A 57671-nucleotide genomic window follows, 5' to 3' on the forward strand; every position below is an offset into this window, starting at 1 on the left:
ATGGGGGGATCGACTGGAGCGGTCCTCCGCTACCATTTCCCTAGGATATCTTAAAAGCCAGCGCGCCAGACCACAGCGTGATCCGCTGTTCAGGCGGGGCTGAATAGTGTCGCTTGATACATGCACTCATTCAAGGCCGTGATCGCGACTTGCATGCCTGGTGACGTCAGGGGTTGTGATCAGCCGGGCGCTGTTTTGGCCGGTGAGATAGGACCAAAGCCAGCTCCAGGCGACGATCGCGCGGCTTCGGGTTCCGATCAGAAAATAGATATGGGCGAAGCCCCAAAACCAATAAGCCAACGCCCCCTTGAGACGAAACTTTCCGAAATCGACCACGGCAGCGCTCCGCCCGACCGTCGCCAGACTCCCCTGATGCCGGTAGCGGAAGGGCTTGGGAGCGGGTTTGCCTGCGAGACGTGACCGGATGACCTTGGCAATGTAACGTCCCATTTGTTTGGCTGCCGGCGCAATCCCGGGGACCGGCTTGCCGTCCATGCCCAAAACGGCCGCCGTGTCACCGATCACAAAGACATCCGGATATTCCCTGACGGTCAGATCGGGCGCAACAACCACGCGGCCTGCACGGTCAGCCTCCACATCCAGCCAGCGCGATGCGTCGGAGGCCTGCACTCCGGCAGCCCAGATGATCGTACAGGATGGAATGCGCTGTCCTCCCAAGGTTATGCCCGCATGATCGCATGAGGTAACCGGCTGCCCGGTCAGCACCTCAACCCCCAGACGCTCCAGTGCATCCCTTGCATACCCCGAGAGGTCTTCGGGAAATGCCGGTAACACCTTCTCACCGGCTTCGACCAGAAGCACCCTTGCCTTCCTGGTATCAATGTTCCGGAATTCGGAGGGCAGCACCCTTTGTGCCAGCTCGGCAATCACCCCCACCAACTCGACACCTGTCGGCCCGGCCCCAATCACCGCAAAGGTCATCAGGGCATTGCGGTGCGCTTCATCTGGAGTGCTCTCTGCAGCCTCAAACGCCGAAAGCACTCTTCCACGGATGTTGGTCGCATCCTCAAGCGTCTTCAGACCCGGCGCATAGGGTTCCCAATCGTCGTGACCGAAATAGGAATGCCGGGCCCCGGTTGCGAGCACCAGCATGTCGTAGGAAACCGCAGGCCCGCGCTCCAGAAAGACGCGCCTTGTCTCAGGATCAATTCCGCTGACGCGCGCCAGCAGAGTTGTCACATCCTTTCGTTGTCTCAGCAGCCGGCGCAAGGGCCAGGCAATTTCCGATATCGGCAAAATGGTTGTGGCAGCCTGATAGAGAAGAGGCTGAAAGAGATGGTGGTTTCTTTGATCTATCAATGTGATCCGCACACCGGCACCGGCAAGATCATGCACCGCCTGCAATCCGCCAAATCCGCCACCGACAACAACAATGTGCTTGGAGTTCACCATACCGGGGATCCCTAACCTGCCTGTACGCTCAAGGCAAAACCAGTTTAAACGCACTCCTTCCGATCCGGCACAACCACACCAAACACCCGCTCCGGGTTGTCGAAAATGGATCAACTTTTGTGCCGGTCGGTATTACCCGCCTGATGGCCTCTCCCCGGTTACCGCATCGACAAATGCACGTCGAAGTCACCACGCGTCAAGTCTGTTTGCAGGATCTGGAACCGGCATGTCCCGCGGCCCGACGTGTAGGCGACGACGCTCGGGGCCTTCCAGGGTCCGTCCAGATGATGTCTCAAGCGGGAAATCACGAACCGGCACCTCCCGCGCTTGTCCTGTCGTTTGGCAACGACGACACACGCCACAGAACTCGCCAGTGCGCTCGAAAGCTGGTTGGTTCTGTGCTGTTCACGAGCGATGAGATTGCCCCAGTTGTCCGACCACGTCCCCGCACAATTACTGGCATCGAGCGGGCCGATGGCCCCATCGGTGTTGTTGGACAGGGTGATTGAAACCAATGGCTTGGTGATCCGCCCGGCTGCAACGGCGTTCAAGCCATCCGCCCAGGAAAAGCCCACCAGTGCCGCGAGCACACTTATCCAAATTCGCACGTTTTCCGCCTGCTCCGGTTCGAATTTCCTGTTGCTGACCGAAACACAAACAACAGGCAGGATGGTCTGCAGTCAACAGGGTAGTACAAACCTGGCCCTGACTTCCGCCAGACGATCACCTTCGCATACCATCATATGGATCCGAAACCCCGAGACCTACTCTAGGATACGGCAACACTGTTTTCCCGGGCCCAAAGAAGCAGCTCATCGGCCGGCATGGGTTTGGCGATGAAATACCCCTGAACCATGTCGATGCCCAGGACTTTCATCAGGTCCCATTCCGCCTGCGTCTCGACACCTTCGGCCACGATCTCGAGACCCAGCTTCCTGGCCAGCGCAACACTTGATTCCAGCATTGCATAGGTTTCCTCATCCTCGGGGGCTCCGGACACGAAAGCGCGATCGATTTTCAACTCGGAAAACGGAATGCGCTTCAATTGCTGCATTGAGGAGGCACCGGTGCCGAAATCGTCAATCGACAACCCCACGCCCATCAATCGCAACCGTGTCAGGACTTCAAGCGGCTTCGTCACATTCTGCATGATCCGGTTTTCGGTCACTTCAACAACCAGCTTCTTCGGATCCATCCCGAAGCGCCGGAGTGTCTCCCGAATGAAGTCGACAATGTCGTAGCGCTCCAGCGTGTCGACCGAAAAATTGACCGAGGTCTTGATATCCAGTCCCTTGCGGGCCCAGTCAGCCGCATGTTGCATTGCCAACTCGAACACGCGTTCGGTCAGTTCATCAATCAAGCCGTTGTCTTCTATTACCGGAAGAAACGCGCTAGGCGGCATGATCCCTTTCTCCGGATCCCGCCACCTGACCAGCGCCTCGACGCCGGTCAGTTCGCGCCCCGGAACCGCAACCTTCGGCTGGAAGAAAACATCAAGGCATCCATTTGCAAGGCCTTGGCGAACGGTCTCCAGCGGAAGCAATGGTATGGCAGCGCGCCTCGCGGCCTTCCGTTGACGGCTATGCTTTTCCAGCAAGGTTTTCAATGCGGCCGGCGTGACCGGCTTTTGAACAGCTCCGAGGACATTCAGCTGGTGTGCCTCGGCCAGTTGGGCCGCCGTCTGCAACACCCGCTTTTCCTCGCCGCTGATCATGATGACAGCACACTGCGAATTTTGTTCCGCAAGGTGGCGGACACACTCAAGACCATCCATGCCCGGCATGTTCAAGTCACACAGCACGAGATCGGGCGCATGTGCGGCAACCGCTTTCAGCCCTTCATTGCCATCCCGGGCTGACAAGACAGACCGGATGCCGAGCGTTTCCAGCATGCGGGTGATCAGTTTGACCATGAACACGTCATCGTCGACGATCAGTACTTTTAGGTCTTCCATGCCGATGCCCTGCCTGCTGGTCAAAGTTGCCTGATCTGTTCCGATATGGCCCGGGTTTCACAATGAAGCTTGGGAAGTTCCAAACCGATCGTTTGCCAATCGTTCTGCTTGCCTGCCCTTTCGAGTTTCAAGCACACTTCCGAAAGCGCATATGCACCCACCGCTCGGGCCGAAGACTTCAACTTGTGGCAATTCGCGGTCACATCCTCAGCGCTGTCCTGTTCCACGGCCGCGCGGACAGCGCTGCTGATCTCGACGGCCTGCACCACAAATTCAGTCAGCATTTCACGAATGGTCTGGTGATCATCGCCAAAGAGTTCTGTCAGAGCCGACAGGTCGACCGGTTTCGTATCGTCCTGCGCCGTTGCCGGGGGTTCAGCGGATTTATGTGCGGGCGCCGAAGGCAAGTCCTGCGAGGCCGGGGCTTTCTGGTCCTTCCCCGCATCGGGCAACCACCGTTGCAGCATTGCCTGCAGTTTTGCCATCTCCAGCGGTTTGGCGAGATAGTCGTCCATGCCGGCCCTCCGGCACCGTTCAAGATCTCCTTGAAGGGCATTCGCCGTAATCGCGATAATGGGAAAATGCGGGCTTTCGGCACTTTCATCCTGCCGCACCTGCGCCGTCATTTCAAAGCCATCCATCCGCGGCATGTGCACATCGGACAGGGCAATCGCGAACCGCCCGGACCGGATCGCTTCAAGGCCTTCCTCTCCGTTTTCGGCGATCTCCGATTGATAACCGAGCAGATGCAGTTGCCGCCGGATCACATCCTGATTGGTCTTGTTGTCTTCGACGACAAGTATCAGTTCATTGTTTGCGATGGCCTCTTCCACGCTCGGTGGTTCCCGTCTCCTGCTCACGGCAGGTTGCATCGCAGTTTCAGCCTCCGGGTTTTCACGGCCAAGAGCAATTGCGATGGCCGCCACCAGCTTGCGCCTTGTCAACGGCGCGGAGGGAACAATGGTAACGCCGTCCATCCTCGATCCCGTTCCGATCTCGGCCATGCGGCGTGCAACAACAAAAGGAATGCGGGCGAGATTTTCGTCGCCCTTGAATTTTTCAAGGAGGTCCGATTTCACGCAATCATCGTAGTCGACAGCCAGAAAAACCGCATCATAGCCGCGCCCCTGCAAAGCGGCGGCATGGGCTGTGGCAACCAATCGCGCAGCGTCATGGACAAAATCCAGACGCGCTCCGTGCGGCCCCAAGTATCGCCGGAAAAGCAACCGCCGCAAGTCGTCATCCGGCACGAGACACAACAATCGAACGCCGTCGAGATCGCACATGACATCGGGCCGCGCACCTTCGACGATGTCATGGACAAGAGTTAGCGAGAAACAACTCCCCTCCCCCAAGGTGCTCTGGACGTCGACACGGCCTCCCATCATGTCGACAAGACGGCGCACTATCGAAAGCCCGAGGCCCGTGCCCCCGAATTTGCGGGTCGTTGTTGCATCGGCCTGTTGAAAAGGCTGAAACAGTTTTGCAACCTGTTCAGGTGCCATCCCGATCCCGTTGTCTTCGACCCGGTAGCGAACGGCAGCCTGTGTCCCGGACAGACGCTGCAGATCGGCACGGATGACAATGCGGCCCTTGTCGGTGAATTTCACCGCATTTCCGATCAGATTATAAAGGATCTGACGCAGCCGGACCGGATCTCCATAAACCTCGGTTGGAATATCCGGATCGCAATAGGAAACGAAACCAAGCCCCTTCAGCCCTGCACTCGGTCCCATCATCTCGCTGACCCCGTCCAGCGTGTCGCTGATCGAGACGGGAATACGCTCGAGTTCCAGCTTTCCCGCTTCGATTTTTGAATAGTCCAGAATGTCGTTGATGATCGTGAGCAGAGCGACAGCCGACTCCCTGATCGTGGCCGTCATCTGCCGCTGATCCGGTTCAAGGGATGTGTGTCCGAGGATATCGATCATCCCGATAATGCCATTCATCGGCGTGCGGATCTCATGGCTCATGACGGCCAGAAAGGAGTCCTTGGCCTTGGTCGCACTCTCCGCCTTCTGCCGCAGCTGCTCGGCCCGCTCGCGGCTGGTGACGGCTTCCTCCATAAGTTTCAGCGTTTCCCGCCGCGCCTCTTCCAGGGCTTCCATCTGCTGCAAGAGCTTTTCCCGGGCAGTGACCCGTTCGGTGATGTCGGTAAAGGTACTGACGAAACCGCCACCTGGGAGAGGACCGCCGGAAATCTCGATCCAACTGCCATTCGGGCGTCGGCGTTCCAATGCGTGCCGCTCGTTTCCGCGCGCTCTTTCAAGGCTCTGACTGACGGTCTCTTCAACGTCCACGGCGCCGAATTCACCGCGCTCGGCATCAAACCTGATAATTGCTTCAAGGTTTTGGCCGACAAACACCGGACTATCCGGATAAAGGCGTAGGTCTCTGAACCGATTGTTGAAGGCGACAAGGCGAAGATCTTCATCACAGGCAACAACACCTTGGTCGATGCTTTCGAAGATGTTTTCGTAAAGTTTGACCTTTTTGATCAGGTCTGCGCGTGTCAGATCTTCCGCGTCACGTTCCCATATGGAAGCAGAAACCGGGCGCGGACGGACAACAGTGAGGCAAACAGATAGCAAGACAAGGGATAACAGACCGGCGGCTCCAAGGGGCCATCCGGAAAATGTGGCATGAACGGCCGATAAACCTCGCAAAATCGGCCCGCTTTTATCTTCCGGCTGCGCGACAAGAAGCCACTCGCCAACTTTGGTGCCGGTCGAAATGATCGCTATCAATAGCACCGCCGCAAGGATATAGACCTTAAGACGATTTCGCTTCGTGTCAGTCATGAAGCCCTTTTGCCCTTGTCCGAACCGGCAGCTCTGTGTTCATGCGCTCCTGCTGGATCGCACCGGACGGCCAGCAATAGACGCAGAGTAAGGCGCTGGGTGACTAACACACAATATTGTAACTATTCCGGTTAAAACCTGCTTTCCGGCGCACAACGCCGTTGAAAATCAATCCCTTGTGCCAAAATTGCGGGCAAGGCTCCAAAGGCACATTGTACCTCGAGAGGCCTTCCCGGAGAAAGAACGCTCCGCCTTGAGGCCGGCAGCCGGTATCAGTCGTCTTTCTCATTATGGCGTGTCCGGATCCGCCGAACCGTCATCCAGATCAAAAGGACGACAAGAGGAACGGCAATCGCGGCCGTGACGCCGGGCCGGGGCACGGGCAATCCCGCATCCGTGGCACCATGCGCCAGATAGGATATCAGCCCGACCACATAATAGCTGACGGCCGCGACAGAGAGCCCTTCGACGGTTTGCTGCAATCGCAGCTGCAGCCGCGCCCGCCGGTTCATCGATTCCAGAAGGCTGCGGTTTTGCTGCTCGAGATCCACATTGACCCGGGTCCTGAGGGACGTGGTTGCCCGTGCCAGCTTGTCCGACAACGCCGACTGGCGGTCTTCAACCGACCGGCACGTGCTCATGGCAGGCGCCAGCCGCCGTTTCAAGAACGCTGACAAAGTGAGTTCGCCCGGAATACCCCCCTCGTCCAGTGATTCAAGACGCGCATTGACGATGTCGTAATAGGCCCGGCTCGCACCGAACCGGTAGGACGTCGCCGCAGCACCTGCTTCGAGCGAGGCCCCCAGCTGAGACAGTTTGTCAAGCAAATCCCGATTGGCATCGAGCCCTGAAGAATTTTGCATCTTCTCCGTCGCCTGCATCAGTTCGGTTTCAATGGTCTCGATCCCCGGATGCAGCCGGATGGCTTCAAAGAGCCCGAGCAGAGACAGATTGCGATAGGTTTCAAGCTCAAGCAGCCGCTGGATCACTGCCCCTGCCTGGATCGGGTTCATCGCCTCGTTCAAGACGAGGTAGCGGGTCAATCCGTTGCCGTCCGTCCGGAAATCGGTTGCGACCTTGGCGTTGCCCTCCTGAACGGTGAAATAGGTCATGCTGACGGGATCGAAATGGGCACGCCATTCCTCCGATGGGGAGTGCGCAAGCAGGTCCAGCCTGGATGCGACAATCATCGGCCCCGGTGCCCGGAACGCATTCCCGAACGGATGGTTCGACGGGACATTTGCAAACGGTATTTCGGAAGCTGCCGGTCCGTCCCAGGTATAAGTCGTGAACTCGGCATGCCGCTCCCAGGACAGCGTGCCACCGGCAAAGGGCAATGTGTGATAGCGCGCGTTCGGCCCTGGTCCGGGCGCGCCGTGGCTGGCGCAGAAATCAGAGAACCAGGCCCTGTCCTTTGCCGATTGCTCTGCGTCCGTCGTGAAACCGTAGTGGAGCACGACCCGCGGAACGGTTATCGGACGGAAAGGACGGGCATGGACTTCGCCAACCACGGCCTCGCGCAGCGGGTGCGTTTCAAAATGCGGAAGCGGTGTCGCTCCGTTTTGCGACCGGGCCTTTGACACTTCGTGCATCTTGCTCCTGCTCCTTTCGGACGGTGTTGCTGCCTCAAGTAGAAACCATGGCGCAGCCTCACGCTGTTTGTCTCGTCCTTTGACAAGAAGACGATCACAGGCCGCAGGCGCACACGAGAGACTTGAAGTCCGCTGTCGATTGCGGAACTAATCCTGACACAGCCAAATGAAGAACGGATATCCCATGCCTTATCGTCCTGTGTCCGGACATCCTGCCGAGCTGAGTGCGACCGAAGCAGCAGCCTTGATCCGCAATGGCAGCCTGACATCCGAAGCGCTTGTGTCGGCCTGCCTCGACCAGATTGCTGCAACGGACCAGGAGATCAAGGCATGGGAGCATATTCTACCGGAAAAAGCTCTGCGGGATGCGCAAGACTGTGACCGGGCGATTGCCTCCGGTGAAGAAACCGGGCCGCTTTGCGGGGTCCCCGTCGGGATCAAGGACATCATTGATGTTGCGGGCTACCCGACCGAGCACGGCTCTCCGATCTTCACGGGACATCGGCCAAGCCGCGATGCGCGCCTTGTCGAGCGGCTCAGGGCCGCCGGTGCTGTCATTCTCGGCAAGACGGTCACCACAGAGATTGCATTCCTGCATCCCGCAAAAACACGCAATCCGCATGATCTGATGCGAACTCCCGGAGGCTCATCAAGCGGTTCGGCAGCGGCTGTTGCCGCCTATCAGGTACCGTTGTCGCTTGGTTCACAAACGAACGGCTCGGTTATTCGCCCGGCAGCCTTTTGCGGAGTGTATGGTTTCAAACCGACGCGCGGGTCAATCCCCGTAGACGGTGTCCTGCAGACCTCGAAAACCCTTGATCAAGTCGGGTGTTTTGCCCGGTCCGTAGAAGATGTGGCGCTTGTCGCCTCTGTCCTGTCCGGACAAAACATGGGTTGGCACGGTTCCCCCCGCTTGGAAACCACACCCAAACTTGCCTATCTCGACATGCCATTTGCCGACCGGTTAAGCGATGACGCCAAGGCGCAATTTGATGCGCTTGTTGCCGCGCTAGGTTCTTCCTGCAAGCGCATGCCCGCTCCCCGCTTCATCTCCACCGTCATCAATGCACAGCGAAGTGTTCACTTGTACGAAATCAACCTCCACCTTGGAGACAGGCTCCGGCGGAACCCGGAGCTCGTCAGCAGCACCCTCAAACCGCTTCTGTCAGAAGGTGAAGCCATTTCCGATGCAGACTACCACGCCGCACTCGCCGCACTGTCAGAAGCGGCTCCCGAGTTCGAGAACCTGTTTTCAGACGTCGATGCCGTGATCTCGCCGAGTACAACCGGAACGGCTCCGCTTGCCTCCAGCGGAACCGGAGACCCGATTTTCTGCACGGCATGGACCGCCGCCGGGATGCCTGCCTTGACGCTGCCGCTTCTGACCGGCGCGGACGGCCTTCCGCTCGGCGTTCAATTGGCAGCACCTGCCGGACGGGATCGCCATCTGCTCCACCTGGCCCAACAGCTCACGGATCTGCTGGATCAGCCAAACATCAGGATTGGTAATTTTTATTGACCAAACAGCGATACAATAGCATATAGTCCTCGGAGGGGTTTTTCAGGCAGACCAATCCACGGGAGCAGACCGCTTTGTTTCAGAAGGTCTCACAACATCGCACGGCAGAAGCCGTGGTCGGCCAGATCGAGCAGTTGATCCTCAATGGCGTGCTGTCCTCCGGCGACCGCCTGCCGCCGGAGCGTGACCTGGCCAGTGAACTGCAGGTGTCCCGCCCGGTCTTACGGGAAGCCTTGAAACTGCTTGAAGACCGGCAGCTCGTGACAAGCCGCCAGGGTGGTGGCACTTTCATTGCCGATATCGTCGGCCCGTTGTTTTCTGCTCCGTTGACGGCCCTGATCGAGCGCCATCCGGTCGCCATTGCCGACTATCTGGAGTACCGGAGGGATGTCGAGGGACTGGCAGCCTTTTATGCCGCGAAACGGGCAACTACCGCCGACCTTGAGATCCTGTCCCGCATCACTCGGCAGATGCAATCGGCCTTTGACGAGGGCGATTCCAAACGTGAAGCCGCGCTCGATGTCGACTTTCACCAGGCCATCGGCGAGGCGGCGCATAACGTCATTCTCCTGCACAGCCTGCGCGCCTGCTACAAGCTGCTGAGGAACGGGGTGTTTTACAACCGCACCCGGCTCTACGGACATCCAACGGCCCGCGAGCGTCTGCTTGAACAGCATCTGGACATTGCCCAACAAATCACGCTGGGCCATGCGGATGCAGCCCGGACAGCCGCAGAAACGCATATCGACTATGTCAAGGCAGCCATCGAAGATGCTGAACGTCTTTTATCAAGGGAAACGGTTTCCAACCTCAGACTGCGCTCGCGAAAGCCGCCGACCTGACCGGGGTGGCAAACCAGAAAAGACATAAAAGGTTATCACTTTTTACCAATCGAGGACACGTCATGACCGCCGTCACCTGTATTGCCGATCTTCAAGCGCTTGCCAGGCGCCGTGTTCCCAAGATGTTTTACGAATATGCGGACACCGGTTCGTGGACGGAATCGACCTATCACGACAACGAAGCCGCCTTGCAGCGCCAGAGACTTCGCCAGCGGGTGGCCCGAAATATCGACAACCGTTCGCTCAAAACCCAATTGGTTGGTCAGGACGTGACCATGCCGGTGGCTCTGGCACCCGTCGGCATGACCGGCATGATGCACGCGGATGGCGAAATCCTGGCAGCTCAGGCCGCAGAAGACTTCGGCGTTCCCTATACGCTCACAACCATGAGCGTGTGCTCGATCGAGGATGTGGCGGCGCATACCACGAAGCCATTCTGGTTTCAGCTCTATGTCATGCGTGACCGCGGATTTTCTGAAAGCCTGATGAAACGGGCGCTTGATGCAAATTGCTCCGCGCTGGTGCTGACGCTCGACCTGCAGGTTCTTGGCCAGCGCCACCGGGATATCAAGAACGGCCTCAGCACGCCGCCGAAGCCGACGGCCCGCGTCCTTGCCGATCTGCTGTTCAAACCACGCTGGTGCTGGCACATGCTACAGACCAAACGCCGGGACTTTGGCAATATCGTGGGCCATGTTCAGGGCGTTGCCGACATGACATCCCTGTCTGAGTGGACCGTGAGCCAGTTCGATCCGACCCTCGACTGGTCGTCGGTCGAATGGGTGAAGAAGCACTGGAACCGCAAGCTCATTCTCAAGGGGATCAATGACGTCGAGGACTCGAAGATTGCAGCTGATCTCGGCGCAGATGCGATTGTCGTCTCAAATCACGGCGGCCGCCAACTCGACGGCGCACGCGCTTCCTATGAGGTCCTCGGCGGCATTGTCGATGCGGTGGGGGACAAGGTCGAGATCCATTTTGACAGCGGCATCCGATCAGGCCAGGACATCCTCAAGGCCATCGCAATGGGCGCGAAAGGCACATTTATCGGCCGGTCCTACATTTACGGCCTGGGCGCCATGGGCAAGGCCGGTGTGACCAAGACCCTTGAGATCATGCAAAAAGAGCTGGATATCACCATGGCGCTGTGCGGTGAAACCGACATTCGCGAGGCCGGCCGTCACAACCTCGTGCTTTAACTCCGATCACGTCGACCGCGATGACCATTGCCCGCCCCTTGCAAAACCGCGTCTTGCCGTCGGGCGAGATCGTTGCCGCGCGCGGCCGCGGCCTCGTGATGGGCAATCGCGGCGGCCGGATTCACAACCCGGACACACGGACCCTTACCCGCCGCCGCTGGGTCTCAAAGCGCTGGATCTGTTGCCGTTTATTGTTCAAGAACCGCCGCCGGATCGTGATGGGCGACAGCTATACGGAACTGTTCTTTCTGGATGAAGCGACCGCGCTCGCCGCGGGTCACCGGCCTTGCTTCGAGTGCCGGCGGGACGACGCGACAGCGTTTGCAGCCGCTTTTTCCGAAGCGCTTGGCAAAATCCGCCCTCTTGGCGCCGATGATATGGACAAAGTGCTGCATGCCGAACGGCTCCGCCTGGAAAAGCCGTCGCTTTCCACCCGGGACCTGACCGGCTTGCCCTGCGGAACGATGGTTTCCCATGCGAAACGTTACTTCCTCATCACGGCGGCAGGCGCTTTGCCCTGGTCACCTTCCGGATATGGCGAGGCGCGGTCATTCGCGCAGTTTCAGGGCAACATCACCCTCCTGACGCCGCCCTCCACACTCAAGGCACTCGCTCACAATTACGTCCCGATCCTTCATCCAAGCGCTTTCATTCATCAAAAATCCTGATCGAACCATCACGAACAATCGTTTGTGTTGACTGGTCCCGCAGGCCTAATTGGATTTATCCTAAACCTCTCGAAAGCACGTCTTATGTCCGCATCCGCAACCCTTGCGCGTCCCGGAGGCCCCGGCCTGTCCACCTATGATTACGGGCTTTACGCAGCCACAGTCTTTGCATGGGGCTTCAGCTGGATCGCGATGAAGGGGCAGGTTTCGAGTGTCCCGCCCGAGGTGTCCGTGTTCTGGCGGTTTGTACTTGCCTCCAGCGTCATGTTCGGCTGGAGCCTGTTCCGGGGCAAGCAACTGCGGTTTTCGCTATCCACGCATCTCCGGTTTGCAGGACTGGGTCTGTTCCTGTTTTCGACAAACTTCACGCTGTTCTATTACGGCGCCAAGAGCATTCCCTCGGGACTGCTGGCAGTGATCTTCTCGACCGCCTCGATCTTCAACATGATCCTGGCGTTCTTACTTTTCGGTCAGCGTGTTTCCCGCCAGACCGCCGTTGCAGCCGCTCTGGGTTTTGGAGGGGTCGCCTTCATGTTCTGGCCGGAAATCGCCGGAACATCTTTCAACCGCGATGCGGCTTTTGGTCTGCTCCTGTGCATTGCCGGAACATTGTCGTTTTGCATGGGCAACATGGTGTCGGCCTCCACACAGAAAAAAACCATCAGCGTGACGTCGGCCACCACCTGGGGAATGCTTTACGGCACGGTCTTTCTCGGACTGTTTTCATGGGCTTCGGGCAAGAGTTTCGCCATCGAAACGAGCATGACCTATCTGGGCAGCCTGGTTTATCTCGCAGTCGTTGCCTCGGTGATCGCGTTTGCCTCCTACCTCACCTTGCTGGGGCGCATCGGGTCCGCCCGCGCGGGCTACGCAACGGTGATCTTCCCGGTCGTCGCCTTGAGCGTTTCGACAGTGTTTGAAGGCTATGTCTGGACAGCAGGCGCCTTGACCGGTTTGCTTCTGGTGATGGCCGGAAACGTGTTGATGCTCCGCCGTGCCTGACGCCGGGCTATTCCGCAGCGACCTGTAACCCGACATTGCCGATGGCAGCCAGGATATGATTGCACAGCGTATCGTGCATGGCATGGTTCGCGGTCTTGGATCTCAGCATGGCAATGTCGCAGGTTGAAAGCTGCGGAAAGCCGTCGCGCTCGTCCAGAATGCGCATGCCTTCCCGGATGGCGCTTTCCGGAAATACGGTCACGGCAAGACCGGCTTGCACGGCGCCTACAAGTGCTGCGGCACTGGAGCTGGTGTAGGCGATGGAGTAGCGGCGCCCGCGCTTGTCCAGTGCGTCCATGCACATGTGCCGCCACGAGCAGCTGGCCGGGCCAAGCGCAAGACGAACGACATCCATCGTATGCGCACAATGGCGCGACGACGTAACCCAATGCAGGGATTCGCGGCGGATAATGTCGCCACGCAGGGCCGTCATGTCTCCGGAGGTGACGATGGCAACATCGACTTCGTCGTTTTCAATCTTTCGGGACAGCACAAAACTCGAAGCGCATTCCACATTGACTTCAATCGACGGATTCAGCCGGTTGAACGCCGCAAGCACTTCCGGCAGCAGCCGGTCCGCGTAGTCGTCCGGCACGCCGAGCTTCACTTGCCCGACCTCGCCCCGGCTGTTGAAAGCGGACAGCGTCTCGTCGTTGAGGCGAATCATCCGGCGCGCATATTCGACAAGCCGCAAGCCATCCTCCGTCAACCGGGACTGACGGCCGTCCTTTGCAAAAATCGGCTGTCCGACCCGCTCTTCGAGGCGCCGCATCTGCATGGAGACAGCAGATTGGGTCTTGTGCACCGCCTCACCGGCCTTTGTGAAACTGCCGAGCTCGGCAATTGCGAGGAAAGTCCGCAATTGATCGATATCCAGTGCGTGTGACATGTCCGGCTCCGGGCTTGCAAGAGGGCACCTACCTTGGAGTGTGTCTGCTGACCGCCCACGTTCCATTCATAGTGCACACTTGCATCAACAACAATGAAGTTTCACTGATACTATCATCAGCATTTATGATCATTTTTGGGCGGTGCGTTACTCCGCCGCCAGCGGCACGGAAAGGTTGTCGAGGGAAGAGACGATATGCTCGACTAGGGCCTCCGTAACCCGCGCATTCTGCCGCCAGGATCTGACAACGCCGATTTCGCAGTCGGGCAGCCTTGGAAAGCCATCGCGCTCGCACAACACCCGCATGCCGGGCTTGAGGGCCGATTCGGGCAGAACCGAAACCGCGAGCCCCGCGAGCACTGCGGCAGCCACCGCCGTCGAGTTCCAGCTGGAATAAAGCAACCGGCTTTCGCGTTCGACCGATGACAACCCCTGGAGGGCAGCCTTGCGCCATTCGCACGTTCCGCGGCCGAGCGCTAGCGGCAATGGCATTTCCTTATCGACCGCATGCCGCGCGGACGTCACCCAGAGCAACGGCTCCCTGCGGATAATTTCCGGCAATTGCCGCCCTTTCCTGAGGACATGAGTGACAATGGCAACATCAAGCTCGTCCTGTTTGATCAGCTCGAAAAGATTGGGCGTTGGCGCGCACACGACACTGACCTCCGCCTTGGGATTTGACCGCGAAAACCGGGCGAGGATCTCGGGCAAAAAGCGATCCGCATAGTCATCCGGCGTTCCCAGCCGGACAAAACCGGACACCTCTGTTTCGTCAAAGGCGGCAAGGGTTTCGTCATTGAGCTGCACAAGGCGTCTCGCATAGTGCAAGAGCTTCTCGCCATTCTCGGTCAGACGCGATGTGCGGCCGTCGCGGATGAAGATCGGCCGTCCGATCCGTTCCTCAAGGCGGCGCATCTGCATCGAGACTGCGGATTGTGTCTTGTGAACCACTTCGGCGGCCTTTGTGAAACTGCCACTTTCCGCAATTGCCACGAATGTTCTGAGTTGATCGAGATCCAGCATGCGACGCCTTTCATCAGCATTTTAGATCAATATCACAAAAAACATTCGTTAGTGAAATGAATATTTCCACCCCATCCTGGGAAGCAGAGAGAGCCAACCGGACAATCCCGAACACGGGGAAAGTTGATCATGGAAACTCTGACCCACATCGCCACTCTTGTAGCCGAGCGGTTTGAAACATTGGTCGCCGTTATTGAGAAACACCAGGCTGGCCGTCAGCTTGCCCGGATGAGCGACCGGTCCTTGAAAGATATTGGTGTGCCGCGCGGACAAATTGACGGTGCGGTTCTGCCCGGATCCGGCGCTCCCTTGAAAACCGGACCGTCACCCGGTCAAGCGCTTCCACATACATGCAATCCCACCGATTGCGAAACGGCCGAAACCAAAAACGTCGCGTCCACAAGGCAGGCTGCCTGACTTCACAAAAATAGATTGATTGCATCACAAACATTCGTTGGAATTATACATCCAACACGAGCACAGTATCAAAGTTCCAAAACCAGACGCCAGATGGCGCCGCATCGCCTGCGAAGGGATTTCGCCGGCTCAATGGAGGCTATTGCCATGTCATACTTGTCGATTTTTGCCTGTTTTTCCGCAGTATCGGAAGCAGTTGCGCGCGTGGCACGTGCGGTCAAGAATCGCCGCAAGGTGACATGCCTCGGCGATTTGTCAGATTCCCAGCTTGCGGATCTTGGGTTGAGACGGGCCGATATCGGATTGGCGCTTCGTTTGCCAATGTGGACCGATCCGGCAAGCGTCCTGACCAACTGGGCCGACGAACGGCGTCTGGTAGATACGTCGGTTCAATCCTTTGCTTGTTTCGCCGCCAACTCGGACGAAAAGTCGCCCGACGGCCGCGGCGGCCAACCGGCCCGCGCAGCCTGACCCCTCCGGACTGCAAGGCCACTGCAGCCCCTGTCAGCAGCCTCGCTGACATCAACTGGCCCGCCGCCCCCGGCGGGCCTTTTTTTTATGTTTCGCCGGACTTCAGGTCCCGGGATGCGTTGGCGAAAAACTCGTCAAAGGCCTCGAACTGGCTGGACTGGAGAGACCGCCCGGCATTCATCCAGTCTGCCACGATATCCTCAAACTCACTGCGCTCATCAACGTGAGCGTCTTGCCGTTCCGGATCTACATCCGTTTCGATATCATCAGCCGCCGCTGCTTCGGTGCCGTTGGCCTCGTTGTCGTATACATCCGGTTCCCCGGCATCAGAACCCGGCGATTGAGCGGGGGTAAAGAACGGCTGCAAGAATCCTTGCCAGAACGCCTGCACCGCCTGCCCGTAATCCTGCATCATGTCCATGGGCGTCGGTGCCGGTTTGGGACGCCCGCGCGCAAATCCGCGCATGAAGGCATCCAGCATTTCCTGCCCCTGACCGGGCAGATAGGGACGCACCAGTTTGGCCATCGCCAGTGACGCGGCAACCGGCATCACTTCCTGGATTGCATCCTGTTGCAGCCCGGTGATCTTGGCAATGTGTTCGGCAACCGCAGACCGGACCGGTTCAGGCCCGTAAAAGAATGCCAACTCATCGGTTTCGGTCTTGCTGGTGGCCCCAAACATACTGGCGAAGGGATTGTCCGCACCACTTCCCGCCATCCAGGGAGCCCAGGGATTCGGTGCCTTGCCGCCAAAAAAGTCAAACCCGGATTGGGCTGCCGGCAAAAGCTGCGCCATCGCCTTGTTCAGGTCTTGCGGCTGCCAGCCAAACCGGGCCTGCATATCCTCCGCCACCGCCGAAAGAGTGTATGGAAAAAAGCTGTTGTTCGGGTCGGGCATGGTCCCTGCCTGGTGCGAGTGAGTCGCCCCAATCATCGGATTTCACTAACGCGCAGTCAACACATCGCAAACCATTGCGTGTCCGGCGTCAGCTTCGTAACGGACCAGGGCCTAATAGGCATAGTCCTTATATAAATATGACAGGTCGCCCTTCCAAGGACCATTGTAGCGGCCCAGCAGCACATCGGCGGGTGACATGCCCGCAGCCATGCCTTCGACCAGTGGCGCCAGATGCACACGCTCATCCAGATCGCCATCACTCATATTCGCGCGCCGCTTCAAGCCTTCCTGCGCCAGATCGAGGGCCTGCCGGGCAATGTCCAGCACGGTTCCGGACCGGAACGGCGTCTGCAGGGCAAACTTCGGCACGTCTGAGCGAAGGGCCGCGCGTTCCTCGGAACTCCAGTCCTTTACCAAGTCCCATGCCGCATCAAGCGTATCGCTGTCATAGAGCAAGCCGACCCAAAACGCCGGCAGGGCACAGATCCGCCGCCACGGGCCGCCATCGGCCCCGCGCATTTCAATGAACTGTTTCAGCCGAACATCCGGGAACAAGGTCGACAGGTGATTGTTCCAATCGCCCAGCGTGGGCTCCGGGTCTTCGATTTTCCCGGCAAGGCCGCCCTTCATGAATTCCCGGAACGTGGTGCCGGTCACATCATGATAGGTGTTGCCGCGCTTGACGAAATACATGGGAACATCAATCGCCCATTCGACATAGCGCTCGAAGCCGAAGCCGTCCTCGAAGGCAAATGGCAGGTCGCCAGTTCGGTCCGCGTCGGTATCCGTCCAGATCTGGGCCCGGAACGACTTGAAGCCGTTCGGCTTTCCATCGGTGAAGGGCGAATTCGCAAACATTGCGGTTGCGACCGGCTGCAAGGCCAGCCCGACACGCATCTTTTTCACCATGTCGGCTTCGGATGCAAAATCGAGATTCACCTGAATGGTCGAGGTCCGGTACATCATGTCCAGGCCGAGTGAGCCGACCTTAGGCATGTAGTTTGTCATGATTTCATAGCGGGACTTGGGCATCACGGGGATGTCCTTGCGCAACCAGTCCGGTGTCATCCCGATGCCCAAAAAACCGATCCCGAGTGGTTCGGCCACCTGACGCACATCCGCCAGATGCGAATTGGCTTCACGGCAGGTCTGGTGCAGGGTTTCGAGAGGGGCTCCCGACAATTCGAACTGCCCGCCCGGCTCGATAGAAATCGCGCCGCCGCCATTGGGATCGGCCAGACCGATGATCTTGCCCGCATCCTCGATCCGGTCCCAGCCGAGGATCTTTTCCATGCCAAGAAGTACTGCCTCGACACCGGAAGGCCCCTCATAGGCAATCGGGGTCTGATCCTTGACGTGATAACCGAACTTCTCGTGCTCGGTGCCAATCCGGAAGTCGGCGACGGGCTTGCACCCCGCTTCAAGCGTCGCGGCCAGCGCAGCGACATCCTTTACCGGCGTGGAATCAACCGTATCGCGCGCCATGCAACTCTACCCCCGGACAGTGACTGTTGACGTGCCGCGCAGAACGCCCGGACGCCGATCGCATTTAGGCTTGATCAGTCCAAAATGCAAGCGAGGCTTTTCACCTGAACGGAGTGTTGCGGTTTCCGGAACCACGGGCAATGGCCACCGGTTCAAACAGCCCAATCCCCCAGCGTCGCCTGGATCACCGCAAGAGCTGCAACGGCAGCCGTATCTGCCCTGAGAATGCGCGGCCCCAGAGGAATTGGAACAACAAACAGCTGAGCGCGCAGGAGCGCCCGTTCCTCTTCGGAAAACCCGCCTTCCGGCCCGATCAGAAGCGCAAGTGGCGCTGGACCGGCTTCTGCCAGTGCAGCGAGTTCCAAAAGCGGGTTGTGGGTTTCCTCGCCCTCGTCACAAAACAGCAAGCGGCGCCCGGGATCCATCCCCGGCCAGGTCTCGACAAGCTCCTTGAGCGAAACCGGCTCCGAGACTGATGGCACTGCCAGAACGCCACACTGCTCCGCTGCCTCGATCACATTGGCTTCCATGCGTTCGAGATTGATGCGGGTCGACTGGGTGTGCTGGGTGAACACGGGCCGGAGCGTGCCGGCACCCATCTCGACCGCCTTTTGCACCATGTAGTCGAGCCTTGCATGTTTCAGCGGTGCAAACAGATAGTGCAGATCGTTGACCGGGGTCTGCACCCGCGTCTGGCGTTCGAGATTGAGGACACAGGCCTTCCGGCCCGTCGCCTTGATCGACGCGAGCCATTCTCCGTCCGAGCCGTTGAACACGAGGACCTGATCGCCGTCTTTCAACCTCAGGACATTCAGGAGGTAATTGGCCTGGCCCCGGTCCGCCTCAATGCTTGCCCCGTCCGCCAGAACGTGCCGCAGGAACAATCGCTGCAGTTTGAACTCGTATTTGCCCATAGGCACAGGGTGTCTGTTGAAGGCGGCGCACGCAACAGCTTTGGCCCAATTTCCTGTGGGTTCCACAGGGGCAACCGGTTCACGACCACCAGCTGATTGATAAATGATTCACAGGCCCTGCCTGCAATCGCGCAGCGCTGACACAAGACCTTGACCGCAGCGGCTTGTCGCTTCAGGTTCGGCGCAGTTTCAAGGGATTCAGAGCGTGTCAGAAACCAAGTCGAATGTCGCAGAATTCTCGGTCTCCGAGATTTCCTTCTCCATCAAGAAAACCATGGAAGACACGTTCGGCTATGTCCGTGTGCGCGGCGAGCTCGGCCGCATATCGCGGCCCGGATCGGGACACATCTATCTGGATCTGAAGGATGACCGCGCGGTCCTGTCCGGTGTGATCTGGCGCGGTGTCGCGTCGAAACTGAAGATCCAGCCCGAACAGGGTCTGGAAGTGATCGCCACCGGCAAGATCACGACCTTTCCGGGCCAATCGAAATACCAGATGGTGATCGACGCGCTGGAACCGGCAGGTGCCGGTGCGCTGATGGCGCTTCTGGAAGAACGCAAGAAAAAGCTTGCCGCCGAAGGCCTGTTCGCACCCGAGCGCAAGAAGATCCTGCCGCATTTGCCCAAGGTGATCGGTGTGGTCACCTCGCCCTCCGGTGCGGTGATCCGCGATATCCTTCACCGGATTTCCGACCGTTTTCCGCTGCATGTGCTTGTCTGGCCGGTCCGGGTCCAAGGCGAAACCTGCGGCGCCGAAGTTGCCAACGGCATTCGCGGCTTCAACGCCATTGCACCCGGCGGCCCGATGCCCCGGCCCGATCTTCTGATCGTCGCGCGCGGCGGTGGCAGCATCGAGGACCTTTGGGGATTCAACGAAGAGGCCGTCGTGCGCGCGGCCGCAGACAGCGACATCCCGCTGATTTCGGCGGTTGGCCACGAAACCGACTGGACCCTGATTGATCTGGCAGCCGATGTCCGTGCGCCGACGCCGACGGGCGCGGCGGAAATCGCGGTTCCGGTGAAAGCCGACCTGATGGCAATGACCGACGATCTGTCGCGGCGCCTGTTGTCGGGCCTGAACAGGCTGGTTGCCAGCCGCCGAACGGAGTTGCGGGCAGCAGGTGCCGCCCTGCCCGCTCCGCGTGATCTGCTCGCCCTGCCCCGCCAGCGCTTCGACACGGCTGCAACCGGGCTTGAGCGCGGGCTGATCGTCAATACCCGCCATCACCGCAGCGCTTACCAGAATGCGGCTGCGCGGCACGCACCCTATCTACTGACCCGCCTGCTCAGCCAGGCCGGTGACCAGTTGACGCGCGAAAGCGAGCGCCAGCACCGGGCCTTGCGGACATCTTTCTCTCAGAAACGCCAGGGCTTCGAGGCGCTGGCAGCCCGGTTGACCCCGGGCCGCTTGACCCAGCAGATCAGCGTGAACTCCGAACGGCTCACCGGCCTTGGCGGACGGCTTGACCGGGCCTATGGCGCCAAACTGGGCCACGAGCGGGAAAAACTGCGCGGCCTCGGCAGCTTGTTGCAGTCCTTGTCGTACAAGGACGTTCTGGCGCGCGGCTACGCGGTCGTCAGGGACGACAAGGACCAGCCGTTGCGCTCCACCGCAGACATCGCTTCCGGCGCGGCCCTGTCGATCGAACTGGCGGACGGCCGGATCGATGCGATTGCAACCGGCGAGAGCGCGGCTCCCGCGCCTTCAAAGGCAAAGCCGAAGCGCCCCACAGTGCAAAAAGACAAACCGGCGGATCAGGGGTCTTTGTTTTAGGGGAGTTGCAGAGCAGCCTGAGCCATGCGGCGAGGCTGACCGGTTCTGAGCAGCCGCCTGACGGTTGTCATCCCGGAAAAACCAACGGGTTTATCCGGGATCGGAGAGCCAATGAGATCAGCAACTTCCAGTTTCATCGATCCCGGCAAGGCACTTTGCCTGGCCGGGATGAGGCTCATGCTTTCAGGAACCCGACTGAACTGGCTCCGCAGGATTTCATATTACCCCATCATCGACGGCAGGAAGGTGATGATGGAGGGAAAGGCCAGAAGTCCTGCAATGGTCAGCACATCGGCCACGAAAAACGGAACGCAGCCCCGGAAGACTTCCTGAACCGGGATATCCGGCCGCACGCCACTGACCACGAAGCAATTGAGCCCGATGGGCGGCGTGATCAAACAGAGCTCCGCCATTTTCACGACCAGAATGCCGAACCAGATGGCGCAGGCCTCCCCGGACAGACCGAAGGCACTGTCCGCCGCCGACACGGCTTCCCCGCCATTGAGCGCCATCACCGCCGGATAAACCACCGGCAAGGTCAGGATCAGCATGCCGATCGCATCCATGAACATGCCCAGCACCGCATAGGCAAGCAGAATGCAGATCAGCACGATCCAGGGCGAGAATTCCAGCGCGACGATGAAGTCCTTGAACGCTTCCGGCAGCCCGGCAAAGCCCAGGAACCGGACATAGACCAGCACGCCCCAGATCAGGGTGAAGATCATCACCGTCAGCTTGGCGGTCTCGTGCAACGCCTGCCCCAGCTGCTTGGTGCGCATGCCTTTTGCAAATGCCACAACCAGGACGACGAACGCTCCAAGGGACCCGGCTTCGGTCGGCGTCGCCAGACCGAAAAAGAAGGCAGAGAAAATGATCGCGACCACGGCAACAATCGGCAAGGTGCCCGGGACCGATTCGAACCTTTCGCGCCAGGAGTACCCGCGCACCGGGGGGGCATCGCCCCGGAAGGCGGAGATGCCGACAATGATCGCCACATAGACAAATGCCGAAAACACGCCGGGCAAGAAACCTGCGATCAGCAGTTTTCCGACCGATTGTTCGACCAGAATGGCGTAGATCACCAAAATGGCCGAGGGCGGGATCAGCGAGGCAAGCGTACCGCCAGCGGCAACCACGGCGGCCGACAGGCGCTTCGAGTAGCCGGCCGCCAGCATTTCCGGGATCGCGACCCGGGCAAAGACGGCAGCCGTTGCGACGGAAGCTCCGGATACGGCGGCAAAGCCCGCCGTCGAAAACACGGTGCCCACGGCCATGCCGCCGGGCATCCAGCCAAGCCAGCGTTTGGCCGCTTCAAACAGCTGCTTGGTGAAGCCGGCATAAAAGGCCAGAAACCCGATCAGAATGAAGGTCGGCAGCACCGACAGGGCATAGGTGACCGATTTCGAATGCGGGATGGTGCCCGCCATTTTCAGGGCCGTGAAAAACCCGCGCTCAAAGCCTTGCAGCAGCGAGAAATGAATCATCAGGCCGACGACCCCGACAAAGGCAGCGGCAAAGGCCACCCGCATGCCCAACACAACGAGAACAAGCAGAACGCCTGTCATCAGGAGACCAACATCAAACGGGGTCATTTCGCGCCTCCGGCTTCCGTGTCTTCGCCAAAGGCTTCCTCGATTTCGTGCTGGGCCACCTCTTCCACATCATGGATCACAGGGACGGCGACGGCGGCCCTGTCCGGGTTCACGACCAACCGCGCGTAGCCATAGATCTGTAACAGCAGGCGACAAAACAGGAGGCTCAGGGCAATCGGCACGAGCAGTTTCGACGGCCAGGTCGGCAGCCGGATATCCATGGTGCTGTCACCGAAACTCCAGGCCCGGTCGAAGTGATACCAGCTGCCCCAAATGAGCAAAAACACCACCGCCGCGATCAGGATCACCCCGATCATTTCGCAGATCCACAAGGCCCGGCCATGCAACCTGCCGAGCACGATTTCCATCCGGATATGGCCGCCGACGCGCTGGCAATAGGCAACACCTGCAAAGGCAAAGATCGCCATGGCCTGTTCGGTGATGTCGATAAATCCGGGGATCGGCGTGTTGAACAGCAGCCGCCCCAGCACCTGGGCCACGGCGAGCAGCATCAATGCCAGAATGGCAAAGGCGGCAATCATGTTGAAGAGGTTTTCGACATGGCCCAGCGCGCCGTCGAAACGCATAAAGGTTTGAGGCCGCCCGGGTTCGGGAGACACGGCCCTGCCTTGAGTATTCATGTTGGATTATGCCCCGTCAGTCGCCCTCCCGGCGTTATGCCGGGAGGGGGGTCTGGCGTATTCTGGCCAGGACCAGCCAATCAGTTGTTGACGGTCGTGTTGACCAGATCGAGCAGTTCCTGAGCCGGCAGGCCATTGGCGGACTGCTCCTCGACCCACGCCGTCCAGATCGGACCGGCCTTTTCCTTGAAAGCTGCAAGTTCTTCATCGGAGAACTCGACTTGGGAAATGCCCTGGCTCTCCAGCTCCGGCCACCATTTGTCGTAGAGCGCGTTGTAGGTCGTCAGATAATGGTCAAGTGCCGGGCCAACCGACTCGTCAAGCGCCTGACGGTATTCCTCCGGCAAGGCATTATAGGCATCCATGTTGACCACCACCGGACAGTGAACCGTGCCCGGATTGAGGTTTTTGGTCCACCAGTCGGCAACTTCGATGGTCTTGAAGGCCATATGGGCATGCGGCGCAAAGCCTGCCGCCTGAACCGTTCCGGAATCGATTGCCTGATAGGTCTCGGAAGCCGTGACCGACGTCGGCACCGCACCGACCGCTTCCATCATCTGTCCGAGACCGCCGAGTGCGCGCACCCGCATGCCGTCAAAATCGGAAATGCTGTCCGGCGCGTCTCCCTTGCCGGCAAAATTATATTGCGGCATCGGCGAGGGCATCAGCGGCTTGGCATTCCAGCGCGCCAGATCCTGTTGGACAGCGGGGTGCTCATAAAGCACCTTCGATACTTCCACTTCCTTTTCCAGATCGGATACCCCGAGGAAGGGCAGCTCCAGAACGGTCAGGCTCGGGTTCTTGTCGGCATGGTAGGACGCGCAGAACTGCGCCAGCTCGAAAGCGCCAAAGGAGATCCCGTCGAGATTTTCACGCGACTTGGACAGCGCCTCCCCGTAGTTGAGCTTGATCACGAATTCGCCGTTGGTGCGGTTCGACACTTCCTCGGCGAGCTTTTCGACATGTTCGGTAAAGGCGCGGCGCTTGCCCCAAAGCGATGCGTTCCAGGTGACGTCTGCAGCGAATGTCTCGGCCGCAAAGACCAGCCCCAGAACGGCGGTTGTCGCAGCCGTCGTGGTTTTCAAGAAATGCATGTAAATCCTCCCAGATTTTTCATAGTCCCCTGCCCGAAACCGGACAGACCCCCACCTGTTATAGGCAGGTTTGACAGATCCCAAAACCGAACATGCCGCGCACGCCCCCGGTGACGCAACAGGATTTGCAGGAATTTGCATGAAATGCCCCAGATCGTTTCAGGAGCCCGCTCGCCGGATCAGCCGCGCTCGTGACAATTCAGATCAGCCTCAGGATTTGCCCGATTTGCCGCAGCAACACACTCGCATGGCCAAACCGCGCTTCCTTCCGGAGAAACACCGACCGCCATAAGTGCAGCCCGCAAGCGGCACTTCCCTTACGATACCGGAAGGAGCTGCCAACGTCTTTTTGGTCAAGAACAGTAAATCAGTTTCTGACGGTCGTATTGACAAAATCAAGGAGGTCCTGTGCCGGCAAGCCTTTGGAGGTCTGCTCCTTGATCCAGGCGTTTCGAATTGGAACGGCCCTCTCCTTGAACACTGCAACCTCATCATCAGAGAATTCGACCTGGACAATGCCACGTCTGTCAAGTTCCGGCCACCACTGGTCGTAAAACGCCTCGTGCACCGCCAAATAGTGGTCGAGCGCCGGACCGACCGAGTCATCCAGAGCCTGGCGGTATTCGTCCGGTAGTGCTTCGTAAGCATCAATATTGACGACCAGCGGGCAGGGACTTGTGCCAAAATTGAGGTTGCTGATCCACCAATCGGCAATCTCAATAGTCTTGTAGGACAAGTGTGCATAAGGTGGAAAGGCAACAGCCTCGACCAAACCGCTATCGAATGCCTGATAAACCTCGGGAGCGGTGACAGACGTCGGAATGGCTCCAGCTGTTTCCATCATCCGGGCATGACCGCCAACGGCACGTACGCGCATGCCGTCAAGATCAGAAATGCCGCCGGGCGGATCCCCCTTTCCGGCAAAAACAGACTGGGGTATCGGCGAGGGCATCAGCGGTTTCGCATTCCAGCGGGCCAGATCCTTTTGCACGGCCGGATGCCCATAGAGCGCATTTGATACTTCAACTCTCTCTTCAAGTCCGGAAATACCGAGAAACGGCAATTCAAGAACTGTCAGGGATGGCGTCTTGTCGGCATGATAGGACACACAGACCTGAGCCAGTTCAAATGCCCCGATAGATATCCCGTCAAGGTTCTCCCGCGCCTTCGAGAGCACTTCACCGTAATTCAGATTGATCACAAACTCGCCGTTGGTTCGTTTGGACACCTCCTCGGCAAGCTTTTCGACATTTTCGGTCAAGGCGCGGCGATTGCCCCACAGGGATGCGTTCCAGGTAACTTCGGCGGCAAATGTCTCTGCAACGAATACAAGTCCGAGAGTAACAGTCGTCACAGCCGCAACCGTATCTGTGATCCGCATGCAAATCCTCCCAGTTTCAAAGCCACCGAATCCGAAACCGAATGGCACAGTCACCAGTTACGGTTTGCCTTGATTAAGTCGATTTTTGACAGCATGCCGCCCACAGAACTAAGGAAGCAACAAAAAACGGACACCTCACACAAAAATACCCCAGAGGTAGCCTGACGATAAAAAATATAATCAACCCACATTACTCAAAAGAGCATGAATTATTTTAAGAATTGAAACAATGTTGGACAAACGCAGACGGACCGCATTACCTTCCGGGAAAAATATCCGAAGGACTGGAAACACCCATGGATTTTTTTCCAAGTGAAGAACATCAGCTGATACAGGCAACCGCGCGCAAGCTGTCCAAAGACCTGCTGGAGCCGAACGCCGAAGCGCTTGATCATGGCGAAGGCCGCGACACCCTGCTGGCCAACCTGAAGACCCTGGCTGAAAACGGCTTCATGGGGCTCAACCTTGCGGCCAGGTATGGCGGAACGGAAGCCGGGACCGTGAGTTTCGCGCTTGCCATCGAAGCACTTGCCCGTGGTTGCGCCTCAACGACCGTTACCGTTTCCGTCACCAACATGGTCGGGGAAGTGATCCAGGCGGTGGGGTCGGATGAGCAAAAGGCCGCCTATCTGCCCAAACTCAGCGATGGCACCTATCCGGCAGGCGCTTTCTGCCTGACGGAAGCAGGGGCCGGGTCCGATCCATCGGCCATGAAAACCCGCGCGGTCAAGGATGGAAACCACTATGTCCTGAACGGTACGAAACTCTATATTTCCTCCGCCGAATATGCGGGTGTCTTTGTTGTGTGGGCCGTGACCGATCCGGATGCGCCCAAGGGCAAGGGGATTTCGTGTTTTCTGGTCGAAGCGGACACACCGGGGCTGATCATCTCCAAGGCGGAAAAGAAGATGGGCCAGACGGGATCTGCCACCAACGAGGTCGTGTTCGAGGACTGCCGCATTCCGGCAACAGCCATGATGGGCGCTGAAAACGACGGCTTCCGGGTGGCGGTCGGAGAGCTTGCGGGCGGGCGCATCGGTGTCGCCTCGCTCGCGCTCGGGATTGCCAATCAGGCCATGGAAACCGCCAAACAGTATGTCAAGGAACGCGAACAGTTCGGGCGCCCGCTTGCCGACATGCAGGGCATTCAGTGGATGATTGCCGACCGGGAGACTGATCTCGAAGCAGCCCGGCTTCTGATTCTCCAGGCGGCAACGCTCAAGGACGCCGGGCAGCCCTTTTCCAAGGCCGCGTCAATGGCAAAGCTGTTTGCTTCCGAGGCCGCACAACGCGCGACCTATACGGCGCTGCAGCTTCACGGCGGGGCAGGCTACATCAGGGACTATCCCCTGGAGCGGTACGCCCGCGACGCGCGCATCACGACGATTTACGAGGGCACCTCTGAAATTCAGCGTCTGATCATTGCGCGCGAAACCATGAAGGCGGTCTGAACTGACCGCCGCAGCACCTACTGCAAGGCGCAATGCGGCCTTGCAGCCCACTCCGTTCGCGCCGTTTGATCCCGGTCAAGGCTGAAACCTCTTGCCAAGCCTAACGTCCTGTCACAGGTTGGCATCAAGGGACGCGACGGAGAGTTCCCTGCAAGGAGGTAAGTCTATGCCTTTCAAAGATATTCTGACAGTCGTTGATCTGGCCGGATCCCAGGCGGCCGCGAAATACGCCCTGGAACTTGGACGCCACTTCGATGCGCATGTGACCGGTCTGGCCATTGCGTTTGAACCTGTTGTCCCCGCCTTTGCCGCGGCCCCCATGCCGGTCGACTATCTGGAAGCCGCCCATGAACAGGCCGTCAACGCGGCCAAGGACTGTCAAAAGCAATTCGATGAACTTGCCCGTCTTGCAGGCACCAAATCCGAAAGCCGCATTGCCGAGATCCTGACCGGCGGCCCGCTGGCCGGTGTCATGCAGCATTGCCGCCCGACCGATCTGGTGGTGATCGGCCAGGTCAATCCGGACAGTCCCGAACCCATGCGGGAACTGCTCATCGAAACCGTTCTGTTCGAGAGCGGCGTCCCGGTCCTGCTGATCCCCTATATCGGCGTCAAGGATTACCAGCCCAAGCATGTTCTGGTCGGATGGGACGGCAGTTCGACCGCGACAAAGGCGATCCATGCGGCGCTGCCGATACTGGAGCGCGCCGACAAGGTGACCGTGCTTGTCATCCAGAAGAACGAACCGAGCGACGGACAACCGGGCGCGGACATTGCCACCTATCTCGCCCGCCACAACATGGATGTCACAATCGATGTGGTCACCAATCCGCAAACTGCCATCGCCGACACGGTCCTGAACTACGTTTCCGACAATGGCAATGATCTTGTGGTGATGGGCGGGTATGGCCACAGCCGCATGCGGGAGTTCCTGTTTGGCGGCGCAACCCGTGAAATCCTGTCTTCAATGACAGTGCCGGTGCTGATGGCCCACTAGGGCGCTTGGCCAGTCCCATTCGAAAGGCGCATGGCGGCATATGGGAGGGCCGGCATGCGCAACAGTTTTCACCCCGGTCCTGTTCTATGGTACCAACACCGTGAGGCGGCGTCTTGACGATCCGAAACCTCGAGGGCTTTTTTGCCCCAACCTCCCTTGCCGTGATCGGTCCTCCCCGTCACCCGGCGGAGGCGACAGCAAAACTGCTTGAGGTGCTGGAAAGCAACCCGGCGTCCTTTCCGATTTTCACCATCGATCTGCCGACACGCTCGGAACGGTTCAAGAAAGTGTCTTCGATCAAGGCGCTGCCAATCGCTCCGGATCTCGCCATTTGCCTCGGGCCCAAGAAGTCGATCCCTAAAACCATTGCGCGGCTGGCAAAGGCTGGAACGCGGGCGGTCCTGCTTTGGTCTCCGGGCTTTGCGCACTGGCCGGAAGACCTGCTTCAGGCCTGCCGGGAGGCCGGACGCCCGACCAGTCTCAGGCTGATCGGACCGGGGAGCCTCGGCATGGCTGTCCCGGCGACCGGTCTCAACGTACTCACCTCCGCGCGCCCGCCGATCAAGGGCGACATCGCGCTGATTGCCCGCTCCAGTGCCGTCCTGAATGCCACCCTCACCTGGGCCGAACGGCACCAGGTCGGCTTTTCCGCCGCCGTCTCGCTCGGCGCCCGCACAGATGCGGATGTTGGCGACCTGATCGACTATTTTGCCCAGGACCACCGGACCCGCGCCATCCTGCTGCATCTGGAAGGCATTTCCACGCCGCGAAAATTTCTGTCCGCAGCGCGTGCCGCTGCCCGCAGCAAGCCGGTGATCGTCATCAGATCCGGAAGAAGCCGGGACATCGTCGGAACGGGCCGGACCCATGCAGGCCGGCTGGCGGACCCGGATGCGGTCTATGAGGCCGTCTTCCGTCGCACCGGGCTGATGCGGGTCGACGACTTCGACGAGATGTTCGAGGCGGTGGAAACCCTGTCCCGTATCCGTATCCCTAAAAGCGAGGCATTCGCGGTCGTCGCGAACGGGCGGAGCCTCGCCAGCCTCGCGACCGACCGTCTGCTCGACATGGGGGGACGGCTCGCAAGCCTGTCAGATGACACGCTAAAGGCGCTGCAGCCCCTGGTGCGGAGGGGCGTAAATGTCACCGACGCCGCGCCGGTCATCTTGTCGGAGCACGTCCCTCGCGAGGATCTGAAAGCAGCCATCGGCATCCTGCTGGGAGATCTGGCCGTCGACGGCGTTCTGGTTCTTCAGGCACCGAGCCTGTTCACACCGATTGAAACCACTGCGCAAGCCATCGCGGATGCCGCCGAGGCCGACAAGAAACGCAGCGGCCGCAAGAAAGCCCTTGTCGCCGGACTGATTGGCGCGAGTTCAAGCCTGCGCGAGCATCTCGACGCAGCCAAGGTGCCCTCGTTCCGGAGCCCGGCCGGAGCGGTGCGCAGCATGATGCATATCGCCCAGGACGCACGCTCGCGTGACTTTCTGATGGCCGCACCCCCAAGCCTGCCCGCGGATTTTGTGCCCGACAGCACCGGGGCGCGCCGCATCGTCGAGCGCGCCCTGTCCGCCGGACAGACCTGGCTGGCGCCGGATGACGTCTCCGCGATCCTGTCCGCCTACCACATTCCGGTCATCGCGACCCGTCTGGCGAAGACGCCCTTAGAAGCGGCCAGTCTTTCAGAGAGCTTCTTCAAGTCCGCCCGGCACGCCGTGGTCAAGCTGATCTCGCCGGACCTGCCGTTCAAGTCGCGGATCGACGGCGTGCGGCTCGGGATTGAAAGCCCAGCAGGCGTCGCAGCTTCGGCCGAAGAACTGATTTCCCAAACCCGCCGCATCTTTCCCCATGCCGAGATCGCCGGGGTCAGCATCCATCCGATGCTGGAGGACCGCCATGGACTGGAACTGTTCATGGGGCTGGCCGACACACCGTTGTTCGGTCCGGTCATCGTGTTCGGCCATGGCGGAACGTCTGTTGAGGACAGCGCGGACATCTCTATCGAGTTGCCGCCGCTCGATCTGAACCTCGCCCATGCTCTCATCAACCGGACCCGGATCGCCAAGCTGCTCGATGGCGGCAGCACCCGCCCGCAGCTGGATCGGGATGCGCTGGCGCTGGCACTCGTAAAATTGTCGCAGATCGCAATCGATATCCCGGAAATCATCGAACTCGATATCAATCCGATCATCGCGCGGCAATCCGGCATTCTGGGTCTGGATGCGCGCATGACCCTCGGGCGGCCGACGGAACATCCCGGCCGCGCAGGCAAGTCGCGTCTGGCCATTGCCCCCTATCCCAAGGAGTGGGAACAGACGCTTTGCTTGAAGAACGGCAAGTCCGTGTTTGTCCGGCCCGTGCGTCCGGATGACGAAGACCTGTTCCGGACATTTTTCGAACATGTTGCGACGGAAGACCTGCGGCTCAGGTTCTTTGCGCCGGTCCGGGACTTCAGCCACCGGTTTCTCGCCCGCCTCACCCAGCTGGATTATGCAAGGGCGATGGCCTTTGCGGCACTTGACCCGGAAACCGGCAGTCTGGAAGGCGTGGTCCGGCTGCACGCGGACCCGGATCACCAGACCGGAGAATATGCGGTCATGGTGCGATCAGACCTCAAGGGCCACGGCCTGGGTTGGGCGCTGATGAAACTGATCATCCGCTATGCCACGGCCGATGGCATTTCAACAGTCAAGGGAGAAGTGCTGAAGGAAAACACCTCGATGCTGTCCATGTGTCAGGCACTCGGGTTTTCGGTCAGCACCTCCGGGGATGACCCCGGAATTGCCGAGGTCACGCTTAATGTTGCCGATCTTCCCGAAGACGACGCCTAGCCTCGTTACCGAGCTTCCGCCGCCGATCTGATCTGGCTCAGGGAGGCAGACGGCGTGATCGCTTCCGGATCGAGTATCAAGTGCAAGAGCGCAGGCTTGCCGGATCGCTGCGCACGTTCGAAAGCCGGTCCGAAGTCCTCCGTGGTTTCAATCGTCTCCGCATGTGCTCCGTAGGACCGGGCAAGCATGGCAAAGTCCGGATTGACCAGATTTGTCGCAGACACGCGGCCGGGATAGATCTTCTCCTGATGCATCCGGATCGTCCCGAACAAGCCATTGTCGATGACCAGAAGCATGATTGCGGCCCCCTCCTGACAGGCAGTGCCAAACTCCTGCATGGTCATCTGCACGCATCCGTCACCGGCAAAACACACCACCGTACGGTCGGGGAATGCCAGCTTTGCGGCAACGGCAGCCGGCAGACCGTATCCCATGGAGCCCGACGTTGGAGCCGCCTGGGTTGCATACTTGCGGAAGCGGTGAAAGCGGTGCAGCCAGGTGGCGTAATTCCCCGCGCCATTGGTGAAGATAGTGTCATCAGGCAAACTCGCCTCGATCCAGTCCATCACACCGGCCATCTGCAAATGTCCCGGAGTTTGCGGACGCGTACCGGACCATTCCAGATAGTCTGCATGCGCTTTGGCCGCGACACCGGCGGATTTGAGTTCGCGCGGTGGCTGAAGTCCTTCGGCTGCCTTGCAAAAGGCGGTCGGGCTGGCATGGATCGCAAGCGAGGGCCTGTATACCCGGCCGAGCTCTTCCGCATCGGGATGCACGTGGACCAATGGCTGATCGGGCTCGGGGATTTTCAGCAAGGAATAGGACTGGCTTGGCATCTCCGACAAGCGGCCGCCGACCAGAAGGACCAAGTCTGAATTCCTGATTCGGTCGGCCAGTTTCGGATTGATGGCGATCCCGACATCCCCGGCATAGTTCGGATGCAGATTGTCAAACAGCATCTGGCGGCGGAAGGAACACGCCACCGGCAGCTCGAACCGCTCGGCAAACCGGGTAAAGGCGGCCACAGCCTCTTCCGACCAGCGGCTGCCACCAAGAATGGCAATCGGCCGACTGGCAGCCCAAAGCCTCTTTTGCAGGTCCGCCATCACATTGAGGCCGGGCTGGGTTTCAATCTGGGACCAGGGGGCCGGTTGCGGCACCGCCGCCACCTCCACCAGCATGTCTTCGGGCAGGGCCAGCACGACCGGCCCGGGCCGGCCGGAGGTTGCCGCGTGATAGGCCCGCGAGATGAATTCCGGAACACGGTCCGCATGGTCGATCTCGGCCACCCATTTCGCCATGCCGCCGAACATCTGGCGGTAATCGACTTCCTGAAACGCCTCGCGTTCGCGCATCCCGCGCTCGATCTGACCGATAAACAGGATCATCGGGGTTGAATCCTGCGCTGCCACATGAACACCGGCAGCGGCATTGGTGGCACCGGGGCCGCGCGTCACCATGCAGATCCCCGGGCGCCCGGTCAGCTTGCCATGAGTTTCGGCCATCATCGCCGCACCGCCCTCCTGGCGGCAAACGGTTACCGGAACATCGGCATCATGAAGGGCGTCAAGAACAGCCAGATAACTCTCACCGGGCACGCAAAAGACCCGGTCCGCCCCATGCACTTCAAGCGCGTCCACCAACAGCTGGCCACCGGTCTTTGGTTTGATCTTCATTCCAGCCATTCCTGATCCCTTCGCCCGGAAAATCGCCCCTGCATAAAGTGCAAGGTCAAAACCATCGATATTCCGGTTCGTTATAGCCGAGAATGGGTACCCGCGGCAGCCGAAGGCTTCGGCCTTTTGGCAATGAGGTCATTCCGGACCGGAACGCGGGCGCATACGAAAATGGCCGGAGCGATGCTCCGGCCAGACGCCTTTTTTAATGGTGCTCAAATGCTCAGATCGATTGGACCGTCACCACCTGGAACGTATGCAGGTCGCCGTCCTCATCCTTGATGGAGACATACTCCCCCGGATTGAAGGCATGCGCTCCAAACCGGTAGCCCGCCTCGTCATCATCGTCGCCGTCGACATCGTACCGGAATGCCCAGGATCCGCCCGGCCGATGCACCAAATGACCGACCTCCTCGGCTTCATCGCCCCAGAACCTGCGGACGCGGCAATGGTCGCGTTCGGTCTTCCACATACCGGCATCGATATGGCCCGTCTCGTCCAGCGGCGCGGTAAACTCATAGCCATGATGTGCCGACCCGTTCGGATAGTCTTTCGTCCGCGCCAGGTTCAGCCTGATCTTTTTCAATGCCGGGTAGTCGCTCACAACGCTTCTCCATCATTCGATTGTCTTTGTGACCTTGCCACAGCCAACGATTTGCTCATTGACGAATATCAATAGAAATGACACTGCAGCTGCAAGCAGCAGAAACCGCAACGTCAGTCCGTGGCATGCAAAGGAGTCCATATGACCGTCAGCCATCCGGCCATTTCGCAGGAAGAGGTTTTGACATTCCTGGCAGACCTGCCGTCGGCGGAGGGGGTCACCAAAAATATGGAGAGGATCAACACCCATGCCAATACGGTGATCCTCAACGGCAAACGCGCCTACAAGGTGAAGCGCCCGGTTGCCTTCCCGTTTCTCGACTATTCGACCCTTGCCCTGCGCGAAAACGCCTGCAAGCGGGAGATCATCTACAATGCGCCACAAGCACCGATGATCTATCGCGAGGCCCTCCCCGTAACGCTGGAAAGCGATGGCAGCCTCGCGTTGAGCGGCAATGGTACGCCTGTGGAATGGGTCGTGGTCATGAACCGGTTCGACCACCGCGAGGAACTCGATGAGCTGGCGGACAGAGGCCCTTTTTCCAATGACCTTGGCCAGGATCTGGCCGCCATGATGGCGGACGCACATTTAAAGGCATCTGTCCGGGATGCCGGCGGCTTTCTGGAAGACCTCGCTGATTACATTAAGCAGAATGACGAAGCGTTTCTCGGGTTTCCTCATCTCTTTGACGCTGGCATTGTCAAAAAGCTGACCAGTGATGCCCGTCGTGTGCTCGCTGAAATTTCTCCCCTGATACGGCAGCGCGGCCAAGCCGGCCTCATTCGCCTGTGCCACGGGGACGCCCATCTGCGGAACATCGTTCTGATCGGCGGCAAGCCGATCCTGTTCGATGCCGTCGAGTTTTCCGACGCGATCGCGACCGGCGATGTGCTTTATGATCTGGCGTTCCTGCTGATGGATCTGTGGGAACGGGGTCAGCCCGCCTGCGCCAATCTGGTGTTCAATCGCTATCTGGACACAACCCACCGCCCGGAAGATCCGGAAGGTCTTGCCGCCCTGCCCTTCTACCTGATGATGCGCGCCGCAATCCGTTCCAAGATTGCCGCGAGTGCTGCGGGAAACCAGACCGATCCCGCCCGCAAGGCAGAGCAGGAACAGCAGGCGAGAAAATACTTCGATCTGGCGCAGGCGTTTCTGGAACCGGGCGAGCCGGAACTCGTGTGCATTGGCGGTCTGTCCGGCACCGGAAAGACCACGCTTGCCTACGGTCTCGGGCCCCGTACCGGCGCAGCTCCGGGTGCCCGTGTCTTGCGCACCGATGTCGAGCGCAAGGCCGGACTTGGACTGGCCGAGGCTGAGAGGGCTCCGGCATCCGCCTACACGCAAGCAGCTTCAGATGCAGTCTATGCGGCGCTGGAAACCCAGGCCCACGCGCTCCTTTCGGCCGGTCATTCCGTCATTCTCGACGGTGTCTTTGCCAGGGAAGACGAACGGGCGCGCTGCGAAGTGATCGCGGGCCGGGCCGGGGCCGGTTTTTGCGGCCTCTGGCTGAGCGCCCCGGAAGACGTGATGGTCAGCCGCGTGGACACACGGGCATCGGACGCATCCGACGCAACAGGTGAAATCGTCAAAAAGCAACTGGACTATGATCTCGGCATGATCAGCTGGACCGTGATCAATGCCGCACAGGACCGGGAGCGCACACTGGCAGCAGCCAGTGCGGCACTCCGGAAATGCGGCATCCTTCAAGCCCCATAAGCGCGGAATGCGGCCGCAGCCAGAATGGCACACAAGACCGCCGCATATTCCTTGCGCAGGGAGGCCATCACGGCAGCGGAGACGCCAAGTGCAAACAGAACGGCCACCCCGCCCTTTGCCGCAATCGGCAGGATGGTCGAGACGATAATCGCCCCCGGAAGGGCCTCAAGCGCCCGGCGGCCGCGATCCCTCAGCGGAACCCGGCCCATGATCCAGTAGCCACCTGCCCGCATGGCATAGGTGACCGCTGTCATGGCAACAACGGCCAGAACAAAGACCATGTCGGCAGAAAAGAGCGGGTCAGTCATCAAGATAGGCTCCAGCTGCTGCCCCTGCGACGGCACCGGTCACAATGCCCCAATGCCCGCCAAAGATCTGCCAGGTCGCAAGCGACACGAGACCGGCCACGCCCCAGCTGAGGGTCTGGCGTTTTCCTTTCCAAAGCGGCACGAGAAGCGCCACAAAGAAGGCAGGCAGCACCACATCCAGCCCCCAGGCGCGCGGATCGGACACAAGGCTGCCCAGAAAGTAGCCGGGTACGACCGCCAGCGACCAAACCGACCACATGAACAGGCCACTGCCAAGATAGATCCCCCAGTCCCGTTCCCCGGCATCATATTCCCGGATCGAGATCAGCCAGTTCAGGTCGGTCAGAAAGAACAGGGACGGATATGTCTGCCGGGCCGGAAGCTGGCCGAGCCAGGGCCTGAGGCTGGCCCCGATCAAGAGCATGCGCATGTTGACGGCCGCAACGACACCGGCCATGGCCAGAACAACGCTTATGGTGACGGGATCACGGTAGACTTCCATCGCCACGAATTGCGACGCACCGGCAAAGACAAACGAGTTGATCAGAACGGTTTCCAGAAAGGTGAGCCCGTTTTGGGACGCAACGGTTCCGAAAACCGCGCCGAAGACCACAGTGCCGGGAAGTCCGGGCAGACACATGGCCGCACCGCGCCAGCAGCCCTGGGTGGTGAAATGAACAGTTTTTTGGGTCATGATCCCTGTTGGGTATCGGGTCGAAATCGATACGGATCATGACTGCAAACCGGCATTACGACCAACGAAACATCTTCATGGAATTGTTCTGTCCCGTTGATCGATCGGTGAGTTCAGGGGCCAAGTGCACCTCGATACAGGCTGTTCAAACTCAAGCGCCATTTCTCGGGGAAGGCCTTCAAGGGCGTTTTGTGCCTTTGAAGGCTTCCGCACGGTTTTGACATAATGGATTGATTGTCAAGGGCGCCACGCGCCGCGGCTGGGTCGCTATCCGCTCTGTACGCTCGCTCAAAAGAAGACACCGTAAAGCATGCGCACGCCTGTAATCCCGAGGAAAAGGGCAAAAACCAGCTTCAGTTTCGACGGATCAATCGTGTGCGCAATCCTGGCACCCAGCGGTGCCGACAGGGTCGAGGCCGGGATGATCAGCAGGAAACCGATCAGGTTGACATAGCCGAGCGAGAATGGCGGCAGACCGGCAGCCCCCCAGCCGAAATAGACTGACAGGAATGTGCCGGGTACAGCGATGATAAGTCCGATCGCAGCCGATGTTCCGACAGCCTCCCGGATCGGGTAGTTGAACAGGGTCAGCGCCGGAACACCGAGGGTTCCCCCGCCGATCCCCATCATGACGGAAATCCCGCCGATCAGCGCGCCGATAATCTCCTTGAACGGAGACCCGGGCAACTTTTGCGCAAGCGCGGCGCCCTCCTTCCGGAACAGCATGTTCGCGGCAACAACCAGAGCCACGACGGCAAAGACGGCCGTCAACGCACCGCTTGACAGATTGCCTGCAAGCGATGCTCCGGCAATCACCCCGATGGCAATCGCCCACCACCACGTTTTCAGGAGATCCATATCGACGCTGCCGCGCTTCCAATGCGCGCGTGCCGACGATGTTCCGGTTGCAAGGATGGTGGCAAGTGAAGTGCCCACCGCCACATGCATCAGAACCGAGGGGTCGATCTTCAGGGCGGTGAACATGTAGTAGAGGACCGGCACGATAACGATACCGCCGCCAACCCCGAGCAAACCGGCCACGATCCCGGCAACGACCCCCGTCGCCACGAGAGCCAGGGCCAGCAAGCCCAAGGACAAAAAGCTCAAGTCTTCCAAACCGGTTCCTCCCTGAGAACTGCATCAGGGCACCTTACCGGCAAATCCCGGACACGCCAGAGAGAAAGCCTCCCCACCAAAGGGCTGGGCGCGCTTTCCCGCATCCACCTTAATAGCGGTCAAACAATCAGCAATGTCGGGAAAATAAAGATGGTACAGACGAGTGGATTCGAACCACCGACCTTCGGAGCCACAATCCGACGCTCTAACCAACTGAGCTACGTCTGCCTATATCGAAGTGCCGCGGAACATAAGCGTGTTTGCCCCGCGTTGCAAGGCCGTCTTCTAACGCCGTTTCGATTGACCGGCAAGGCCGTGAAAAAACATTTTTTTGAAACGTCCACTGCAAAAAACAACCCCGCCGCAAGTGGCGACGGGGCAAATACCGGCCGGAAACCGGTCATAGCCTTAAGCGGCTTTCAAATCCTTGAAGGATTTTTCCATCGCATCCTTCATCGGTGCCGTCACATCGGTGCCGAACTTGGTCGCGATTTCCTGCATTTCCTTGGCTTGCGAGCTGAGCGTGTCGAATTGCGTGCGGGTGAAAGTGGACTGCAATTCGATCGCTTCGGCAAGGGTCTTGGCCGCCATCATGTCCTTGATGAACGCGAACGTTGCATCGACATTGGCACGCGCCGCATCGACAGCCTTGTGGTTGAAGTCAACCATTCCCTGACGGGAGGTCTCAAACGTGTCTTCCATCAGGTCGCTCGCGTCTTCAGCGGCGGACTTCACCTTGGAATAGGCTTCACGCGCCTGCTCGATGCCCTTTTCGGTTGCTTCGCGGAAAGCCGTCGGGATTTCCACCTTCGGCATTGCAAAGGCCTCGAAGTCCGGGAAACCAGCAGCGGCGGTCTTGGTGGTCGCCTTGGCGGTCCGCGGCTTGGCTGCCGGCTTGGTAGTGGTCGTGGTTGTCGTCTCGCTCATGATCTCATCTCCTTCATGCCGGATGCGATCATCAATGCAATTCCAACTCGCAGGTAAATCTCTGCCGAGCCATGTCGTCATCCGCAGTCAGTAACGTAAGTCATCACCTGCTGCATTGCAACATTTTTTTGCACTGCACAATAAGAAACAGCCCCGGAGTTCCGGGAATGCCGTCAAGGCTCCGGAACCACCCCGGATCGGCACCGGAAGAGCGCGAACTGGCGAATGCTCCTCCGCCAGTAGCGTTGATCATGCCTATTTCGGCTTGACGACCTTTGCCGCATCCTGAGCTGCCTTGGTGGCCGTTTCCGACAGGTCTCGGGCCTGCTCTCCAAGCGATTCCATCTGAGTGCGCACGTAGTCCTGCTGCACGCTCATCATTTCTTCCAAGTTTTTCGCCTGAACCATCTGTTGCGCGAATTTGAAAGCCGCGTCCATATGCTCTTCCGCAAAGGAAAGAGCCTTGCGGTTCACATCCGTTGCCCCGCTCTGCATTGCATTGGCGGAATCTTCTGCAGTGGAAACCGCCTTGTGGGTCACGTTCATGAAATCGTCGAACGCCTTCCGGGCCTGGTCCACGCTTTTTTCAGCGAGATCACGCATTTGGTCGGGAATCTCGAAACCATTCTTGTCAGTCGCCATGTGTCCTGTTCCTTACAACTCGTGCCACATCGGCAAGGCCCGGCACGCATGGCCCCTGGCCTCCCGGGAAAGTCGTAACACGCAACAATAGCCGCTTCAAACGAACCTTTCCGAATTAACTACACTTTCATCTAGCCGCCTTAGCACTATCAAAGCCCGTGGACGCTGGATCAGTTTGGCGGTATTTACTGAGCCTTTACTACATGGGCCGCATAGGCCCTTCAGGACCGGACGGCGCCATAGCAAGACACCAGCTGGAGGAACCCCGTGACCATTGATCTCAAGACCTTCCTGGACCTCAGCGCGATGCCAGTCCTCGCAGGTCTGATCGATGACAAACGCGCTGCCTGGCTTTGGTCTGCCGACGGATCCGGGGTCCTTTGGGCAAATGCGGCGGGCGCACAATTCTTTTCCATTAACGCAGCTTCGGACCTTGCACAGCATGCCTCTTCCGCGCGCTCACCGGCGCAATCCCAAATTGCACGCATCGCCCAAACCGGATCGGTCGACAGGATGTCACTGGACCGGCTGCGATTCCACCGGGGCTTGCAGGTCATGGTGCTCACCTGCGAGTGCCAACGCCTGCAACTCGACGGTGGCCGCGATGCTGCACTGATTGTCGCCGCCGATAGCAGCCTCGCGCTTGACGTTGCGCCTGCGGATGCGTTCCTCGCCTTTGTGTCCGGGCACACTCACAGCGCTTACCTGTGCGATGCGAACAACCGCATTCGCGCCGCAGCAGGTGTCTTGAAAGCGGATTTGCTGCAAACCGCCGAGCTCACGGCTTCGGAAAAACGCCGCCTGACGCTCAACGGTGAAACCCATTTCCGGATCGAGGTTCCACTGCCGGACGGCACAGCACTTGGTGTGGTTGACAACACACCCGTGTCGCCGGCGCAAACCTCCGCTTCAGCCAGCCAACCGCCACGGCTGTGGTTGCAGGCCGATGAACCGGAAACCGCCGATGACAATCGGTTTGCGCACACATCTTTCGCAAACAAGGTTGACCCGCCCCCCCAAATATCGGAAGCCGTCGGGGTTTCAGAGGCGGACGGCAGCCCTCCCCCTGATAAGAAAACAGAAAAGCCCCATCAACCTTCCTCTGGCGGGAGATTTTCCGGTGAATTGCCGGCCGCCGCACAAAACGTCTCGTTTGAAGAAAGACGTATGGACTACAGCACAAGCGACAACAATTCGGCAATCCCGAAGACATCATCCACGGAAGACGGCACTTTTTCCTTCCAGCCAAACACACGGCAGGTCCGGTTCGCCTGGAAGATGGATCTCAATCAAAAGTTTGTTTTTCTTTCAAGCGAATTCGTGGAGACGTTGGGTCCTGCATCTGCCGATGTGATTGGACTAACCTGGACCCAGGTTGTCGGCCGGTTCGGGTTCGATTTTGACGGCGCAATTGCAAATGCGCTCGACCGCCGGGATACGTGGTCCGGCAAAACCGTGATGTGGCCGGTGACGGGCAGCGACATACGCGTCCCCGTTGATCTTGCCGCTCTTCCCGCATTTGATCGCGAGCGGAAATTCGAGGGATACCGGGGATTTGGTGTTTGCCGGACGGCCGAGGCGGTCACCGAAGACGGAAAGGCATTGTCCCCGTTGCTGGACCTTGCGGATGCCGCTGCACAGTCCACCATGCCGGCCACCGCTCTGGGGAATGCGGAAAAAACCGGGATTGCCGGCGAAGCCGCACCTGCGACGGTGGCCTCCGCCGCAAAACAAATACCGCAAGACGAGATCCATCCTGTAAAAATCTCTCCCCAGACTGATAATCCGGTCGCGCAACCTGCCGTCGGCCAAACCGGGATTACAGCCGAAACTTCAGAGGAACCCGGCGCGGCAACTCCGGCCGAGACGGAAGATCCAGCGGTCATGATCGACCGGCTACCGGACCGGAAACGCAAGAAGATCCGCGACATATCGATCGGAGCAACGGCTGCCGCCCTCGTTGGCGCACTTGGCCGGAAAAGCGAACACAAGCCGCATCGGGTTGTTCCCGCGCCAAAAGCCAAGCAGCCGGAAAGGCAGTTTCCTTCAGGCTCCAAGCCGCCTTCACCCGACCGCCTTGCCATGCGAACATCAGAGGCGGCATCCGTCCCGGCCAATGATGACCAGAGCCGGAACCGCGAGTTCCCCGATCGGTCCGTTCAAACGACCGGCCCGGTACCCTCTGCATCGGCAGCTGCCGCTCCGTCCAATCCGCGAGCAGACACACCAGAGCCTGTTAAACCGGTCCGCAAGCTGACCGAGACCGGGATCTACAGCGCCAGTGATTTCAATCCTGCAGACATCGAAGCCGCCGTGCGGAGCCTGAGCAAGGCTTATGACGAAAACCGCTCCAGACTTGCGTCCCCCTCTTCGTCTGATCCGCAAGACGAACCCCATCCGGCCGGTGCCAGCAATCTAACGAACGATCTGACCAGGACGGACACGACGGAAGCATCTGCAGAAACAAAGCCTTCCGAAAAACCGGAAACCCCGGAAGTGCAAACGGAAGGTCTGCAAATTGGGCCGGTAGAGCCTGACACCCGAACAGATGATCCAGTACCCTCGCCTGTTGACGCGGCCAGTGCCTTGGACTTGCCCTCCACGCCGACAGCCGTTCAGGCGTTGGAGCCAGGCCCTTTCCGTGAAATCCCTTCCTTGCAAGCCGGAGAGACACCTGAGCCCGCACCCGTTGCCGCAAAAGCGGCAGAGGAAGTCCCGGAGGAAAACCAGCCGGAGCCGGCAGAGGCAACCCAACGTCCCGAGCTGGTACCAGTCGACACATCCGCCCTCTCCCGGCCGGAACTGGCCGTGTTCCGCAAGATTGCCGAAGCACTCGGAGCCCGGTTCGAAGGCGACCTGTCGGTTTTTGAAGCCCCGGACAACGATGATTTCGACGAGGAAAAACTGCTCCCGCGTCCGGTCAAGGACGCCGGCCCGGTTGACCCGCTTCTGCTTGACCGGCTTCCGATCGGCATCGCCATCGCCCGCGACCGGGACATACTTTACGCCAATGACACGCTTCTGAACCGGCTTGGATATTCCGATTTTGCCGCATTGAGCGAGGCCGGAGGTCTGGAGGCTCTGTTTGTCGACGACGCAGAAGAGGACTGGCCGGATGCTTCCGGGCTTGAGGGCACCGTGGACGGCTTGCGCAAGATCCGCCTTGCCGATGGCGGCGTGCGCGCCGTCGATGCCCGCATGCATTCCGTTCCCTGGAATGGCGGGCACGGGCTGATGATCTCGATCCTGGAGCGCCCGCAACCGCAACAGGCAAGCGTTCCCCAACCCGGATCAAACGACACAGCCAAAGAACTGGCTCAGGCCCGCGACCAGATCGCAGAGATGGACACGATCCTGGAGACTGCCACCGACGGCGTTCTGGTGCTCGACAAGACAGGCACGATCATAAGGGTGAACCGGTCCGCCGAAGCCCTGTTCAATGCCAATCGTTCCAACATGATCGGTGCCTCCCTGACAGCCTATCTTGCACCCGAAAGCCACCGCGCCGCGGCTGACTATCTGGACGGCCTGTCACGCAACGGCGTCGCAAGTATCCTCAATGACGGACGTGAGGTGCTCGGCCAGGTCTCGCGCGGCGGTCTGGTCCCGCTGTTCATGACCATCGGCCGTGTCAGCGGACATGGCGATCTCAAATTCTGTGCCGTCCTGCGGGACATCACCCAATGGAAAACCGCCGAAGAGGAACTGACGGACGCAAAGCGGCAGGCGGAGAACGCCAGCTCTCAGAAATCGGACTTTCTGGCCAAGATCAGCCACGAGGTCCGGACGCCGCTCAATGCCATCATCGGTTTTTCGGAAGTCATGATGGAGGAACGGTTCGGGCCGATCGGGAACGACCGGTACCGGGACTACGTCAAGGATATCCAGACGTCCGGCGCGCATATCATGAGCCTGGTCAACGATCTTCTCGATCTCTCCAAGATCGAGGCGGGCAAACTTGATCTGCGGTTTGCCGCAACATCGCCCAACGATGTGATCGGCGAGTGTGTGGCCCTGATGCAGCCGCAAGCCAACCGGGACCGGGTGATTATCCGCGCGAGTCTGCCGGATGCCGTGCCAAGCGTTGTCGCCGACCCGCGCTCGCTGCGGCAGATCGTGTTGAACCTTTTGTCCAATGCCATCAAGTTCAACAGGGCCGGTGGTCAGGTTATCGTGTCGTCTTCTCTGGAAGACACGGGCGACGTCATACTCAGGGTGCGCGACACCGGGACCGGCATGACCGGCAAGGAAATTGTCGCAGCCATGGAACCGTTTCGTCAGCTCCATACGTCCCACCCCGGAGGCGGAACCGGACTCGGCCTTCCACTGACGAAAGCCCTTGCCGAGGCCAACCGCGCCAGTTTTCGAATCGATTCCACACCGGACCAGGGTACTCTCGTGGAGATCGGATTTCCGTCCCAACGCGTGCTGTCAGACTAAAACAGCACCCGTGGCCGGGACTGATGCGTCGAATAGCCGGTAGCTGCGAATGGGGCGATACCGCCGGTAAAGGCCATTAAGCACCGCTTCCGAAATGCCGTATCGGAATGGCTTTGATGCCTTGAGCATTGACAAGCATGTAGCAGACAGCCTCAATTGCGGCGATGTATATCGGATGCGGGACGCTGTTTGATGGACAAAAAACACCAGATAAATCTTTGGTACGCGGTGGCAGCGCTGGTTCTGGTCTTTTTGTTCCAGAGCTGGTGGGCCGCCTACAAGACAGTTGAACCGATCCCTTACAGCGAATTCGAACAGTACCTTCAGGAGAAAAAGATCGCCGAAGTCTCGGTTCGGCAAAACACGATCGAAGGTAAACTCAAGGAGCCGCTCAAGGACGGCAAACAGTATTTCGTCACCACGCGCGTCAACATGGATCTGGCGGGCGAGCTGTCCAAATATGATGTGACCTATACCGGCGTTGTTCAGTCAACCTTTTTGACCGACCTCCTGTCCTGGGTTCTGCCCGCCCTGATCCTGTTCGGCCTGTGGGCGTTCTTCATTCGCCGGTTTGCCGAAAAACAGGGCATGGGAATGGGCGGCATGATGACCGTGGGCAAGTCAAAGGCCAAGGTCTATGTCGAGACCGGCGTCAAGACGCGGTTTCAGGATGTTGCCGGTGTCGACGAAGCAAAGCGCGAACTTCAGGAAATTGTCGACTTCCTCAAGAATCCGAAGGCCTATGGCCGTCTCGGAGCGCATGTGCCCAAAGGAATACTGCTCGTTGGCCCTCCGGGCACGGGCAAGACACTTCTCGCCCGGGCTGTGGCCGGGGAAGCCGGTGTACCGTTCTTTTCCATCTCCGGGTCCGAGTTTGTCGAAATGTTTGTCGGCGTCGGCGCAGCCCGGGTCCGGGACCTGTTCGAACAGGCCCGCAAAGCCGCTCCGGCCATCATCTTCATCGACGAGCTGGATGCGCTTGGAAAAGCACGTACGGCCGGACCGATGGGCTCCAACGACGAGAAGGAACAAACACTCAACCAGTTGCTGACGGAACTGGACGGCTTCGATCCGTCGAGCGGTATCATCCTGCTTGGCGCGACCAACCGCCCTGAAATCCTCGATCCCGCCCTGTTGCGTGCTGGCCGTTTTGACCGGCAGGTACTGGTCGACCGGCCTGACAAGTCCGGACGTCTTGCGATCCTCAGAGTGCATATCGGGTCCATCAAGATGTCCCCCGACACGGACCTTGAACAGGTTGCCTCTCTGACAGCGGGCTTTTCAGGTGCGGATCTTGCCACGCTCGTAAACGAAGCGGCCCTCCTTGCCACACGCCGCAATGCAGACAACGTGACCCTTCATGATTTCAACGAGGCCATCGAAAGGGTGGTGGCCGGCCTTGAAAAGCGCAGCCGGGTCCTGTCGAAAAAGGAACTGCGCACTGTGGCCTTCCATGAAATGGGACATGCGCTTGTGGCAGCAAACCTGGAAGGTTGTGATCCGGTGCACAAGATCTCGATCATTCCCCGTGGCATCGGAGCGCTTGGCTACACCATGCAGCGTCCGACGGAAGACCGGTTTCTTTTGTCCAAGCAGGACCTTCTCAACCGCATGGCGGTTCTGATGGGCGGCCGGGCCGCCGAGGAAGTGGTGTTTGGCGAGATATCGACCGGTGCCTCCGATGACTTGCAGAAAGTGACCGAAGTCGCGCGGGACATGATCACCCGCTACGGTATGGACGGCGACCTCGGCAACCGCGTCTACGCGGTGCAACGGCAAAATTTCCTTGGCCAACCCGTTGGGGATGCAACCGAAGCCGCGGAGGAAACCCGGCGCGAAATCGACCTGTCCATCAAGGAGCGGGTTGAAACAGCTTTCGCCCGCGCCAAGGAAATCCTGATCGAGCACCGCTCGGATCTTGATACCGGAGCCGAGTTGCTCCTTAAGAAGGAAACCCTGACCGACGCGGATTTCCCGCCGATACGGCCAATTGCAGAACGCCGGGCCGCTGACGCGGCGCAATAACCCTCGGTACCAGCCGCGACCAGCAGTCCGTTGTCCAGAGCACTCCATACTGGAACGCCCCCGGGCAAAGGTGGCAATGTGTCAACCGGTCGATCTGTCAGTCAACTTTGGAGCGAAGTAAACTTGCAGGTTGTTTTTCATGCTGGCGCACAAAAGACCGGTTCAACAAGCCTCCAGCGGTGGTTCTATAACAACGAAACCTTATTGAACCGAAACGGTTTCACCTGCCCGAAACGTTTGATCGTTGAAGGACAAATAGATCCGGTTCATCGCTACATTACCCAGTTAAAAGTATACAAAAAACCTGATGAACTCAAAGAAAAGCTGGTGGATCGCTTTTTTGAAATAACAACCGAGACCGGTTGTTCATCTGTTTTGATCTCACACGAAAACACTTTCGGAATGCCTATCAACCGCAATAGCGATCTTTTTTATCCGGATCTTGAATTCCGCGCCAAACGGCTCAGCTCATTCCTGAAAGACAGTCCGATCGAGGCAGATATTGTCTTTTTTATCCGGGACTATGCCGGCTTTCTGCGCTCTTCTTATATCCAGTACATTCGCCAGGGTGGAACGGAGACCATCGGCACTTTCATTGGTCAGCTGTCTCACGACACAATCAACTGGACGCACGTGGCCGGGATACTTGAAACCTATTTCCCCGGCCGGGTCCGGATAGTCGCTTATGAAGATTTTTTTTCGGCGCCAGCCCGAAATCTGGCGCGAACGTTTTTTGACGGATGTCTGTCGGAAGCAGATTGCACCGGGCTTGAGGCAATCCGGGTCAATCGGTCTCCCGCACTTGCCATTACCCGCGTTGCACGCGCAACAAATGCTGCATTTCAGGAACGATGGAAAATGACGCCTCGCGAAGCAGGCCGGCTGACCAGCAAACTGGTCATCAGGCCCTTTGAGGGGTGGCTGCGATTTGGTGGCAAATCAGGACTGAACCCGGATTTGCTTGAGACACTCAATAGCCGCTATCAGGAGGATGTCAAAAACCTCTGCCGCCAATAAAGCCGAACGTTTGTGACCGCAATGGCAAAAAACCCGCCACGCGGGCGGGTTTTTACAAGGCTTTGCACTCCAACCTGAATCAGGCGGCGAGCTTGGCTTCCGTGACCGCAGCTACCTGCTCGGCGGTGACACCCTGCGGCAGCTCGACGATCTTCAATCCGTCCGGAGTGACATCAAAAACGCCGTAGTCGGTGATAATCCGGTCGACGCAGGCGACCCCGGTCAGCGGCAGGGTGCATTCCTTCAGGAGCTTCGACTCCCCGGCCTTCGACGTGTGGCTCATGAGCACGACCACCCGCTTGACACCGGCCACAAGGTCCATCGCCCCGCCCATGCCCTTGACCATCTTGCCCGGCACCATCCAGTTCGCGAGATCGCCTTTTTCGGAGACTTCCATCGCACCGAGGATCGACAGGTCGATATGTCCGCCGCGGATCATGCCGAAGCTGTCGGCAGAGGAGAAGTAGCTCGTTTGCGGCAATTCGGTGATGGTCTGTTTGCCGGCATTGATCAGATCGGCATCAACTTCGTCATCGGTCGGAAACGGTCCCATGCCAAGCATGCCGTTTTCCGATTGTAGCGTCACATGCACGCCGTCGGGAATGTAATTGGAGACCAGCGTCGGAATTCCGATCCCGAGATTGACGTAAAAGCCGTCCTGCAATTCCTGTGCGGCGCGCGCGGCCATTTCATCGCGTGTCCAGGCCATGTTAACTCTCCTTCAGATGTCTCAAGCCTCGCGCGTGGTGCGCTTTTCAATCCGCTTTTCAAAAGACCCACCGACAATCCGGTCCACGAAAATGCCGGGCGTATGGATCTGATCCGGGTCCAGCGTGCCAGTCTCGACGATTTCCTCAACCTCGACCACCGTCACCTTTCCGGCCGTTGCCATCATCGGATTGAAGTTCCGCGCGGTTTTCCGGTAGATCAGGTTGCCTTCCTTGTCGGCTTTCCAGGCCTTCACAAGCGAGATATCGGCAACCAATCCGGTCTCGAGAATATAGGTCTCGCCGTTGAAATCCTTGTGCTCCTTGCCTTCCGCGACCAGCGTCCCGACCCCGGTCTTGGTGTAAAAACCCGGAATGCCTGCGCCGCCGGCCCGGATACGCTCCGAAAGCGTTCCTTGCGGATTGAACTCCAGCTCAAGTTCACCGTTGAGATACTGCTTTTCAAAGGTGGCATTCTCGCCCACATAGGACGACACCATCTTCTTGATCTGCCGGGTCTGCAGCAGAAGCCCGAGACCAAAGTCGTCCACACCGGCGTTGTTGGAGATTGCCGTGATGTCTTTCGCGCCAGAATCGCGAAGCGCGGTGATGAGGTTTTCCGGGATACCGCACAGGCCGAATCCGCCTGCCATGATCGTCATTCCGTCAAACGGCAGCCCGTCCAGCGCAGCAGCTGCGTCCGGATAAATCTTGTTCATATGTCACTCCCGAAAGATTTCCGTGGCCGGTGAGTTGCAATTGATCTTACCGGGAACGCGGCGTCAAGGGGGTACAACCAACCTGTCGGTTTTCTCACGGCAAGCTGTTCGAACCGCAGTGATCAGTTGGCCGCAAGGGCTGCCCGTTCGTCTCGTTCCCGTTGGACCTGCTGGCGTTTTGTTGCAAGAGAAGTCGCAATGACGCCCACTGTCACAAGGCCGACCAGTATGGTGCACACCGCATTGATTTCAGGCGTCACACCGAGACGGACCTGCGAATAGATTTTCATCGGCAAGGTCGTCGCCCCCGGCCCCGTGGTGAAGCTCGCGATCACCAGATCATCAAGCGACAGCGTGAATGCCAGCATCCAGCCCGCAATCACGCCGGGCAGGATGATCGGAAGGGTGATGTGAAAAAACGTTCTGAGCGGCGGACAGCCCAGATCTTCGGCAGCTTCCTCGACACTGCGGTCAAAGCCGACCAGCCGCGACTGCACCACGACCGCGACATAACACATGGCGAAGGTCGTATGCGCGATCAGTACGGTCCAGAATCCGCGTGCCTGATCCATTGCGACGAACAACAAGAGCAGGGACAGCCCCAAAATCACTTCCGGCATGACCAGCGGCGCGAAAATCATGCCCGAAAACAGCGACCGCCCGGCAAAGCGCCCGGAGCGCACAAGCACAAGTGCGGCCATTGTTCCAAGGATGGTCGCGATGCTGGCGGTCAGGAAGGCGAGCTTGAGGGTCACCCATGCGGCATCAAGAAGCTGCTGATTGTTGAGGAGTTCGCTATACCACTTTGTCGAAAAGCCCCCCCAGACGGTCACGAGGCGCGATTCATTGAAGGAATAGATCACCAGAAGCAGGATCGGCAGGTAGAGAAACGAGAAGCCGAGCACGATCGAGGTGATGTTGAACCAGGTCGGACCGTTTCTCATGCGTCTCTCTCCGCCATTTTTTGCTGCTGGTTCTGGAACAAGACGATCGGGATCACCAACAGGAGCAACAGGATGACGGCAACCGCCGAGGAAACCGGCCAGTCCCGGTTGGCGAAAAACTCGACCCACAAGGTCTTGCCGATCATCAGCGTGTTCGAGCCGCCAAGCAGATCCGGGATCACGAACTCGCCGACCGCCGGAATGAACACAAGGAAGCAGCCCGCGATCACCCCGGGCAGGGAGAGCGGCAGCGTGATTTTCCAGAAGGCTTGCCACGGCGGGCAGCCGAGATCTTCAGCTGCTTCCAGCAGACTGATGTCCAGTCTTTCAAGACTGGCGTAAAGCGGCAGAACCAGAAACGGCAGATAGGAATAGACAATCCCGATATAGACGGCCGTGTTTGTATTCAGGATCACGAGCGGGTCGCTGATGAGGCCGAGCGACAACAGCAGCTGGTTCAACAAGCCTTCGTTCTTCAGGATCCCGATCCAAGCATAGACGCGAATGAGAAAGCTGGTCCAGAACGGCAGGATCACCAGCATCAACAGGGTCGGACGCCAGGCCTTGGGGCTGCGGGCCATGCCATAGGCAATCGGATAGCCGACAAGAAGTGTCAGAAACGTTGAAATTCCGGCGATCCGCACACTGGAGAGATAAGACTTCCAGTAGAGATCATCCTCCGTCAGCCAGACATAGTTTTCGAAGGAAAGAGCAGACAGGTTTTCCCGCAGCTCCGCCCACCCGCCGGCCAGATCAAAGGCCGGAACATAGGGCGGAATGGCGATCGCAACCTGGGACAGCGAGATCTTGAAGACGATAAAGAACGGCGCAAGAAAGAAGATCAGGAGCCAGAAATACGGCACTGCGATCAGAGCCCAGGACCCGAGCGGCCTGCGTTTTTTCGCAGCGGCGGTTTGCACTTGTTCCATGGTTCCGCCCCCGTGTCAGTTGGTCAGGATCACCCCGGCGTCCCGGTCCCAGGTCAAGGTCACCTCCTCGTCCCAGGAAATCGGCCGCTCGACCGTCCGGGTGACATTGGCCACCGTCGAACGCATGGTGGTACTTTCATTCAGGCGGGAATGGAAAATCGACACATCGCCCATATAGGCAATATCCCAGACCATGGCACCGGCCGCATTCACCAGCGCCCCTTCCGGCTTGCCATGGCGGATGCGGACCTTTTCCGGGCGCAGCGCAAACCAGACCCGCTCGCCAACCCGGGCACCGGTATCCTGCACCGTGTCGATCAGAAAGCCGTGCTCCACGGCCTGCAGCTTTGCACCTTGACCGTTTTTCTCGACCACCGTCGCCTCGATCAGATTGATGTCGCCGATGAAATCGGCCACGAAACGCGAATTCGGCGTTTCGTAGATCTCGGCAGGCGTTGCCACCTGAACGATCTCGCCCGCATCCATGACCGCGATCCGGTCCGCAACAGTCATCGCCTCTTCCTGATCATGGGTCACGATCAGGAAAGTGATTTTCAACTCTTCCTGCAGGTTCATCAGCTCGAATTGGGTTTCCTCGCGCAGCTTCCGGTCAAGGGCCCCGAGCGGCTCGTCCAGCAACAACACCTTGGGGCGCTTGGCGAGCGAGCGGGCCAGCGCCACACGCTGCCTCTGCCCGCCCGAAAGCTGATGCGGTTTGCGCTTTGCAAAGGCCTCCAGCTTGGTCAGGCGCAGCATCTCGCGCACCCGGTCATCGATTTCAGACTTCGAAAGCTTGTCCTGCTTCAGGCCGAACGCGATGTTTTTCTCCACATTCATATGCGGAAACAGCGCGTAGGACTGGAACATCATGTTGGTCGGGCGGCGGAACGGCGGGATCCCCGCAAGATCCTGGCCATCGAGCAGGATCTGTCCCTCGGAGGGCTTTTCAAACCCGGCCAGCATGCGCATGAGGGTGGTCTTGCCACAGCCAGAGCCGCCAAGCAGCGCAAAGAACTCGCGCTTGTAGATCTTGAGGCTGAGATTCCTGACGGCGACGAAGTCGCCAAAACGCTTGGTTACATTCCGGAATTCTATAAACGGGACCGCCTCCGGGCTTTCCCAAGGCGTAAAGTCCCGGCGCACCGGCCCGATCGGTTTCTTGGCCACGTCTTGCTCCGCTCGCGACAGCCACAAAAAGCGGGCCCGCAGGATGCGGACCCGGTTCAGCGTGCTACTGACCGCTTTTAACCCCGGTCCAGGTCCGGGTGACAATACGGTTGGTTTTCGGATCGTATGCGGACACCGTGAAGAGGTTTTCCATCACGTCATCCGTCGGGTAGATCGCCGGGTCACCGATGACGTCATCGTTGAGAAGCGGTTTCGACGCCTCGTTGCCATTGGCGTAGTAGACATAGTTGGAGGCCTTGGCCATCACATCCGGACGCATGATGTAGTTGAGGAACTCGTAGGCCTCTTCCTTGTTGGGAGCATCCGCCGGAATCGCCATCTGGTCGAACCACATTTGTGCGCCCTCCTTGGGGATCACATAGTCGACGGTGACCCCGTTGTCGGCTTCAGCGGCCCGGTCGCGCGCCTGCAAGACGTCCCCGGACCAGCCGACAGCAAGACAAATGTCGCCATTGGCGAGCGCGTTGATATATTCGGACGAGTGGAATTTCTGGACATGGGGGCGGATGCTCATCAGCAGCTCTCCGGCCTTCTCGATATCCGCGCGGTCCGTGCTGTTGGGATCAAGCCCGAGATAATTCAGGGCCGCCGGGATCACCTCGGTCGGAGCATCGAGCACGAACACGCCACACTCTTCCAGTTTCGACAGGTTTGCCGGATCGAACAGGAGCGCCCAGCTGTCCATCGGCGCATCTTCGCCGAGGGCCGCCTTGACCTTGTCCGGGTTCATGCCGAGACCCGTTGTGCCCCACATGTAATTGATGGAATAGGCATTGCCCGGATCGTATTTGTCGACCCGCTGCTCAACGACATCCCACATGTTGCCGATATTGGAGAGTTTCGACTTGTCGAGTTCGTTGAACACACCGGCCTGGATCTGCCGGGACAGGAAACTGCCGGTCGGAACGACCACGTCATAACCGGTGCCACCGGCCAGCAGCTTGGTTTCGAGGATCTCGTTGCTGTCGAACACGTCATAGACGACCTTGATGCCGGTCTCCTTGGTGAAGTCCTCAAGGATCGACTCGTCGATATAGTCCGACCAATTATAAACATTCACGACACGGTCCTGCGCGGCCGCGGTCCCCGCCAGCAATCCGATTGCGGCGACGCTTGCCAAGAAGCTCCTGATCATACTGTTTAACTCCCCTCTCGAAGGTTTAACCGGTGCCCGTCCTGCGGTTTTTATCCAGTGTTTCGGACACCTTACATGCCAATCCTGCAAATTCCACCCCAGCTTTTACGCGCCATCCGGCAACCGGCACCCAGTCCATTTGCCATCAGTGTTTTATTGCCTGCGTCAGAGATAGGTCTGCCGCTCCAGAGACGAGATTTCCCGGCCGAATTCGTTGAGTTCTTCCCGCTTGATCTCGGTCAGGACCTTGTGCATCTCGGCTCCCACCGCCTCTTTCATGCGCTCCGACGCTTCAAACGCATCAATCGCCTCATCCATCCACGGCGTCAGACGCTTGTGTTTCTTCTCGTAGGCATTGCCGCTCACCGGGGGCGGCGGCGTTTTTTGGGCGTTCAACCCTTCAAGCATTCCGGCGAGAATGCCGGTCAGGGCAAAATAAGGATTGGCATCCGCCCCGGCGATCCGGTGTTCGACCCGGGCCGCTTCCGGGGTACTGGCCGGCACGCGCAAGGCGACAGACCGGTTGTCAAAGCCCCAGCAGACTGATGTCGGCGCATAAGACCCCGGCTGCATCCGGCGGAACCCGTTGAAGGTCGACGTAAACAGCAAAAGCGCTTCCGGCATGGTTTCCAAGAGCCCGTTGATCGCAAAGCCGAGCCGGTCCAGGCCCTGATCCGGGCAAGCGAAAATATTCCCGTCCTTGTCCTCCAGCGACACATGCACATGCATGCCGTTGCCCGGCCACTCCACGAACGGCTTGGCCATGAAGGAGGCCTTGAGCTGGTGCTTGCGTGCAACCCCGATCACCAGACGGCGCAGCAGCACCACGTCATCGGCCGCCAGAACCGCATCCCGCCGATGGTGAAGATTGAGTTCGAACTGTCCGGGAGCGGCTTCGGACACCGCAGCATCTGCCGGAATGCCCTGAGCCTCGCAAGCAACCCTCAGGTCATCGACCACGGGCATCAGTGCTTCCAGATCGGACAAGGCGTACATGTTCTGGCGCGCCGGACCCAGATGGGTCGAAAACAACGGTTTCGGCTGCTCGGTCCAGTCGCCGTCGCTTTCCTCAAACAGATAGAATTCAAGCTCGAACGCACAGGTCGCGGACAATCCTTGCGCGGCCAGCTTGTCGACCATGCGCTGCAGGACATGGCGCGGCTCGATGTCAACGGGTTGACCGGCCCGGTCATACATGGACAAGAGCACCTGCGCCGTCTTGCGCTCTGTCCAGGGCACAAGTTTCAGCGTTTCGGGGATCGGCCAGCAGACGCCATCCTTGTCGCCGGTCTCCAGGTGAAGGCCCGTGTCCTCGACCTCCCGGCCCCAGACATCAAGACCATAAAGCGAATAGGGCAGCGCAACGCCTTGCTCGAAGACTTTGGGCAGGGCCGCACCGGGCAGCCACTTGCCGCGCAGGACGCCGTTGGTGTCGGGCAACAGGACTTCCAGCGTATCCAGATCCGGGTTCGCGTCCAGAAAGGATTCAAAGCCCGTTTTCCAGCCGGGAGCTGCCGGATGCGAAAGGGCGGTATGCGGCAAATGTGCCATGAACTGCTTCAACGCCTGTCCTTTCCTTGCGCGCCTGCCCCGTAAAACACCGAAGACAAACGGCGGTGACGATGGCAATTGCGATCTCATGAAAAATGTGATCACCTTCCGCGAATGCTGTCAAGCACACCAAGGTTACTTTGTGCAGGACGGCACACCTTGATCGCGCCGGGAAAGGAGATTTCAGTGCCGCCGCAACCTGCCGCCCTGACCGGCCTGGCATCAGACCCGGAACCCTCGGGCCGGGGCGCAACCCGTATCCAGGTCGCAGCTGCCGTCAGAAACGCGCTGCTGACCGGCCGGTTCATTCCGGGCAAGGCGGTCACCTTGCGCGGACTTGCGAAGGAACTGGGCGTCAGCCCGATGCCTGTGCGCGAGGTCATCCAGCGTCTGGCGGCGGAAAAGGCCCTCGAAATTCAGCCAAATGGCCGGGTGCAGGTGCCGCAAATGTCGCGGACCCGGTTTGACGAGATCCTGAAGACAAGGTTGCTTCTGGAGCCGGAACTGGCGGCCATGGCCCTTGGCGGCCTGTCGGCACCGGACGTCAGGGAACTTGAGCGCATTGACGAACACCTTGACGAAAGCCTGAAATCCGGCGATGCCGAAGCCTATATGCAGCTCAATCATGCGTTTCATTTCCGTCTCTACGAGGCGGCCGGGTCGGAAATCATGCTGCCCATGGTCGAAAGTCTCTGGCTGCAATTCGCCCCTTTCATGCGCACGGTCTATGGCAGGGTGGGCACTGTGAGCCTTGTTGACCAGCACAGGGAGGCAATTGCCGCAATTACAGCCAAGGACACGGAGAGATTGCGGCGGGCGATTGCTGCCGATATCGCCGATGGCATGGGCATTATCGGGCGGGAGAACCTCGCTGGCCCGTAGCGCTGACCGACTGCGCGGCTTTCAGAAATCACCTTGCAAATTTTGTGATCACAAACTATCGAAAATGGTGTTCTGCAAGCAACCCTCTATTCCCGATGTGATCGGCTGCTTTTCCGGAACACGGGCGCGTATCCGAGCAAAAAGCCGTTTGATTTGACTGCGCCGCCCAGCAACCTGGAGCCCATTGTGAGTATCGAAAAAGCAACTCCTGACGTTCAACCCATGTCGAGCCTGCGCGGTGTGACCGATGGCGACGAGGCGCGGTCGTGGCTTCAGATCCGCAACATACAGGACATCGAGTGTGTGGTGCCGGATCTCGCCGGTGTTGCGCGCGGCAAGATGATGCCGACGGAAAAGTTCTTCTCCGGCCCGGTCATGACCATGCCCGCCTCGATTTTCGCCCAGACGATTTCCGGCGACTATCCGGAAGACGACGAACGGTTTCAGCACAACCCGACCGATGGTGACCTGTATTTCAAGCCGGATTACAGCACCTTGACCACGGTGCCCTGGGAAACGGACCCAACCGCCCAACTGATCCACGACGCCTTTACCCGGGACGGCACACCGGTGGAAACCGCGCCGCGCAATGTCCTGAAACGGGTTTTGAAGCTTTACGAGGATAAGGGCTGGGAGCCGGTCATCGCACCCGAGGTCGAGTTTTATCTGGTGCGCCCGAACACCGACCCGGACTATCCGCTGGAGCCACCGACAGGCCGGTCCGGACGTCCGGAAGTCGGACGGCAATCCTATTCGATTTCCGCGCTCAACGAATTCGACGACCTGATCGACGATATCTATCACCTGTCCGAGGCGCAGGGGCTGGAGATCGACACCATGATCCACGAGGAGGGAGCCGCCCAGATGGAGATCAATCTCCGGCACGGCAATCCGGTCGAGCTGGCGGATCAGGTGTTTCTGTTCAAGCGCACGATCCGCGAGTCCGCGCTGCGCCACGAAATGTATGCCACCTTCATGGCCAAGCCGATGTCGAACCAGCCCGGATCGGCCATGCATATCCATCAGTCGGTTCTCGACAAGGAAACGGGCAAGAACATCTTCGTCACCGAAGACGGTGAGGAATCGGGCAAGTTCCTGTCCTTCATTGCGGGCCACCAGCGTTATCTGCCGAATGTCACCTGTGTGATGGCGCCTTTCGTGAATTCCTACCGCCGCTTTGCGAGGAACTCGACGTCGCCGGTCAACGTGTTCTGGGGCTATGACAACCGGACTGTCGGCTTGCGGGTACCCTATTCCAATCCGCAATCGCGGCGTCTGGAAAACCGGATCCCCGGATCGGATGCCAACCCCTATCTCGCGATCGCGGCCTCGCTCGCCTGCGGTTATCTCGGCATGGTCAGGAACCTGACGCCCGACGCACCGCGCTCGGTCTATTCGAGTGACGAGGTCCAGGCCTTGCCACGCGGGCTGCTGGAAGCCGTCTCCTTGTTCGAGACCTGCGAGGAAATGATTGATGTGTTCGGCGAAAAATTCGTCGCGACCTACAGGGCGATCAAGCTGGAGGAGTTCGAAACCTTCATGTCGGTGATCAGTCCTTGGGAGCGCGAATACCTGCTGCTGAACGTCTGAGACAAACGGCCCGGGCGGCCAGGGGACATATGAGGAGACCCTTGATGACTGCAGTGTCCAACACCTATCCGACCGCAGCCCTTAGGGAAGCAGATGCGGCACACCACATCCATCCGTTCAGCGACACCAAGGCGCTGAACGAGGAAGGCAGCCGGATCATCACCCATGCGCAAGGTGTCTGGCTGACGGATTCCGACGGCAACCGCATTCTCGACGGGATGGCCGGATTGTGGTGCGTTCAGGTGGGGCATGGCCGGACGGAAATCGCCGACGCGGTTCATGCGCAAATGTCGGAGCTTTCCTACTACAACACCTTCTTCAAGACCACGCATCCGCCTGCGGTGGCGCTCGCCGAGCGGCTTGCCAAACTGGCCCCGCCCCATCTTAACCGGGTGTTCTTCTGTTCTTCCGGATCCGAGGCCAACGACACCGTGTTCCGCATGGTCCGGCACTATTGGGACCAGATGGGCAAGCCGGACAAGAAGGTGATCATCGGCCGCTGGAACGGCTATCACGGCTCCACCCTTGCAGGTGCCAGCCTCGGCGGCATGAAGGCAATGCATGCGCAGGGTGGCCTGCCGGTGCCCGGTGTTCATCACATCGACCAGCCCTACTGGTTCGGCGAAGGCCATGACATGTCTCCGGAAGCGTTCGGCCTCAAGATGGCCCGCGAACTGGAACGCGCCATCGACGAACTCGGCGAGGACACGGTCGGCGCCTTCATAGCAGAACCGGTTCAAGGGGCAGGCGGCGTGATCATTCCGCCGGACAGCTACTGGCCGGAAGTCAAACGCATCCTGAACGAGCGCGACATCCTGTTTGTCGCCGATGAGGTCATCTGCGGCTTCGGCCGTCTGGGCGAGTGGTTCGGATCGCAGTTTTACGGGCTGGAACCGGACCTGATGCCGATCGCCAAGGGCCTCACCTCCGGCTATCTGCCTATGGGCGGCGTTCTGGTGTCCGACCGTGTCTGCGAAGGGCTGATCGGCAAGGGCGGTGACTTCAACCACGGCTACACCTATTCCGGCCATCCGGCCTGTGCGGCCGCAGCCCTTGCCAATCTCGACATCATCGAGAGCGAAGGCCTTGTCGAACGGGTCAAGACCGATATCGGCCCCTATCTGCAGGAGCGCTGGCTCGGGCTTGGCGATCACCCGCTGGTCGGGGAAGCCCGCATGACGGGCCTTATGGGCGCGCTGGAACTGGTGCCCAGCAAGGCGGACCTGCACCGCCCGTTCAAGGATGCCGGCGTGCCAGGACTGCTGTGCCGCGACATTTCCTTTGAAAAAGGCATGGTGATGCGGGCCGTGCGCGACAGCATGATCATTTCGCCGCCTCTGGTGTTGACCCACGAGGAAGCCGACCATCTGGTCGCCACAGCCCTTGCGACCCTCGACGAGACCCACCGCATCTTGAAGCGCGACGGATGGCTGGATTAAGGCCACCAGCACAACGTTGAACCAAAGGGCATATCCGGAAGCTCCTCGGGTTTGGCCACCTGCTGTCATCCCGTAAAAACCCAGCGGTTTTATGCGGGAACGGAGAGCCATTGAAACCGTCGGCCTTCCGGGCGCACCGATCCCGGTTCGCGCTGCGCTTGACCGGGATGACAACCTGCCGGGCAAAGTGGTGTGCACAATCCCCCGGCAGCGCCTGTTTCGGATATCCTAGTCCGCGCCGTTGACCGGCAACAGGGAAATGGCCTGCAGGCCGTGCGCGCGGATCTGGTCTTGGGTCCAGTACATCTGCAGATCCTCGTCGTGCCAGCGCCCGACATGGCCAACGCGGCGTTCAAGTTCGCGGCCGCTATAGGTTCCAGTCTCCGGGTCCCATTCCCTCAGGACGAGAATATCGCCCTCGGTGATCTCGAAATCGCCCAGACGCAGTTCATAGGTCTTGATGCCGTCGACCAGTTTCTGAAAGCCTTCCGGCCACAGCCGTTTCTCTACACGCTTCAAAGCCCGCGCTCCTCTTTAAAGGTGCACGGGCTAACACTCGAAAACCGGAACC

At 59.3% G+C, this 57671-nt stretch carries 47 protein-coding genes and 1 tRNA gene; 18 read left to right on the forward strand and 30 right to left on the reverse strand.

Annotated elements, in window-relative coordinates; all coding sequences use genetic code 11:
• Positions 1 to 126: 126 nt before the first annotated feature.
• The 5 genes from E1297_RS27540 to E1297_RS27560 all read right to left on the reverse strand — a co-directional run bounded on the left by E1297_RS27540 (position 127) and on the right by E1297_RS27560 (position 7760).
• Positions 127 to 1410, reverse strand: coding sequence for an NAD(P)/FAD-dependent oxidoreductase (locus E1297_RS27540; RefSeq protein WP_368669706.1), 1284 nt, complete (start codon positions 1408 to 1410; stop codon positions 127 to 129).
• 161 nt (positions 1411 to 1571) lie between these two features.
• Positions 1572 to 2021 (reverse strand): hypothetical protein, encoded by a 450-nt coding sequence (locus tag E1297_RS27545; protein WP_155143909.1) that lies wholly within the window; start codon positions 2019 to 2021, stop codon positions 1572 to 1574.
• A gap of 161 nt (positions 2022 to 2182) precedes the next feature.
• Complete coding sequence (locus E1297_RS27550) at positions 2183 to 3367, reverse strand: EAL domain-containing protein (protein ID WP_155143910.1); 1185 nt, start codon at positions 3365 to 3367, stop codon at positions 2183 to 2185.
• A gap of 20 nt (positions 3368 to 3387) precedes the next feature.
• Complete coding sequence (locus E1297_RS27555) at positions 3388 to 6168, reverse strand: PAS-domain containing protein (protein ID WP_155143911.1); 2781 nt, start codon at positions 6166 to 6168, stop codon at positions 3388 to 3390.
• Between the two features lie 272 nt (positions 6169 to 6440).
• Positions 6441 to 7760 (reverse strand): DUF3422 family protein, encoded by a 1320-nt coding sequence (locus tag E1297_RS27560; protein ID WP_155143912.1) that lies wholly within the window; start codon positions 7758 to 7760, stop codon positions 6441 to 6443.
• Positions 7761 to 7944: 184 nt separating this feature from the next.
• Between E1297_RS27560 and E1297_RS27565 the strand changes: the two genes are divergently transcribed.
• The 5 genes from E1297_RS27565 (at position 7945) to E1297_RS27585 (ending at position 12990) form a co-directional block, all read left to right on the forward strand.
• Entirely contained in the window at positions 7945 to 9279 is a 1335-nt protein-coding gene (locus E1297_RS27565; protein WP_155143914.1) for an amidase, read from the forward strand.
• A gap of 74 nt (positions 9280 to 9353) precedes the next feature.
• Positions 9354 to 10121, forward strand: coding sequence for a FadR/GntR family transcriptional regulator (locus E1297_RS27570; protein ID WP_155143916.1), 768 nt, complete (start codon positions 9354 to 9356; stop codon positions 10119 to 10121).
• Positions 10122 to 10183: 62 nt separating this feature from the next.
• Positions 10184 to 11320: an alpha-hydroxy acid oxidase gene (locus E1297_RS27575; RefSeq protein WP_155143918.1), complete on the forward strand. Its 1137-nt coding sequence runs from the start codon at positions 10184 to 10186 to the stop codon at positions 11318 to 11320.
• Positions 11321 to 11340: 20 nt separating this feature from the next.
• Positions 11341 to 11988: a hypothetical protein gene (locus E1297_RS27580; protein ID WP_155143919.1), complete on the forward strand. Its 648-nt coding sequence runs from the start codon at positions 11341 to 11343 to the stop codon at positions 11986 to 11988.
• A gap of 84 nt (positions 11989 to 12072) precedes the next feature.
• Entirely contained in the window at positions 12073 to 12990 is a 918-nt protein-coding gene (locus E1297_RS27585) for a DMT family transporter (protein ID WP_155143921.1), read from the forward strand.
• Positions 12991 to 12997: 7 nt separating this feature from the next.
• Here the strand turns inward: E1297_RS27585 and E1297_RS27590 are convergent, their stop codons facing one another.
• Positions 12998 to 13879 carry a LysR substrate-binding domain-containing protein gene (locus tag E1297_RS27590; RefSeq protein ID WP_155143922.1) on the reverse strand — a complete coding sequence of 294 codons (882 nt, stop codon included), beginning with the start codon at positions 13877 to 13879 and terminating at the stop codon, positions 12998 to 13000.
• 147 nt (positions 13880 to 14026) lie between these two features.
• Positions 14027 to 14902 carry a LysR substrate-binding domain-containing protein gene (locus E1297_RS27595; protein ID WP_155143923.1) on the reverse strand — a complete coding sequence of 292 codons (876 nt, stop codon included), beginning with the start codon at positions 14900 to 14902 and terminating at the stop codon, positions 14027 to 14029.
• A gap of 129 nt (positions 14903 to 15031) precedes the next feature.
• Between E1297_RS27595 and E1297_RS27600 the strand changes: the two genes are divergently transcribed.
• Both E1297_RS27600 and E1297_RS27605 read left to right on the forward strand, forming a co-directional pair.
• Positions 15032 to 15319, forward strand: coding sequence for a DUF1127 domain-containing protein (locus E1297_RS27600; protein WP_155143924.1), 288 nt, complete (start codon positions 15032 to 15034; stop codon positions 15317 to 15319).
• A 147-nt stretch (positions 15320 to 15466) separates the two neighbouring features.
• Positions 15467 to 15790, forward strand: coding sequence for a DUF1127 domain-containing protein (locus E1297_RS27605; RefSeq protein WP_244327913.1), 324 nt, complete (start codon positions 15467 to 15469; stop codon positions 15788 to 15790).
• Between the two features lie 85 nt (positions 15791 to 15875).
• Here E1297_RS27605 and E1297_RS27610 read toward each other — a convergent pair whose 3' ends face one another.
• The 3 genes from E1297_RS27610 to E1297_RS27620 all read right to left on the reverse strand — a co-directional run bounded on the left by E1297_RS27610 (position 15876) and on the right by E1297_RS27620 (position 19087).
• Positions 15876 to 16688, reverse strand: a complete 813-nt coding sequence (locus E1297_RS27610; protein ID WP_155143925.1) for a hypothetical protein — start codon at positions 16686 to 16688, stop codon at positions 15876 to 15878.
• Positions 16689 to 16799: 111 nt separating this feature from the next.
• Positions 16800 to 18173, reverse strand: a complete 1374-nt coding sequence (locus tag E1297_RS27615; RefSeq protein WP_155143926.1) for a glutamate--cysteine ligase — start codon at positions 18171 to 18173, stop codon at positions 16800 to 16802.
• 152 nt (positions 18174 to 18325) lie between these two features.
• Positions 18326 to 19087, reverse strand: a complete 762-nt coding sequence (locus E1297_RS27620; protein ID WP_155143927.1) for a 16S rRNA (uracil(1498)-N(3))-methyltransferase — start codon at positions 19085 to 19087, stop codon at positions 18326 to 18328.
• 205 nt (positions 19088 to 19292) lie between these two features.
• On the opposite strand from E1297_RS27620, the gene xseA reads away from it, so the two are divergent.
• A complete protein-coding gene (gene xseA / locus E1297_RS27625) occupies positions 19293 to 20861 on the forward strand; it encodes an exodeoxyribonuclease VII large subunit (RefSeq protein WP_368669702.1) in 1569 nt (522 codons plus the stop codon).
• Between the two features lie 221 nt (positions 20862 to 21082).
• Here xseA and E1297_RS27630 read toward each other — a convergent pair whose 3' ends face one another.
• From E1297_RS27630 to E1297_RS27645, 4 genes are all read right to left on the reverse strand, one after another.
• Positions 21083 to 22453 (reverse strand): TRAP transporter large permease, encoded by a 1371-nt coding sequence (locus tag E1297_RS27630; protein WP_155143928.1) that lies wholly within the window; start codon positions 22451 to 22453, stop codon positions 21083 to 21085.
• On the reverse strand, positions 22450 to 23094 hold the full coding sequence (locus E1297_RS27635) for a TRAP transporter small permease subunit (protein WP_155143929.1): 645 nt from the start codon (positions 23092 to 23094) through the stop codon (positions 22450 to 22452). Before E1297_RS27635 ends, E1297_RS27630 begins: the two co-directional genes overlap by 4 nt.
• Before the next feature lie 80 nt (positions 23095 to 23174).
• Positions 23175 to 24188, reverse strand: coding sequence for a C4-dicarboxylate TRAP transporter substrate-binding protein (locus E1297_RS27640; protein ID WP_155143931.1), 1014 nt, complete (start codon positions 24186 to 24188; stop codon positions 23175 to 23177).
• 367 nt (positions 24189 to 24555) lie between these two features.
• Positions 24556 to 25569 (reverse strand): C4-dicarboxylate TRAP transporter substrate-binding protein, encoded by a 1014-nt coding sequence (locus E1297_RS27645; protein WP_155143933.1) that lies wholly within the window; start codon positions 25567 to 25569, stop codon positions 24556 to 24558.
• A 296-nt stretch (positions 25570 to 25865) separates the two neighbouring features.
• Between E1297_RS27645 and E1297_RS27650 the strand changes: the two genes are divergently transcribed.
• From E1297_RS27650 to E1297_RS27660, 3 genes are all read left to right on the forward strand, one after another.
• The gene (locus E1297_RS27650; protein ID WP_155143935.1) at positions 25866 to 27020 is read left to right on the forward strand and encodes an acyl-CoA dehydrogenase family protein; all 1155 of its coding nucleotides are present in this window, start codon (positions 25866 to 25868) and stop codon (positions 27018 to 27020) included.
• A 166-nt stretch (positions 27021 to 27186) separates the two neighbouring features.
• Positions 27187 to 28017, forward strand: coding sequence for a universal stress protein (locus E1297_RS27655; RefSeq protein WP_155143937.1), 831 nt, complete (start codon positions 27187 to 27189; stop codon positions 28015 to 28017).
• A gap of 113 nt (positions 28018 to 28130) precedes the next feature.
• A complete protein-coding gene (locus E1297_RS27660; protein WP_155143938.1) occupies positions 28131 to 30848 on the forward strand; it encodes a bifunctional acetate--CoA ligase family protein/GNAT family N-acetyltransferase in 2718 nt (905 codons plus the stop codon).
• 5 nt (positions 30849 to 30853) lie between these two features.
• On the opposite strand, the gene E1297_RS27665 is transcribed toward E1297_RS27660, so the two are convergent.
• Together E1297_RS27665 and E1297_RS27670 are read right to left on the reverse strand one after the other, a co-directional pair.
• Positions 30854 to 32533, reverse strand: coding sequence for a thiamine pyrophosphate-binding protein (locus E1297_RS27665; RefSeq protein ID WP_196223420.1), 1680 nt, complete (start codon positions 32531 to 32533; stop codon positions 30854 to 30856).
• Between the two features lie 214 nt (positions 32534 to 32747).
• Positions 32748 to 33128 (reverse strand): hypothetical protein, encoded by a 381-nt coding sequence (locus tag E1297_RS27670; RefSeq protein ID WP_368669703.1) that lies wholly within the window; start codon positions 33126 to 33128, stop codon positions 32748 to 32750.
• Positions 33129 to 33269: 141 nt separating this feature from the next.
• Between E1297_RS27670 and E1297_RS27675 the strand changes: the two genes are divergently transcribed.
• On the forward strand, positions 33270 to 34847 hold the full coding sequence (locus E1297_RS27675; RefSeq protein WP_155143942.1) for a bifunctional aminoglycoside phosphotransferase/ATP-binding protein: 1578 nt from the start codon (positions 33270 to 33272) through the stop codon (positions 34845 to 34847).
• Here E1297_RS27675 and E1297_RS27680 read toward each other — a convergent pair.
• From E1297_RS27680 to E1297_RS27705, 6 genes are all read right to left on the reverse strand, one after another.
• Positions 34835 to 35155, reverse strand: a complete 321-nt coding sequence (locus E1297_RS27680; protein ID WP_155143945.1) for an AzlD family protein — start codon at positions 35153 to 35155, stop codon at positions 34835 to 34837. The genes E1297_RS27675 and E1297_RS27680 overlap by 13 nt on opposite strands.
• Entirely contained in the window at positions 35148 to 35849 is a 702-nt protein-coding gene (locus E1297_RS27685; RefSeq protein ID WP_155143948.1) for an AzlC family ABC transporter permease, read from the reverse strand. The genes E1297_RS27680 and E1297_RS27685 overlap by 8 nt, the downstream gene beginning before the upstream one ends.
• Positions 35850 to 36137: 288 nt before the next feature.
• Positions 36138 to 36965 carry a sulfite exporter TauE/SafE family protein gene (locus E1297_RS27690; protein ID WP_155143950.1) on the reverse strand — a complete coding sequence of 276 codons (828 nt, stop codon included), beginning with the start codon at positions 36963 to 36965 and terminating at the stop codon, positions 36138 to 36140.
• Positions 36966 to 37116: 151 nt separating this feature from the next.
• Positions 37117 to 37193 (reverse strand) — tRNA-His (locus E1297_RS27695).
• A 180-nt stretch (positions 37194 to 37373) separates the two neighbouring features.
• Complete coding sequence (locus E1297_RS27700) at positions 37374 to 37892, reverse strand: phasin (protein ID WP_155143951.1); 519 nt, start codon at positions 37890 to 37892, stop codon at positions 37374 to 37376.
• Between the two features lie 255 nt (positions 37893 to 38147).
• On the reverse strand, positions 38148 to 38534 hold the full coding sequence (locus E1297_RS27705; protein WP_155143952.1) for a phasin: 387 nt from the start codon (positions 38532 to 38534) through the stop codon (positions 38148 to 38150).
• A gap of 267 nt (positions 38535 to 38801) precedes the next feature.
• On the opposite strand from E1297_RS27705, the gene E1297_RS27710 reads away from it, so the two are divergent.
• From E1297_RS27710 to E1297_RS27720, 3 genes are all read left to right on the forward strand, one after another.
• Positions 38802 to 42974 (forward strand): ATP-binding protein, encoded by a 4173-nt coding sequence (locus E1297_RS27710; RefSeq protein WP_209016027.1) that lies wholly within the window; start codon positions 38802 to 38804, stop codon positions 42972 to 42974.
• A gap of 192 nt (positions 42975 to 43166) precedes the next feature.
• Entirely contained in the window at positions 43167 to 44999 is a 1833-nt protein-coding gene (gene ftsH, locus E1297_RS27715) for an ATP-dependent zinc metalloprotease FtsH (protein WP_155143953.1), read from the forward strand.
• 402 nt (positions 45000 to 45401) lie between these two features.
• Entirely contained in the window at positions 45402 to 46016 is a 615-nt protein-coding gene (locus E1297_RS27720) for a hypothetical protein (protein ID WP_155143954.1), read from the forward strand.
• Between the two features lie 79 nt (positions 46017 to 46095).
• Here the strand turns inward: E1297_RS27720 and E1297_RS27725 are convergent, their stop codons facing one another.
• The 7 genes from E1297_RS27725 to E1297_RS27755 form a co-directional block, all read right to left on the reverse strand.
• On the reverse strand, positions 46096 to 46725 hold the full coding sequence (locus E1297_RS27725; RefSeq protein ID WP_155143955.1) for a CoA transferase subunit B: 630 nt from the start codon (positions 46723 to 46725) through the stop codon (positions 46096 to 46098).
• 21 nt (positions 46726 to 46746) lie between these two features.
• The gene (locus tag E1297_RS27730; RefSeq protein WP_155143956.1) at positions 46747 to 47442 is read right to left on the reverse strand and encodes a CoA transferase subunit A; all 696 of its coding nucleotides are present in this window, start codon (positions 47440 to 47442) and stop codon (positions 46747 to 46749) included.
• A gap of 122 nt (positions 47443 to 47564) precedes the next feature.
• Positions 47565 to 48386, reverse strand: coding sequence for an ABC transporter permease (locus E1297_RS27735; RefSeq protein ID WP_155143957.1), 822 nt, complete (start codon positions 48384 to 48386; stop codon positions 47565 to 47567).
• Positions 48383 to 49315: an ABC transporter permease subunit gene (locus tag E1297_RS27740; RefSeq protein ID WP_155143958.1), complete on the reverse strand. Its 933-nt coding sequence runs from the start codon at positions 49313 to 49315 to the stop codon at positions 48383 to 48385. The genes E1297_RS27735 and E1297_RS27740 overlap by 4 nt, the downstream gene beginning before the upstream one ends.
• Before the next feature lie 15 nt (positions 49316 to 49330).
• Positions 49331 to 50482 (reverse strand): ABC transporter ATP-binding protein, encoded by a 1152-nt coding sequence (locus tag E1297_RS27745; protein WP_368669705.1) that lies wholly within the window; start codon positions 50480 to 50482, stop codon positions 49331 to 49333.
• A 64-nt stretch (positions 50483 to 50546) separates the two neighbouring features.
• Positions 50547 to 51638, reverse strand: coding sequence for a polyamine ABC transporter substrate-binding protein (locus E1297_RS27750; RefSeq protein WP_155143960.1), 1092 nt, complete (start codon positions 51636 to 51638; stop codon positions 50547 to 50549).
• Positions 51639 to 51803: 165 nt separating this feature from the next.
• Entirely contained in the window at positions 51804 to 53189 is a 1386-nt protein-coding gene (locus tag E1297_RS27755; protein ID WP_155143962.1) for a glutamine synthetase family protein, read from the reverse strand.
• Positions 53190 to 53375: 186 nt separating this feature from the next.
• Between E1297_RS27755 and E1297_RS27760 the strand changes: the two genes are divergently transcribed.
• The 3 genes from E1297_RS27760 to E1297_RS27770 all read left to right on the forward strand — a co-directional run bounded on the left by E1297_RS27760 (position 53376) and on the right by E1297_RS27770 (position 57100).
• Positions 53376 to 54071 (forward strand): GntR family transcriptional regulator, encoded by a 696-nt coding sequence (locus E1297_RS27760; protein ID WP_209016028.1) that lies wholly within the window; start codon positions 53376 to 53378, stop codon positions 54069 to 54071.
• A gap of 222 nt (positions 54072 to 54293) precedes the next feature.
• Positions 54294 to 55661, forward strand: coding sequence for a glutamine synthetase family protein (locus tag E1297_RS27765; protein WP_155144018.1), 1368 nt, complete (start codon positions 54294 to 54296; stop codon positions 55659 to 55661).
• Positions 55662 to 55705: 44 nt separating this feature from the next.
• Positions 55706 to 57100 carry an aspartate aminotransferase family protein gene (locus E1297_RS27770; RefSeq protein WP_155143965.1) on the forward strand — a complete coding sequence of 465 codons (1395 nt, stop codon included), beginning with the start codon at positions 55706 to 55708 and terminating at the stop codon, positions 57098 to 57100.
• A 228-nt stretch (positions 57101 to 57328) separates the two neighbouring features.
• Here E1297_RS27770 and E1297_RS27775 read toward each other — a convergent pair whose 3' ends face one another.
• Positions 57329 to 57619 carry a DUF3850 domain-containing protein gene (locus E1297_RS27775; RefSeq protein ID WP_155143967.1) on the reverse strand — a complete coding sequence of 97 codons (291 nt, stop codon included), beginning with the start codon at positions 57617 to 57619 and terminating at the stop codon, positions 57329 to 57331.
• Between the last annotated feature and the right edge of the window lie 52 nt (positions 57620 to 57671).

The sequence above is a fragment of the Roseibium sp. RKSG952 genome, assembly GCF_009711355.1.

Coding starts and splice junctions, on each gene's coding strand:
- E1297_RS27550 (WP_155143910.1), bottom strand. CDS start 3,367: ATGGAAGACCTAAAAGTACTGATCGTCGACGATGACGTGTTCATGGTC.
- E1297_RS27555 (WP_155143911.1), bottom strand. CDS start 6,168: ATGACTGACACGAAGCGAAATCGTCTTAAGGTCTATATCCTTGCGGCG.
- E1297_RS27560 (WP_155143912.1), bottom strand. CDS start 7,760: ATGCACGAAGTGTCAAAGGCCCGGTCGCAAAACGGAGCGACACCGCTT.
- E1297_RS27565 (WP_155143914.1), top strand. CDS start 7,945: ATGCCTTATCGTCCTGTGTCCGGACATCCTGCCGAGCTGAGTGCGACC.
- E1297_RS27575 (WP_155143918.1), top strand. CDS start 10,184: ATGACCGCCGTCACCTGTATTGCCGATCTTCAAGCGCTTGCCAGGCGC.
- E1297_RS27580 (WP_155143919.1), top strand. CDS start 11,341: ATGACCATTGCCCGCCCCTTGCAAAACCGCGTCTTGCCGTCGGGCGAG.
- E1297_RS27585 (WP_155143921.1), top strand. CDS start 12,073: ATGTCCGCATCCGCAACCCTTGCGCGTCCCGGAGGCCCCGGCCTGTCC.
- E1297_RS27590 (WP_155143922.1), bottom strand. CDS start 13,879: ATGTCACACGCACTGGATATCGATCAATTGCGGACTTTCCTCGCAATT.
- E1297_RS27595 (WP_155143923.1), bottom strand. CDS start 14,902: ATGCTGGATCTCGATCAACTCAGAACATTCGTGGCAATTGCGGAAAGT.
- E1297_RS27600 (WP_155143924.1), top strand. CDS start 15,032: ATGGAAACTCTGACCCACATCGCCACTCTTGTAGCCGAGCGGTTTGAA.
- E1297_RS27605 (WP_244327913.1), top strand. CDS start 15,467: ATGTCATACTTGTCGATTTTTGCCTGTTTTTCCGCAGTATCGGAAGCA.
- E1297_RS27610 (WP_155143925.1), bottom strand. CDS start 16,688: ATGCCCGACCCGAACAACAGCTTTTTTCCATACACTCTTTCGGCGGTG.
- E1297_RS27615 (WP_155143926.1), bottom strand. CDS start 18,173: ATGGCGCGCGATACGGTTGATTCCACGCCGGTAAAGGATGTCGCTGCG.
- E1297_RS27620 (WP_155143927.1), bottom strand. CDS start 19,087: ATGGGCAAATACGAGTTCAAACTGCAGCGATTGTTCCTGCGGCACGTT.
- E1297_RS27630 (WP_155143928.1), bottom strand. CDS start 22,453: ATGACCCCGTTTGATGTTGGTCTCCTGATGACAGGCGTTCTGCTTGTT.
- E1297_RS27635 (WP_155143929.1), bottom strand. CDS start 23,094: ATGAATACTCAAGGCAGGGCCGTGTCTCCCGAACCCGGGCGGCCTCAA.
- E1297_RS27640 (WP_155143931.1), bottom strand. CDS start 24,188: ATGCATTTCTTGAAAACCACGACGGCTGCGACAACCGCCGTTCTGGGG.
- E1297_RS27645 (WP_155143933.1), bottom strand. CDS start 25,569: ATGCGGATCACAGATACGGTTGCGGCTGTGACGACTGTTACTCTCGGA.
- E1297_RS27650 (WP_155143935.1), top strand. CDS start 25,866: ATGGATTTTTTTCCAAGTGAAGAACATCAGCTGATACAGGCAACCGCG.
- E1297_RS27655 (WP_155143937.1), top strand. CDS start 27,187: ATGCCTTTCAAAGATATTCTGACAGTCGTTGATCTGGCCGGATCCCAG.
- E1297_RS27665 (WP_196223420.1), bottom strand. CDS start 32,533: ATGGCTGGAATGAAGATCAAACCAAAGACCGGTGGCCAGCTGTTGGTG.
- E1297_RS27675 (WP_155143942.1), top strand. CDS start 33,270: ATGACCGTCAGCCATCCGGCCATTTCGCAGGAAGAGGTTTTGACATTC.
- E1297_RS27680 (WP_155143945.1), bottom strand. CDS start 35,155: ATGACTGACCCGCTCTTTTCTGCCGACATGGTCTTTGTTCTGGCCGTT.
- E1297_RS27685 (WP_155143948.1), bottom strand. CDS start 35,849: ATGACCCAAAAAACTGTTCATTTCACCACCCAGGGCTGCTGGCGCGGT.
- E1297_RS27700 (WP_155143951.1), bottom strand. CDS start 37,892: ATGAGCGAGACGACAACCACGACCACTACCAAGCCGGCAGCCAAGCCG.
- E1297_RS27705 (WP_155143952.1), bottom strand. CDS start 38,534: ATGGCGACTGACAAGAATGGTTTCGAGATTCCCGACCAAATGCGTGAT.
- ftsH (WP_155143953.1), top strand. CDS start 43,167: ATGGACAAAAAACACCAGATAAATCTTTGGTACGCGGTGGCAGCGCTG.
- E1297_RS27720 (WP_155143954.1), top strand. CDS start 45,402: ATGCCTATCAACCGCAATAGCGATCTTTTTTATCCGGATCTTGAATTC.
- E1297_RS27725 (WP_155143955.1), bottom strand. CDS start 46,725: ATGGCCTGGACACGCGATGAAATGGCCGCGCGCGCCGCACAGGAATTG.
- E1297_RS27730 (WP_155143956.1), bottom strand. CDS start 47,442: ATGAACAAGATTTATCCGGACGCAGCTGCTGCGCTGGACGGGCTGCCG.
- E1297_RS27735 (WP_155143957.1), bottom strand. CDS start 48,386: ATGAGAAACGGTCCGACCTGGTTCAACATCACCTCGATCGTGCTCGGC.
- E1297_RS27740 (WP_155143958.1), bottom strand. CDS start 49,315: ATGGAACAAGTGCAAACCGCCGCTGCGAAAAAACGCAGGCCGCTCGGG.
- E1297_RS27750 (WP_155143960.1), bottom strand. CDS start 51,638: ATGATCAGGAGCTTCTTGGCAAGCGTCGCCGCAATCGGATTGCTGGCG.
- E1297_RS27755 (WP_155143962.1), bottom strand. CDS start 53,189: ATGGCACATTTGCCGCATACCGCCCTTTCGCATCCGGCAGCTCCCGGC.
- E1297_RS27765 (WP_155144018.1), top strand. CDS start 54,294: ATGTCGAGCCTGCGCGGTGTGACCGATGGCGACGAGGCGCGGTCGTGG.
- E1297_RS27770 (WP_155143965.1), top strand. CDS start 55,706: ATGACTGCAGTGTCCAACACCTATCCGACCGCAGCCCTTAGGGAAGCA.